56 protein-coding genes and 1 pseudogene (1 of these 57 only partly in view) are annotated in these 53,820 nt (G+C 70.2%); 24 read left to right on the top strand and 33 right to left on the bottom strand.

Translation table 11 applies throughout. The features are described from left to right. Window positions 1-437 carry the final stretch of a LysR family transcriptional regulator gene (locus ABGB01_RS39540; RefSeq protein WP_347778898.1) on the top strand. The gene continues 514 nt to the left of window position 1, outside the view, so the window shows 437 of its 951 coding nt (coding positions 515-951); the start codon falls outside the window, past its left edge; the stop codon is at window positions 435-437. Between the two features lie 54 nt (window positions 438-491). Here ABGB01_RS39540 and ABGB01_RS39535 read toward each other — a convergent pair. Then, window positions 492-869, bottom strand: a pseudogene (locus ABGB01_RS39535) (transposase); the annotation flags it as partial. A gap of 117 nt (window positions 870-986) precedes the next feature. After that, window positions 987-1,346 (bottom strand): MFS transporter, encoded by a 360-nt coding sequence (locus tag ABGB01_RS39530; RefSeq protein WP_347778897.1) that lies wholly within the window; start codon window positions 1,344-1,346, stop codon window positions 987-989. A gap of 19 nt (window positions 1,347-1,365) precedes the next feature. Between ABGB01_RS39530 and ABGB01_RS39525 the strand changes: the two genes are divergently transcribed. Next, window positions 1,366-1,968 (top strand): TetR/AcrR family transcriptional regulator, encoded by a 603-nt coding sequence (locus tag ABGB01_RS39525; protein ID WP_347778895.1) that lies wholly within the window; start codon window positions 1,366-1,368, stop codon window positions 1,966-1,968. A 71-nt stretch (window positions 1,969-2,039) separates the two neighbouring features. On the opposite strand, the gene ABGB01_RS39520 is transcribed toward ABGB01_RS39525, so the two are convergent. Then, window positions 2,040-3,197, bottom strand: a complete 1,158-nt coding sequence (locus tag ABGB01_RS39520; RefSeq protein ID WP_347778893.1) for a cytochrome P450 — start codon at window positions 3,195-3,197, stop codon at window positions 2,040-2,042. A gap of 272 nt (window positions 3,198-3,469) precedes the next feature. Between ABGB01_RS39520 and ABGB01_RS39515 the strand changes: the two genes are divergently transcribed. The 6 genes from ABGB01_RS39515 to ABGB01_RS39490 all read left to right on the top strand — a co-directional run bounded on the left by ABGB01_RS39515 (window position 3,470) and on the right by ABGB01_RS39490 (window position 10,530). Beyond that, the gene (locus ABGB01_RS39515; RefSeq protein WP_347778892.1) at window positions 3,470-3,985 is read left to right on the top strand and encodes a MarR family transcriptional regulator; all 516 of its coding nucleotides are present in this window, start codon (window positions 3,470-3,472) and stop codon (window positions 3,983-3,985) included. 170 nt (window positions 3,986-4,155) lie between these two features. Further along, window positions 4,156-6,888 carry an AAA family ATPase gene (locus ABGB01_RS39510; RefSeq protein WP_347778891.1) on the top strand — a complete coding sequence of 911 codons (2,733 nt, stop codon included), beginning with the start codon at window positions 4,156-4,158 and terminating at the stop codon, window positions 6,886-6,888. 3 nt (window positions 6,889-6,891) lie between these two features. After that, complete coding sequence (locus ABGB01_RS39505) at window positions 6,892-7,770, top strand: alpha/beta fold hydrolase (protein ID WP_347778890.1); 879 nt, start codon at window positions 6,892-6,894, stop codon at window positions 7,768-7,770. A 224-nt stretch (window positions 7,771-7,994) separates the two neighbouring features. Then, the gene (locus ABGB01_RS39500; protein ID WP_347778889.1) at window positions 7,995-8,480 is read left to right on the top strand and encodes a MarR family winged helix-turn-helix transcriptional regulator; all 486 of its coding nucleotides are present in this window, start codon (window positions 7,995-7,997) and stop codon (window positions 8,478-8,480) included. 80 nt (window positions 8,481-8,560) lie between these two features. Continuing rightward, on the top strand, window positions 8,561-10,009 hold the full coding sequence (locus ABGB01_RS39495) for an MFS transporter (RefSeq protein WP_347778888.1): 1,449 nt from the start codon (window positions 8,561-8,563) through the stop codon (window positions 10,007-10,009). 38 nt (window positions 10,010-10,047) lie between these two features. Beyond that, window positions 10,048-10,530 (top strand): PPOX class F420-dependent oxidoreductase, encoded by a 483-nt coding sequence (locus ABGB01_RS39490; protein WP_347778887.1) that lies wholly within the window; start codon window positions 10,048-10,050, stop codon window positions 10,528-10,530. Window positions 10,531-10,544: 14 nt separating this feature from the next. On the opposite strand, the gene ABGB01_RS39485 is transcribed toward ABGB01_RS39490, so the two are convergent. The 5 genes from ABGB01_RS39485 to ABGB01_RS39465 form a co-directional block, all read right to left on the bottom strand. After that, window positions 10,545-11,702, bottom strand: coding sequence for a sigma-70 family RNA polymerase sigma factor (locus ABGB01_RS39485; protein ID WP_347778886.1), 1,158 nt, complete (start codon window positions 11,700-11,702; stop codon window positions 10,545-10,547). Between the two features lie 2 nt (window positions 11,703-11,704). After that, entirely contained in the window at window positions 11,705-12,043 is a 339-nt protein-coding gene (locus ABGB01_RS39480) for a YciI family protein (protein WP_347778885.1), read from the bottom strand. 113 nt (window positions 12,044-12,156) lie between these two features. After that, window positions 12,157-13,230 (bottom strand): helix-turn-helix domain-containing protein, encoded by a 1,074-nt coding sequence (locus tag ABGB01_RS39475; RefSeq protein ID WP_347778883.1) that lies wholly within the window; start codon window positions 13,228-13,230, stop codon window positions 12,157-12,159. Between the two features lie 80 nt (window positions 13,231-13,310). Next, window positions 13,311-13,913: a TetR family transcriptional regulator gene (locus tag ABGB01_RS39470; protein WP_347778881.1), complete on the bottom strand. Its 603-nt coding sequence runs from the start codon at window positions 13,911-13,913 to the stop codon at window positions 13,311-13,313. 142 nt (window positions 13,914-14,055) lie between these two features. After that, the gene (locus ABGB01_RS39465; protein ID WP_347778880.1) at window positions 14,056-14,280 is read right to left on the bottom strand and encodes a hypothetical protein; all 225 of its coding nucleotides are present in this window, start codon (window positions 14,278-14,280) and stop codon (window positions 14,056-14,058) included. Window positions 14,281-14,577: 297 nt separating this feature from the next. On the opposite strand from ABGB01_RS39465, the gene ABGB01_RS39460 reads away from it, so the two are divergent. Beyond that, entirely contained in the window at window positions 14,578-14,760 is a 183-nt protein-coding gene (locus tag ABGB01_RS39460; RefSeq protein WP_347778878.1) for a hypothetical protein, read from the top strand. 51 nt (window positions 14,761-14,811) lie between these two features. Here the strand turns inward: ABGB01_RS39460 and ABGB01_RS39455 are convergent, their stop codons facing one another. The 6 genes from ABGB01_RS39455 to ABGB01_RS39430 all read right to left on the bottom strand — a co-directional run bounded on the left by ABGB01_RS39455 (window position 14,812) and on the right by ABGB01_RS39430 (window position 20,226). After that, window positions 14,812-15,846: a hypothetical protein gene (locus ABGB01_RS39455; RefSeq protein ID WP_347778876.1), complete on the bottom strand. Its 1,035-nt coding sequence runs from the start codon at window positions 15,844-15,846 to the stop codon at window positions 14,812-14,814. A gap of 740 nt (window positions 15,847-16,586) precedes the next feature. Beyond that, window positions 16,587-17,576 carry a hypothetical protein gene (locus tag ABGB01_RS39450; RefSeq protein WP_347778875.1) on the bottom strand — a complete coding sequence of 330 codons (990 nt, stop codon included), beginning with the start codon at window positions 17,574-17,576 and terminating at the stop codon, window positions 16,587-16,589. Window positions 17,577-17,655: 79 nt separating this feature from the next. Continuing rightward, a complete protein-coding gene (locus ABGB01_RS39445) occupies window positions 17,656-18,498 on the bottom strand; it encodes an alpha/beta hydrolase (RefSeq protein ID WP_347778874.1) in 843 nt (280 codons plus the stop codon). Window positions 18,499-18,573: 75 nt separating this feature from the next. Continuing rightward, a complete protein-coding gene (locus ABGB01_RS39440) occupies window positions 18,574-19,197 on the bottom strand; it encodes a helix-turn-helix domain-containing protein (RefSeq protein ID WP_347778872.1) in 624 nt (207 codons plus the stop codon). A 153-nt stretch (window positions 19,198-19,350) separates the two neighbouring features. Next, the gene (locus ABGB01_RS39435) at window positions 19,351-19,785 is read right to left on the bottom strand and encodes an ester cyclase (protein ID WP_347778870.1); all 435 of its coding nucleotides are present in this window, start codon (window positions 19,783-19,785) and stop codon (window positions 19,351-19,353) included. 69 nt (window positions 19,786-19,854) lie between these two features. After that, window positions 19,855-20,226 (bottom strand): DoxX family protein, encoded by a 372-nt coding sequence (locus ABGB01_RS39430; RefSeq protein WP_347778869.1) that lies wholly within the window; start codon window positions 20,224-20,226, stop codon window positions 19,855-19,857. 333 nt (window positions 20,227-20,559) lie between these two features. On the opposite strand from ABGB01_RS39430, the gene ABGB01_RS39425 reads away from it, so the two are divergent. After that, window positions 20,560-22,953, top strand: coding sequence for an excinuclease ABC subunit UvrA (locus ABGB01_RS39425; RefSeq protein WP_347778867.1), 2,394 nt, complete (start codon window positions 20,560-20,562; stop codon window positions 22,951-22,953). Here the strand turns inward: ABGB01_RS39425 and ABGB01_RS39420 are convergent. Next, window positions 22,938-23,618, bottom strand: coding sequence for a TetR/AcrR family transcriptional regulator (locus ABGB01_RS39420; protein ID WP_347778866.1), 681 nt, complete (start codon window positions 23,616-23,618; stop codon window positions 22,938-22,940). The two genes, ABGB01_RS39425 and ABGB01_RS39420, sit on opposite strands and share 16 nt — an antisense overlap. After that, entirely contained in the window at window positions 23,615-25,135 is a 1,521-nt protein-coding gene (locus ABGB01_RS39415) for an N-acyl homoserine lactonase family protein (protein WP_347778865.1), read from the bottom strand. Before ABGB01_RS39415 ends, ABGB01_RS39420 begins: the two co-directional genes overlap by 4 nt. Window positions 25,136-25,350: 215 nt before the next feature. On the opposite strand from ABGB01_RS39415, the gene ABGB01_RS39410 reads away from it, so the two are divergent. Next, the gene (locus ABGB01_RS39410) at window positions 25,351-26,505 is read left to right on the top strand and encodes a hypothetical protein (RefSeq protein ID WP_347778863.1); all 1,155 of its coding nucleotides are present in this window, start codon (window positions 25,351-25,353) and stop codon (window positions 26,503-26,505) included. Between the two features lie 55 nt (window positions 26,506-26,560). Here ABGB01_RS39410 and ABGB01_RS39405 read toward each other — a convergent pair whose 3' ends face one another. Then, complete coding sequence (locus ABGB01_RS39405; protein ID WP_347778861.1) at window positions 26,561-27,496, bottom strand: helix-turn-helix domain-containing protein; 936 nt, start codon at window positions 27,494-27,496, stop codon at window positions 26,561-26,563. A 194-nt stretch (window positions 27,497-27,690) separates the two neighbouring features. Between ABGB01_RS39405 and ABGB01_RS39400 the strand changes: the two genes are divergently transcribed. Next, complete coding sequence (locus ABGB01_RS39400; RefSeq protein ID WP_347778860.1) at window positions 27,691-28,524, top strand: serine hydrolase domain-containing protein; 834 nt, start codon at window positions 27,691-27,693, stop codon at window positions 28,522-28,524. After that, entirely contained in the window at window positions 28,496-29,347 is an 852-nt protein-coding gene (locus ABGB01_RS39395; RefSeq protein WP_347778859.1) for a hypothetical protein, read from the top strand. The genes ABGB01_RS39400 and ABGB01_RS39395 overlap by 29 nt, the downstream gene beginning before the upstream one ends. A gap of 19 nt (window positions 29,348-29,366) precedes the next feature. Here the strand turns inward: ABGB01_RS39395 and ABGB01_RS39390 are convergent, their stop codons facing one another. After that, complete coding sequence (locus tag ABGB01_RS39390) at window positions 29,367-29,660, bottom strand: antibiotic biosynthesis monooxygenase family protein (protein ID WP_347778857.1); 294 nt, start codon at window positions 29,658-29,660, stop codon at window positions 29,367-29,369. 204 nt (window positions 29,661-29,864) lie between these two features. Between ABGB01_RS39390 and ABGB01_RS39385 the strand changes: the two genes are divergently transcribed. After that, window positions 29,865-30,707, top strand: a complete 843-nt coding sequence (locus ABGB01_RS39385) for an SDR family NAD(P)-dependent oxidoreductase (RefSeq protein WP_347778856.1) — start codon at window positions 29,865-29,867, stop codon at window positions 30,705-30,707. Between the two features lie 63 nt (window positions 30,708-30,770). Here the strand turns inward: ABGB01_RS39385 and ABGB01_RS39380 are convergent, their stop codons facing one another. Then, window positions 30,771-31,343: a helix-turn-helix domain-containing protein gene (locus ABGB01_RS39380; RefSeq protein WP_347778855.1), complete on the bottom strand. Its 573-nt coding sequence runs from the start codon at window positions 31,341-31,343 to the stop codon at window positions 30,771-30,773. Window positions 31,344-31,475: 132 nt separating this feature from the next. Here ABGB01_RS39380 and ABGB01_RS39375 point away from each other — a divergent pair, with 132 nt between their 5' ends. Further along, window positions 31,476-32,213: an SDR family oxidoreductase gene (locus ABGB01_RS39375; protein WP_132638634.1), complete on the top strand. Its 738-nt coding sequence runs from the start codon at window positions 31,476-31,478 to the stop codon at window positions 32,211-32,213. Between the two features lie 151 nt (window positions 32,214-32,364). On the opposite strand, the gene ABGB01_RS39370 is transcribed toward ABGB01_RS39375, so the two are convergent. The 3 genes from ABGB01_RS39370 to ABGB01_RS39360 form a co-directional block, all read right to left on the bottom strand. After that, a complete protein-coding gene (locus ABGB01_RS39370; RefSeq protein ID WP_347778854.1) occupies window positions 32,365-33,111 on the bottom strand; it encodes a hypothetical protein in 747 nt (248 codons plus the stop codon). 69 nt (window positions 33,112-33,180) lie between these two features. After that, window positions 33,181-33,465 carry a DUF1540 domain-containing protein gene (locus tag ABGB01_RS39365; RefSeq protein WP_347778852.1) on the bottom strand — a complete coding sequence of 95 codons (285 nt, stop codon included), beginning with the start codon at window positions 33,463-33,465 and terminating at the stop codon, window positions 33,181-33,183. Window positions 33,466-33,748: 283 nt separating this feature from the next. Then, window positions 33,749-34,717 (bottom strand): WYL domain-containing protein, encoded by a 969-nt coding sequence (locus ABGB01_RS39360; RefSeq protein WP_347778850.1) that lies wholly within the window; start codon window positions 34,715-34,717, stop codon window positions 33,749-33,751. Between the two features lie 123 nt (window positions 34,718-34,840). On the opposite strand from ABGB01_RS39360, the gene ABGB01_RS39355 reads away from it, so the two are divergent. Continuing rightward, entirely contained in the window at window positions 34,841-35,236 is a 396-nt protein-coding gene (locus ABGB01_RS39355; RefSeq protein WP_347778941.1) for a RidA family protein, read from the top strand. Window positions 35,237-35,445: 209 nt separating this feature from the next. Here the strand turns inward: ABGB01_RS39355 and ABGB01_RS39350 are convergent, their stop codons facing one another. Then, on the bottom strand, window positions 35,446-35,901 hold the full coding sequence (locus ABGB01_RS39350; protein WP_347778848.1) for a MarR family transcriptional regulator: 456 nt from the start codon (window positions 35,899-35,901) through the stop codon (window positions 35,446-35,448). A gap of 82 nt (window positions 35,902-35,983) precedes the next feature. On the opposite strand from ABGB01_RS39350, the gene ABGB01_RS39345 reads away from it, so the two are divergent. After that, window positions 35,984-36,541, top strand: coding sequence for a YceI family protein (locus ABGB01_RS39345; RefSeq protein WP_347778846.1), 558 nt, complete (start codon window positions 35,984-35,986; stop codon window positions 36,539-36,541). A 263-nt stretch (window positions 36,542-36,804) separates the two neighbouring features. On the opposite strand, the gene ABGB01_RS39340 is transcribed toward ABGB01_RS39345, so the two are convergent. Both ABGB01_RS39340 and ABGB01_RS39335 read right to left on the bottom strand, forming a co-directional pair. Next, complete coding sequence (locus ABGB01_RS39340) at window positions 36,805-37,338, bottom strand: VOC family protein (protein WP_347778844.1); 534 nt, start codon at window positions 37,336-37,338, stop codon at window positions 36,805-36,807. 145 nt (window positions 37,339-37,483) lie between these two features. Then, complete coding sequence (locus tag ABGB01_RS39335) at window positions 37,484-38,650, bottom strand: NAD(P)/FAD-dependent oxidoreductase (protein ID WP_347778843.1); 1,167 nt, start codon at window positions 38,648-38,650, stop codon at window positions 37,484-37,486. A 53-nt stretch (window positions 38,651-38,703) separates the two neighbouring features. Here ABGB01_RS39335 and ABGB01_RS39330 point away from each other — a divergent pair, with 53 nt between their 5' ends. Both ABGB01_RS39330 and ABGB01_RS39325 read left to right on the top strand, forming a co-directional pair. After that, window positions 38,704-39,396, top strand: a complete 693-nt coding sequence (locus tag ABGB01_RS39330) for a TetR/AcrR family transcriptional regulator C-terminal domain-containing protein (protein ID WP_347778842.1) — start codon at window positions 38,704-38,706, stop codon at window positions 39,394-39,396. A gap of 88 nt (window positions 39,397-39,484) precedes the next feature. Further along, window positions 39,485-39,919 carry a hypothetical protein gene (locus ABGB01_RS39325; RefSeq protein ID WP_347778841.1) on the top strand — a complete coding sequence of 145 codons (435 nt, stop codon included), beginning with the start codon at window positions 39,485-39,487 and terminating at the stop codon, window positions 39,917-39,919. A 115-nt stretch (window positions 39,920-40,034) separates the two neighbouring features. Here the strand turns inward: ABGB01_RS39325 and ABGB01_RS39320 are convergent, their stop codons facing one another. Further along, complete coding sequence (locus ABGB01_RS39320) at window positions 40,035-40,712, bottom strand: metalloregulator ArsR/SmtB family transcription factor (protein WP_347778839.1); 678 nt, start codon at window positions 40,710-40,712, stop codon at window positions 40,035-40,037. A gap of 95 nt (window positions 40,713-40,807) precedes the next feature. Between ABGB01_RS39320 and ABGB01_RS39315 the strand changes: the two genes are divergently transcribed. Together ABGB01_RS39315 and ABGB01_RS39310 are read left to right on the top strand one after the other, a co-directional pair. Continuing rightward, a complete protein-coding gene (locus ABGB01_RS39315) occupies window positions 40,808-42,184 on the top strand; it encodes an MBL fold metallo-hydrolase (protein WP_347778837.1) in 1,377 nt (458 codons plus the stop codon). Further along, window positions 42,181-43,428 carry an MFS transporter gene (locus tag ABGB01_RS39310; RefSeq protein WP_347778836.1) on the top strand — a complete coding sequence of 416 codons (1,248 nt, stop codon included), beginning with the start codon at window positions 42,181-42,183 and terminating at the stop codon, window positions 43,426-43,428. Before ABGB01_RS39315 ends, ABGB01_RS39310 begins: the two co-directional genes overlap by 4 nt. Window positions 43,429-43,699: 271 nt before the next feature. Here the strand turns inward: ABGB01_RS39310 and ABGB01_RS39305 are convergent, their stop codons facing one another. Further along, a complete protein-coding gene (locus tag ABGB01_RS39305; RefSeq protein ID WP_347778834.1) occupies window positions 43,700-44,881 on the bottom strand; it encodes a cytochrome P450 in 1,182 nt (393 codons plus the stop codon). Window positions 44,882-44,968: 87 nt separating this feature from the next. Here ABGB01_RS39305 and ABGB01_RS39300 point away from each other — a divergent pair, with 87 nt between their 5' ends. Then, window positions 44,969-45,577, top strand: a complete 609-nt coding sequence (locus ABGB01_RS39300) for a helix-turn-helix domain-containing protein (protein WP_347778832.1) — start codon at window positions 44,969-44,971, stop codon at window positions 45,575-45,577. 103 nt (window positions 45,578-45,680) lie between these two features. Here ABGB01_RS39300 and ABGB01_RS39295 read toward each other — a convergent pair whose 3' ends face one another. From ABGB01_RS39295 to ABGB01_RS39275, 5 genes are all read right to left on the bottom strand, one after another. Next, complete coding sequence (locus tag ABGB01_RS39295) at window positions 45,681-46,346, bottom strand: response regulator transcription factor (RefSeq protein ID WP_347778830.1); 666 nt, start codon at window positions 46,344-46,346, stop codon at window positions 45,681-45,683. Further along, window positions 46,343-47,488: a histidine kinase gene (locus ABGB01_RS39290; RefSeq protein WP_347778828.1), complete on the bottom strand. Its 1,146-nt coding sequence runs from the start codon at window positions 47,486-47,488 to the stop codon at window positions 46,343-46,345. The genes ABGB01_RS39295 and ABGB01_RS39290 overlap by 4 nt, the downstream gene beginning before the upstream one ends. 135 nt (window positions 47,489-47,623) lie before the next feature. After that, window positions 47,624-48,049, bottom strand: coding sequence for a hypothetical protein (locus tag ABGB01_RS39285; protein WP_347778826.1), 426 nt, complete (start codon window positions 48,047-48,049; stop codon window positions 47,624-47,626). Between the two features lie 192 nt (window positions 48,050-48,241). After that, window positions 48,242-49,552, bottom strand: coding sequence for a hypothetical protein (locus ABGB01_RS39280; protein ID WP_347778825.1), 1,311 nt, complete (start codon window positions 49,550-49,552; stop codon window positions 48,242-48,244). Then, window positions 49,549-50,046, bottom strand: a complete 498-nt coding sequence (locus tag ABGB01_RS39275; RefSeq protein ID WP_347778824.1) for a SigE family RNA polymerase sigma factor — start codon at window positions 50,044-50,046, stop codon at window positions 49,549-49,551. Before ABGB01_RS39275 ends, ABGB01_RS39280 begins: the two co-directional genes overlap by 4 nt. A gap of 241 nt (window positions 50,047-50,287) precedes the next feature. On the opposite strand from ABGB01_RS39275, the gene ABGB01_RS39270 reads away from it, so the two are divergent. Beyond that, window positions 50,288-51,337 (top strand): nuclear transport factor 2 family protein, encoded by a 1,050-nt coding sequence (locus ABGB01_RS39270; RefSeq protein ID WP_347778823.1) that lies wholly within the window; start codon window positions 50,288-50,290, stop codon window positions 51,335-51,337. An 802-nt stretch (window positions 51,338-52,139) separates the two neighbouring features. On the opposite strand, the gene ABGB01_RS39265 is transcribed toward ABGB01_RS39270, so the two are convergent. Then, window positions 52,140-53,042, bottom strand: coding sequence for a LysR family transcriptional regulator (locus ABGB01_RS39265; protein WP_347778822.1), 903 nt, complete (start codon window positions 53,040-53,042; stop codon window positions 52,140-52,142). A 188-nt stretch (window positions 53,043-53,230) separates the two neighbouring features. On the opposite strand from ABGB01_RS39265, the gene ABGB01_RS39260 reads away from it, so the two are divergent. Continuing rightward, on the top strand, window positions 53,231-53,536 hold the full coding sequence (locus ABGB01_RS39260) for a DUF1330 domain-containing protein (protein WP_347778821.1): 306 nt from the start codon (window positions 53,231-53,233) through the stop codon (window positions 53,534-53,536). The last annotated feature ends 284 nt before the right edge of the window (window positions 53,537-53,820 follow it).

Below are 53,820 nucleotides of genomic sequence, written 5' to 3'. Positions count from 1 at the left end.
ACGAGTTGGCGCACGCCCGGTCGGTGACGCTGACCCAGCTCGCCGCGCACCGGATCTGGATGCCCGGCATCGTCTCCGGCACTGAGTGGGCCGCCTACTACGACGACCTCGTCGCCGAGTTCGGCCTGACCATCGAGGCGACCGGCCCCAACTTCGGCTCCGACGCGCTCCTCGACACCATCGCCGACACCCCGGCCCTGGCCACCTTCATGGGCGAGCACACCCGCCTCGTCTGGCCCGCCGACCACGGCCTGCGCCGCATCCCGGTGACCGACCCCACGCCGGTCTACCCGCACTCACTCCTGTGGCACCACGACAACCCCCACCCCGCGCTGGCCACCCTCCGCGCCCACCTCGCCGCCGCGGCGGCCAGCCACGACGCCGCCGAGACCTGGGCGCCGGACTGGGCAACCCCGCGGTCAGCTTCTCGGCCGTGAACTGACCGAGCTTGCAGCTCCTCGCCGTCGATGGCTTCGATGGCGAAGTCCGCGTCAGGCAGCGTGACTCACTGCCCAGCCCGTCTCACCGCGTGCGGCGATGTTGCGGGCTGCGTTGACGTCGGCGTGCTCAGCGAAACCGCACGACGTACACGAGAAGGTGGCCTGGTCAGGCCGGTTGCGCTTGTCCACATGCCCGCAGTGCGAACACTGCTGTGAGGTGCAGGCCGCATCCACGGCCATCACCGCCACTCCTGCCCGGACCGCCTTGTAGGCGATGAAAGCTCCGAGCTGGTGGAAACTCCAGGAGTGCAGCGTGACCCGCTGGGGCTTGCGAAGCCGTACCCGTTCGCGGATGCCCTGGAGATCCTCCACAGCGATCCCGCGCCCGGTGCGTTCTGCCTCGGTCACGAAGCTCTTGGCGACCGCATGAGCCCGTACCCAGCGCCGGCCATCGATCGCCGATGGGACATCGTGATGAGCAATCGCGCCATCGACCCGACCCAAACTGCCCGAACCCGCCCACGCCCGGCGCTCCATCCGCCGCCGCTACGCCGAGGGCGAGTGTCCCTGGCCGACCTGGCCACCGAGTGCAGCGTCGGACGCTCCACCATCCGCGGTCCGATCCTCCTCGGAGGCAGGGAAGGAGGACATCAAGATCGTGAGCGTGGCCGGGGCCAGCACTGCCGCCCCCACCCCCTGACCGGCCCGGGCGGCGATCAGAGCGCCGGGGGTGTCCGCCAGCCCGCCGGACAGACTGGCGGCGGTGAAGACACGCCGGTGCCCGTCCAGATCGGCCAGCCGCCCGCCGAGCAGCAGCAGCCCGCCGAAGGCCGGCGCATACGCGTTGCCCACCCACGCCAGGTGCCGGGCGTCGAAGCCGAGCGCGATAATGCGATGTGAACACATCGGAGAATTGGGAGGAATCATGGGCCGGGGACCGGGAGCGCACCACGCGCAGCGGCGCGCCGAAATCGCTGATGCGGTGCTCGCCATCGTCGCCGACCGCGGCCTGGCCGCCGTCTCGCTGACCGAGGTGGCCGCCCAGGCCGGCATCTCACCCGGCCGCGTGCAGCACTATTTCCCGGCCAAGCGGCAACTCCTTGAGGCCGCCTTCGAGCGCGGCAACGAACTGTCCAGCGCCCGCATCCGGGCCAAGACCGGCACCGATCTGCAAGCCGCCGAGCCGCGCCTGGTGCTCACCACGGTGCTGGGCGAGCTCATCCCCTACGACGCCGACACCGAAGCCCACATGCGCGTACGCCAGTCCTTCCACGCCTTCGCCTTCGCCGAAGAGGCCATCGCAGCCCGGCTGCGCGTCCTGTACGCCGACCTTCATTGCCAGATGGCCGACCTCATCGCCCGCGACCAGCAGGCCGGACGCATCCCCACCACCCTCGACGCGCACGCTGCAGCGCTTAGTCTCGTGGCGCTGGCCGAAGGGCTCGCCGCCTACGTGCTCACCGGCGTCACCCCCGCGACCACCGCCCGCGAGCAGGTGCTGGCGGCCGTCGCCGTCCTCTACCGCTGAGTCATCGCCATGGGTCCGAGCACGTCGAGCCGCTGACCTCCGACCCGGACGCCGTACGCGCCCGCGGACGGTCAGCCCCGTAGTCTCACCGGAAGAGCGGCCAGGCGGCTGCCCTGTATGCCGCCGAGGTCGACCTGCCGGAGTTCGGCGAGGGGCACAGCGAGGCGCGCTCGGGGAAAGCCCGACCGCAAAACCTCCACGACCGCCCTCAGTTCGAGTTGAGCGAGTTGGGCGCCGGTGCAGTAGTGCGGGCCCGCACCGAAGGTGAGATCAGGTCCGATCGACCGGCCGGGATCGGTGTTGATGCCCTGGATGTCGATGAGCACCGGCGAGCGGGCGGGGAGCCGTACCCCCGCGAGCTCGACGTCGGCGGAGGTGAACCGCCAGAGACTGAAGGGGGCCGGCGGGTGCAGGCGCAGTGTCTCCCGGACGAACTCGTCGATCGTCGTCGCCTCCGACGTGGCGCCTTCGGCGGCGAAGACGCGCGCGAGCAGGAATCCCAGTGATGGGTCGGTGGTGAGCTGTCCGGCGTAGATCAGCGTGAAGAGCAGGTAGTGCAACTGCGTCTCGGTGATCTCATTCGGGATCCGATCGAGCAGTTCGACGGCGAGACCGTCCCGGCCGTCGCTCAGCGCGGCGGCGGCGAGTTCGCCGAAGGCGGCCATCGCCGCCCCCACCTCCTCGGGGTCGTCGCTGTACATGCCCCGGCAGGCCGCGATGGCCTGGTCGATGCGATCGAGCGGGACGCCGAGCACGTCGCAGACCACGGTGAGCGGGAACCGGGTGGTGAAGTCGGCCATCAGGTCCACCGTTCCACCGGCGTCCGCGAGCCCGGTGAGCAACTGGTGGGCGTGTGCCGCGATGCGGTCGGAGTAGTCGCTCATCCGCCGGGCCGTGAAGAGCGGGGCGTGGGCCCGGCGCAGTCTCTCGTGTGCCGGGCCGTCGTAGGTGGTGAGCGACGGTTGTGCGGCGGCGGCCGGTTCGAGACCTGCTGTCCGTGGGTCCCAGCTCGCCGGCGCGTAGGCCGGGTCCTTCACGATTTGCGGGTGGATGAGGACCTCTCGGGCGAGCACATCGTCGGTGATGATCCACACCGGGCCGCCGGCCGGGGCCTCGGCCTGAACGATGGGCCCCGCGGCGCGCAGAACGGCACGAGCGGGATGGGGTTCGCCGAACTTGCGTACGGCGCCGGCGAACGGGTCGACGGTGACATGGGGCGCGTCGGTCATCGGATCTCCCGGGAAGGTGTTCGGTTCGGGGCGACGGGGCGGTGCCGCGGTGTGCCGGCCATCACGCGGTGAGCGGCGCCGGCGTGCCCGTGCGGAAGGGTCGGGAGCCTCCATGCCACCGCTCTGGGACGGAAATGTGGGCATGCTGCGCTGGGCTCCTTGGGTCGGCGGGCGATGGGATAAAGTGACTGCGCCACACAGTGGCTGCGTCACACAGCAAATTAGCACGACTGCTGCGCGACGCAGCAACATCGGACGGAGGGAACCTCACGATGACGGAGCAGAACCCGGACAGGGAAGCCCTGCTCGCCGAGCTGACCGGCCGCGCGATACCCGGCTGGGCGATCCTGGTCGTGCAGCTCAACAACATCGTCGCCAACCGGCTGGGAGTCACCGACACGGATGTGCAGTGTCTGCACGTATTGGGCCGTCACGGCCCCACGACGCCGGGCGTTCTGGCCAAGCACGTGAACCTCACCACCGGATCCGCCTCCCGGATGATCGACCGGCTCGTCGCCGCGGGCTGTGTCCGGCGGGTGGCCGACCCCGGCGACCGCAGGCGGGTCCTCATCGAACCCACGCAAGACGGTCTCGACCGGGTCACCAGCGCCTACGCGGGATTGGTCGCACGTACCCGGGACGATCTCGGCGCCTTCGACGACGAAGAGCTCGGCGTCGTCCTCCGCTTCCTCGGAGCGGCCCAGCACAGCACCGCCGCCGAGATCCACCGGCTCCGAGCCGCCCGTGACGACCAGGAAGCTCCCGCGCGAGCCGCGAACACCGAGTGACGCGCGGCGGAGCCGGCGGACCTCTGAGCGGGTTGCACGTCCACGGCGTCGAGCGACCGGCACGCCGCCGGCCATGGCCGAGCGGGACCTGCTCACCCTGCCGCGTGGGGCGCCGTCTCGCCGGCGGCGTGCGGACGGAGCAGCATGGAGGCCGCCTACAGTGGGTGTTCGTGCTCTACGGCAGATCTGCGGAAATCAGCGCGCTCGACGACGTGATCGCGCGGGCTCGCGACGGGTCCGGGGGCGCGGTGGTGTTGCGGGGCGAGGCAGGCGCGGGCAAGACCGCCCTGCTCGACGCGGCGGCCGCGCGCGGTGGTGCGATGCGGGTGTTGCGGGCCACCGGCGTCGAGTCCGAGTCCGACCTCGCGTTCGCGGCGCTGCACCAGGTGTTGTGGCCGGCGGCCGGTTCACTCGACGCGCTGCCCGAGCCGCAGCGCGACGCCCTGCGCGCGGCCCTGGGACTCGCCGCGGGCAGTGCCGGCGACCGGTTCCTGGTGGGAGCCGGCGTGCTCTCGCTGCTGGCCGAGGCGGCCGCGCCGGACGGGCTGATCTGCGTGGTCGACGACTTCCAGTGGGTCGATCGGGCCTCGGCCGACGCACTGCTGTTCGCCGCCAGGCGGCTGGGGACCGAACGGATCGCGATGGTGTTCGCCGTACGCGGGCAGGCTCCTGTCAGGGGCGTGCCGCTGACGGTGGAGGTGCGCGGCCTGCCCGAGTCCGCAGCGGCCGAGCTGCTGGAATCCCGCCACGGTATGCTGCCCGACCGGGTGAAACGGGAGCTCGTCGCGCTGACCGGCGCGAACCCGCTCGCCCTGGGCGAGATCGCCGCCCGCCTGACGCCCGCGCAGCTCACCGGCCGCGAACCGTTGCCCGACCCGCTGCCCGTGGGTGCCCGGCTCTTCGGCGATCGGGTAATTGGGTTGTCCGCTCGTGCCCGGCTGGTCGCCTTGGTCGCCGCCGTGGAGGCCGACCTCGGCCTGGTCCTGAGCGCCGGCGAGTGGCTGTTCGCCGAGCAGCCGGTAGGCCCCGGCGCGCACGTGGCCCGATCGCTCCCCTCCGGGCCAGGGACGCAGGCAGGGGCTGGGCGGGTCGCGCTGGCCGAACTGGAGGAGACCGGGCTGGCCGAGGTGTCGGGCACGAGCGTGCGGTTCGCTCATCCGCTCATCCGGTCCGCGGTGCACGAGGCGGCCGCCCCCGCCGACGTCCGCCGCGTGCACGCCGTCCTCGCGGAGCTGACCGCGGACGACCGCCGCGCCTGGCACCTGGCCGGAGCCGCCCTGGGGCTGGACGAGCAGGTCGCCGCCGCGCTGGTGGCCGCCGCGGAGCGGGCGCGTGACCGGGGCGGGTACGGCGCCGCCGCCACCGCCCTGGCCAGGGCCGCCGAGTTGACCCCCGAGCCGCGTGCCCGTGCCGTCCGCCTGAAGGACGCCGCCGTCGCGGCCTGGCTCGGCGGCCGCCCAGGACAGGCGGAGTCGCTGCTGGCCGAGGCGCGCGAAGGGACCGGCGGGGACACCACGCTCGCCATGGAGATCGCCCAGCTCCGCGGCCGGTTCGAGCTGAACTCGGGCAACGCCGCCGAGGCCGTACGGATCCTGGCGGCGGGCGACAGCCTCGACATGCTGGCCGACGCCGTGGAGGCGGCCTCGTACGTCGGCGACACGGCGGCCATGGCCGAGCTCGGCCGGCGGGCGGCGGCGCACCCCGAGGGGTTCTTGCGGAACATCGTGGCCGGGATCGGCCTGACGCTGGACGGCGACCCGGGCGGGCCGGCGCTGCTGCGGTGGGCACTGGCGCGGACCGGCGAGCTGGAGGACGCGGCGGGATATCTGTGGGCGACGGCCGCGGCCAGCGCTCTGGGCGAGCCGGATCTGGCCGGCGAGCTGGCCGAGCAGGCCGGGCGGGTGGCCAGGGTGTCGGGGATGCGCGGGCAGTTGCCGGTCGTGCTGGAGTTCGTGGCGACGGCCGAACGCATCGCGGGGCGGCCGGCGCGCAGCCAGGCCGTCTCAGAGGAGGGTCTGGAGCTGGCTCGTGAGGCCGGGTACGAGAACACGGTGGCCGCGCACCTGGCCAACCTGGCGGTGCTGGCGGCGCTGCGGGGAGAGGAGGAGCTGTGTGAGCGGCAGGCCCGCGAGGCGCTGGCCATCGCCATCCCGCACCGGGTGGGGCTGCGCGCCGGCGTCGCGTCGTACGCGCTGGCGCTGCTCGACCTGTGCCTGGGCCGCTACGGCGCGGCTCACGACCGTTTCACCGCCATCGCCGCGGCGGGGCCGGGCGCCGGGCATCCGATCGTGGTGTGGCGGACCGCGCCGGACCGCGTCGAGGCGGCCGTGGGCGCGGGCGACGAGGCGGGCGCGCGGGCGGCGCTGGCCGCGTACGAGCAGTGGTCGGCGAACGCCGCCACGGCCGAGTCGCACGCCCTGCTGGCCCGTTGCCGGGGCCTGGTCGAGTCCTCCGAGGACGCCTTCGGCGAGGCGCTGCTGCTGCACACCAACCCGTTCGAGGCGGCCAGGACGGCCCTGCTGCTGGGCGAGCGCCTGCGCCGGACGCAGCGGCCGGGCGAGGCGCGGGCCCATCTGCGGACGGCGTGGGAGACGTTCGAACGGGCGGGCGCCCGCCCGTGGGCGCGGCGCGCGCAGGAGGAGTTGCGGGCGGCGGGCGAGAGCGGGCAGGCCCCGCCCGCGGCCGTGCTCGACGTGCTGACCCCGCAGGAGCTGCGCATCGCGGGGCTGGTCGCCGATGGGTTGTCGAGCAAGCAGATCGCCGCCCGGCTTTTCCTCAGCCCGCGCACGGTCGAGTATCACCTGTACAAGATCTATCCGAAGCTGGGCATCGGCTCCCGTACGGATCTGGCGCGGCTAGTAGTTCTACAGAAGGCGCCCGTAGCCGACGACGGCATGCTGTGAGGCATGCAGAACGTGAACATCTGGAGCGAAGAGTTCGGCGCCGAGACGGACGCGCCGATCCTGCTGATCATGGGTTCGATGTCGCAGGGCATCCTGTGGCCGGACGAGTTCGTCGGCCGGCTGACCGCCGGCGGCCGCCGGGTGATCCGGTACGACCACCGCGACACCGGCATGTCGGGCACCGTCGACTTCGAGGCGGAGCCGTACACGTGGGACGACATCAAGAACGACGTCTACCGCGTGATGGACGAGCACGGCCTGGAGAGCGCGCACCTGGTCTGCCACTCGGCGGGCGGCCTGCTCGGCCAGTTCGTCGCCGTGGAGCGGCCGGAGCGGGTGCGCTCGCTGACCGTCATCGGCTCCTCTCCGCTCGGCGGCGGCGAGGGCCAGGTGATCATGCGGGCCCTGATGGGACAGCCGCAGCCCGAGGGGAGCCTGCCGGAGCCTGAGCCGGAGTTCGTGGCCTTCTACCGTACGCTGATGGCCGCGCCACCACCGGCGGACCGGCGCGCGCGGATCGACGGCATGATCGCCGAGCAGCGCCTGCTGCACGGCACCGGGTTGCCGTTCGACGAGGACGCGGCGCGGCGCCTGCAGGAACGGATCTACGACCGGGCCCGCGACCTGTCGGCGGTGGCCAACCACCGGCTGGCCGCCATGGCCAAGCCCGACTTCGAGCCGGTGGGCGTGCTCCATCAGGTGAAGGCGCCCACACTGGTCATCGAGGGCAGCCACGAGCCGGCCAAGCCGGGGCACAGCGCGATCATCGCCGAACAGATCCCGGGGGCGCGGCTGATGATCGTGGCGGGCATGGGGCACACCCTGCCGCCCGAGGTGCACGAGGAGCTGGCCGCCGCCATTCTCGCGCACACGGCCGGGTGATGGGGGGTGAACAGCATGCGAACGAAAAGTCGCGGCGCCGATGTGATCTCCCGGCTGGCCGCCGCCGGCGGGAAGTGAGCGCTGACGATGCCGCCGCGCTGGGGATGTTCCCGCCGTTCGCCGGGCACCGACATTGCGTCGGCGCGCCGCTCACCCGAAGAACTGGCCGCTAGATGGAAAGGAAGCGGATAATCCGGAATGAACCTAGTTGCTAGGCTGGACGAATGACCGCGATGGCACCCGCCCGCACAGAACCAGACCTGTCCTACCTGCTGGACCATGCCGGCCACGTCCTCAGAACCCAGATGGCCGCCGCCCTGGCCGAAATCGGACTGACCGCGCGCATGCACTGCGTTCTCGTCCACGCCCTGGAAGAAGAGCGCACGCAGATCCAGCTCGCCGAGATCGGCGACATGGACAAGACCACCATGGTGGTCACGGTCGATGCCCTGGAGAAGGCGGGCCTGGCCGAGCGCCGCCCGTCCAGCACCGACCGGCGAGCGCGGATCATCGCGGTCACCGAGAAGGGCGAGGAGGTGGCCAAGAGAAGCCAGGAGATTGTCGACGGCGTGCACAAGGCCACCCTGGGCGCGCTGCCGGACGATGAACGCGAAGTGCTCTTGAGAGCGATGAACCGCCTGGTGGCCGGACATTTGGCCACCCCCGCGGAGGCTCCGCAGGCCGTACGGCGGGCTCGACAGAAGGCGTAAGTCAAGACCATAACAGATAGTCTGCAACGGAACTATCTGTTATGGTCTCTCCTGTCCCCTAAAGGAGCAGGAGAGACGTCATGTCACCCACCACACCCCGATCGCCCTGGCTCGCACTCGGCGTGCTGTCCGCCGCGATGCTGATGACGATCCTCGATGGCAGCATCGTGACCGTGGCGATGCCCGCCATCCAGCGAGACCTCGGCTTCACCCCCGCCGGCCTCAGCTGGACCGTCAACGCCTACCTGATCGCCTTCGGCGGTCTCCTGCTGCTGGCCGGCCGGCTGGGCGACCTGATCGGCCGGAAGATGATGTTCCTCGCCGGCAACGCGGTCTTCACCGCGGCATCGGTCCTGGCCGCGGCGGCCACCGGGCCGGGCATGCTCATCGCCGCCCGGTTCCTGCAGGGCGTCGGCAGCGCGATGGCCTCCGCCGTCGTGCTGGGCATCCTGGTGACCCTGTTCACCGAGGCCAAGGAGCGTGCCAAGGCGATCGGCGTCTTCAGCTTCACCGGCGCCGCCGGAGCCTCGATCGGCCAGGTTCTGGGCGGGGTCCTGACCGACCTGCTCAGCTGGCACTGGATCTTCCTCATCAACGTGCCCATCGGGCTGGCCACCGTAGCCCTGGCGATCCGGGCGCTGCCCGGCGACCGCGGCGCCGGGCTCGCGGGCGGCGCCGACGTCCTCGGCGCCGCGCTGGTCACCAGCGGGCTGATGCTGGGCATCTACACCGTGGTCAAGGTCGAGGAGTACGGCTGGCTCGCCACCCACACCCTCGCCCTCGGCGCGGTCTCGCTCGCCCTGCTGGCCGCCTTCGTCCTGCGTCAGGCGAGCGCCAAGGCGCCGCTGATGCCGCTGAGGATCTTCCGTTCGCGCAACGTGTCCGGCGCCAACCTGGTCCAGATCCTCACGCTGTCGGCCATGTTCGCCTTCCAGATCCTCGTCGCCCTCTACATGCAGAAGGTTCTCGGCTACGGCGCGCTCGAGACCGGGCTGGCGATGCTTCCGGCGGCGCTGGCCATCGGCGGGCTCTCCCTGTTCGTCTCGGCCCGGCTCAACACCCGCTTCGGCGAGCGCGCGGTCCTGCTGGCCGGCCTGGCGTTGCTGTTCGGTGCGATGGGCTGGCTGGCCCGCATCCCTGTGCGGGCCGACTACGTCACCGACCTGCTCCCGGTGATGCTGCTCATCGCCGGCGGCGGCCTGGTGCTGCCCGCGCTGACCGCGCTCGGGATGTCCGGCGCCAAGGCCGACGACGCGGGCCTGGCCTCGGGACTGTTCAACACCACCCAGCAGATCGGCATGGCCTTCGGCGTCGCCGTACTGTCCACGCTGGCCGCCACCCGCACCGAGCAGTTGCTGGACGCCGGCCAGAGCCAGGCGGCCGCGCTGACCGGCGGCTACCGCGTGGCCTTCGTCATCGCCGCGGCCCTGCTCGTGGCCGCCTTCACCGTCGCCCTCCTCGTCCTGCGCCAGCCCAAGCACGACGCCGCCAACCCCCAGCAGGCGGCCCAGTTCACCCCCGTAGCTTGACCAACCGTCCCCACCAGCACAGACAGGATCCGATCCACATGAGCGACAACGCTACGAACTCCGGCCCCGCCGAGCCCCGCATCCTCACCGACGCGGAACTCAGCAGCCTGCTCGCCGCCCAGCAGTTCGGCGTCCTTGCCACCGTCAAGCGCAGCGGCCACCCCCACCTGTCCACCGTCCTGTACAACTGGAACCCCGCCGAGCGGATCATTCGGGTCTCCACCACGGACGGCCGCCTCAAGGCCCGCCACGTCCGCACCAACCCCCGCCTGTCGCTGCACGTGAACGGGCCGAACATCTGGTCGTTCGCCGTCGCCGAGGGCGACGCGGAGGTGTCCGAGGTGACCACCGAGCCGGGAGACGCGGTCGGCAAGGAGCTGCTGTCACTCACGCCAGGCTTCGAGGACCCGGCGGACGAGGCCGCCTTCCTCCGGCAAGTGGTCGACGAGCGCCGCGTGGTGATCAGACTGCACGTCTCGCGCCTGTACGGCACAGCCCTGGACATCCCCACCGAGGGATAGACGACCAGCTCATGTCAGATTTGCTGGAGCCTTCGGGTGAGGAAGCGCTGCTCGGGGGTGGAGGTGGCGAGGTCGAGGGCGCGGCGGTAGGCGGTCCGGGCTTCGGCGTCGCGGCCGAGCCGCCGCAGGAGCTCGCCGCGGGTGGAGTGGAAGTAGAGGTAGCCGTCCAGATCGAGACGGTCGACGGCACGCAGGGCCGTGGCGGGGTCGCCGGCCTGCGCGATGGCCACGGCGTGGTTGAGCTCGACCACCGGCGAGCCGGTCAGATCGGCCAGCCGCCGGTACATCGCGGCGACCTGCGGCCAGTCGATGCGCTGGCTCGCCTGCAGCGAGGCGATCACGGCCTGGACGACGTAGGCCCCACGCCCGCCGAGTGCGAGCGCCCGGTCGAGGACCGCCCGTCCCGCCGTGATCTGGGGCAGGTCCCACAACGAGCGGTCCTGATCGTCGAGCAGGACCAGGTCCTCGCCGGAGAACCGGGCCCGCCGCCGGGCGTGGTGGATCGTCATCAGCGCGAGCAGCCCGTGGACCTCCGGTTCCCGCGGCATGAGCGTGGCGAGCACGTGCCCCAGGCGGATGGCCTCGGTGCCCAGGTCGACCCTGCCGCGGTAGCCCTCGTTGTAAATCAGGTAGATGACGGAGAGCACCGCGTCGACGCGCTCGGGCAGCAGATGCGCGCCGGGGACCGCGAACGGGATCCCGGTGGCCTTGATCTTGTTCTTGGCGCGGGTCAGGCGGCGCTTCATGGTCTCCTCCGAGACCAGGAAGGCCCGGGCGATCTCGGCGGTCCGCAGGCCTCCGAGCGTCCGCAACGTGAGCGCCACCTGCCCTTCCAGCGGCAGCGCCGGGTGGCAGCAGGTGAAGATCAGCTCGAGCCGTTCGTCCTTGATGAGGGTGTCGTCGAACTCGTCCACGGTGGCCTCCGGTGCCGGCAGCAGGTGGAGCTTGTCGGCCAGGGTGCGCTCCCGGCGGATCCGGTCGATCGCCCGGTTGCGGGCCGTCGTCACCAGCCACGCGCCCGGATTGTCCGGCGCACCCGACGCGAGCCAGCGTTGGGCGGCGATCGCGAACGCCTCCTGCGCGGCTTCCTCGGCCCGGTCGAAGTCACCCAGGAACCCGACCAGCGAGGCCAGCACCCGGCCCCACTGCTCCCTGAACACCTCCTCCAGCACGGTCAGAACCGCATCACCGGCCTGACCTCCACCGTGCCGCCGAACCTGGCCGCCGGGATGCGCGCCGCCAGCTCGATCGCCTCGTCCAGATCGGCGGCCTCGACCAGGCAGAAGCCGCCGAGCACCTCCTTGGTGTCGGCGAACGGGCCGTCGGTCATCAGCGTCCGGCCACCGGCCACGCGGACGCAGGTCGCCGTCTCCGCGGGCTGCAACTGCGCGCCGCTGACACACCGCTCGTCTTCGCCGAACGCGAAATAGTCCGCGTACGCCGCCTCCCGTTCCTCGTCCGACAGCGCCTCGATGGAACCGGGCTCACGGTAGATCATCAGGGCGTACCGCATCACAACCTCCGGGGCGAGAAGCTCTCACCCGAACGACGAACGAGCACCCGCGCGAGGGACACCATCGACATTTTTCTCATTTCAGCACGGCGGGACGCCGGTCGCCGATCCGGTCATCCCGCCTGGCCCGAACGCGTCACGGACGCCACGGCGTACGCGGCGCCGCGCCCGCGAGCCCGGGCGACGATCGAGCCGGCCTCGACGCGTACCGCGCACTCGGTGGCGTCGCCCGTCTCAGGAATCGCGGCGGCCGTCGCGACGGCGGCGCGGTCGTCGAGGACGACGCGCAGGCGGGGCCGGTCGTCCGGCGCGAACACGCGGCGCAGGCACCCGGCCAGGTCACCGATCCTGAGCCGGACGAGCCGCCCCAGCTCGGCGGGATCACCCGTCGTCACGGCCACGGTGATCCGGTCGCCGGGACGGGCGGCGCGCACGGCCTCCTCGGCGGCGTCGAGCCGGCCGGTCCCGAGGAACACGATCACGCCGTCGCCGTCGAATCCCGCCGGGCGGCCGGTGAGCAGATCAGGCAACTCCGCGGGCGGATTCCAGGGCTCCCGGGCACGCTGGGCAGGGGCGACGAAGGGCAGGTGCGGCGGGTCCCACGTGTCGGCGAGGTCGAGGCGGGCCAGGTGCCCGCAGGCGCGCGCCACGTCGAAGGGGTCGCCGAACCCGGGAGCCGTGCCCGCGAGGTGGCCGGCGCCGTTCAGCAGGGTGAGGACGAGCTCGGCCAGGCGCACCCGCCTCGTGCGCCGCGGCTCGCGCGACTCCAGGCAGAGGGCGAGCAGGAGGGCTTCCAGCTTGGTGACCTGCGCCATCGCGGTACGGCCTGGCTCGTCGTCGAGGACGCCGTCCAGCGAGCGCGACTGCAGGCTGCCCCCGGCGGGCGTCTCGCCGGACCACGGCAGCCGTTCGAGCCAGACCCGGGCGAAGGCGGCCGCCGCCTCGTCGCGGGCGGGGGACGAGGTCGCCTCACCCACGTGTTCGAGCGAGTCGATCAGGACCGCCAGGTAGAGGGCGCGCTTGCTCGGGAAGTTCGAGTAGACCGCGCCACGGGTGAGCTCGGCCCGCGCCGCGATCCGGTCGACCTTGGCGTCGGAGTATCCGTGCTCGGCGAACTCCTCCCTCGCCGCGGCGAGCACGGCGGCGCGCGTGCGCTCCTGTTGCTGCGCCCGGGTCAGCCTGGCCATCGGGAGCCCTCCGCTCGAATCATGCGGCGTAAGATACAACATCCGGATGGCCCCACCATCCGGACACTCCTGCTGCCGGCTTACCGCGTCAGGCCTGACTCCAGGTGCGCGAGCGCCCGGTCGACCTCCGCGGGCCCGTCCATGCCGGGATCGTGCGCCCACTGGAGCCAGATCAGGCTCACGATCCCGAACACCGCGCCCATGGCGTCGCGCAGCCGGGGGTCGCCGGCGTCGCATCCCGCCTTGCCCGCCAGGATCTCGGACGTCTCCCGCAGCAGGCCAGGGCTCTTGCGCAGGTTGGCGGCCACCAGCTCGGGCACCGTCGCCGCGAACACCTCCCGCGCGTGCCCCGCGGCGATCTCCTCGGCCGTCATCGAGCCGAACGCCGTACGGAACGCCCCGCGCAGCACGGTGACCGGCGGACCCGGCGGCTGCTCCTGAAGAGCCTCGATGAGCGGCGGGAACCGATCGAGCGTGACCAGATCCTCTTTCGTTGGGAAATAGCGGAAGAAGGTAGCAGGCGAGACCTCAGCGGCCTCGGCGATCTGATCGATGGTGGTGGCGTTGTAGCCGCGCTCGCGGAAGAGCCTGAACGCCTCCCGTAGGATCGCCTCCCTGGTCCTGGCCTTCTTGCGCTCGCGCAGCCCGCCGTTGCCCATGCCCGCACTGTACTCCACCCTCATTTGACGGCTCACTTTCACCGGGCGACCCTGCCGGTCGTGGTGAGCTGGGGCGTTCCGGCCCAGTGCCCCCGAAGCTACGGCGAGGGGCATGTAACTCGCCAGTAACTTAGGGATTCCGGCTACCCCCTTCAGCCTTTCGCCTTCAGAAACCAACGTCGCCGCTGGTAGGCGTCCTGAAGGCGATGCGGCAGCGGCAGGGGCCCAGGGTCACCGTCAGCGGTTGCGGGCAGTTCGAGCAGGGCCAGCGGGTTGCCGTCTGCCCCGGCCAGCACCCGGTCGCGTACGTGCGGGGCAGGTCCGGAGCATGATCGGCCAGCAGCGCCCGCGCGGCCGTCGGATCCAGCCGCTTGAGCTCCAGTTCGGGCACGCCTGCGCGCCGCCGGCCCCGTAGTACGTATCCTGCTCCCCCACGACGTCCCCGCATGGATGATCACCCGCCAGGATCTCCTGATCGACGTTCTGTCTCACCCCGGTAGCCCAGCCGATCATCCGCCGAGCCGGCCGCCGATGTCCGGCAGGCCGCGGTCCGCTCCCGTCGCGAACCGCACGCCAGGCTCAGCACGGCGCGACGCGCGCGGGCCTGGTCCGCTGCCTTGCGCCGGGCCATCCCCGGCGAGGAAACCGCTGACCGGTTCTCCTTCCGCGTCGGTCGTATGATGGCCGTATGAGACGAAAGGGCGTCGCATTGCTGGTGATCGCCGCCGCCTTCGTCGTGGCTGGAGTGGTCGCGATCCTAGGGGACATGGCTCCCGAGGAGGCGTCCAGAGGCGTAGAGAACATCCGATCTCCTGAAGACATCTCGTCTTACTGGACCAGGGAGCGCATGGACGAGGCCACCGGAGGGTGAGGGGGAAGCGCGTGCGAGGAGCCGCGCAGACCCCTCGCACGCGAAGGCAGGCTAGTTCGCGGTCACGTCGTTGTAGATGTTGAGGGCGGCGTCACCGTGGTTGGGCGACTTGTAGACGATACTGGTCGGGTTCTCGTCGTCGTCGACGTCACGGTGGCTGTTGGCCCCGATGATGTAGCCCCATCCCCGGTCGAGCTGTAGCTCCTGGAGCCACGGACCACCGCTGGACCCGTGGAACATGTCGTTATCCATGTGCATGCGGTCGTCCAAGATGCCCGCCCGGCTGACGTTGCCGAAGCAGTACCACAGGTCGTCACCGGTGAAGTCGGTGCGCTGGTAGCCGTCCTCGGGGTAGCCAAAGGCGTGGATGTCGGTGAAGTCCTGGCCGTATCCGAACCGGTAGCCTTGCGAGCCGACCCAGTCCTGCAGGTTTCCGCGCGCCGGCTGCGGGTCGAAGGCGATGGCCGCGACATCGTAGCTCCAGTCGCCGTCCTCATACCAGCCGTTGGCGGTGGCGGCGTAGCGCCAGGTCCACCGGCCGTGCGGTTCGAGCCCGTTGTCGGTGTCGGGGACGAAGATGAAGTCGCTGTACCAGTTGGCTTCACCGCCGCCGCCGGCGTGGATGCAGTGGCCGGAGGTCCAGACGGTGTTCTTGTTGGCGGCCGTGATCACGCTGCCGCTGCAGTAGCCTGGTGTGCCGTTGTTGCGAACGTAGTAGATCTTGCCGATGGTTATGGCGGGCATGCTCCCCTGGCGCTGCCAGCGCTCGGCCTGTGCCCCGGCGAGGATGTCGGCCGATGGGCCGATGGGTTGGTCGAGTTTCCTGGTCGGCCGCGAGCCCTCGGCCTCCCGGCCCGGCAGGACGTTCTGGGGCGGCTCGCCCTTCTGGATGAGCGGCGGGGACGAGGGGATCGGTTCCGGCGTGGCCGCGCGGATTCGCTCCTCGGTCCAGTAGCTGAGGACCCGCTTGCCGTCGGTCTTGTTCACCACCCCCTTCGACGATGCGGCAGGCGATGGTTCTGTGGTGCTGGTGGTGGTCTGGCCGGAGGCGGTCGCGCTCATCCCCGAGACGGTCAGCAACGCCATTAAGACGACGATTGCGGCATGCCTTGAGCGTGCGCTCATGCTCTTCCCTTCAAGAAGGTGGTTGGCAAAACCACCTCATCATGGGCGAAAGTTTCCACCGCGTAAAGGGGCGAGTCAGCAGATTTCCGCGAGTCGCCATATGGTGGGGTCATATTCGGCTCGCGACGATTCCCTAGAAGATTCCCGGTTTAGCGCATGGCGATGCCAAGCCCTGGTACGTGACGCTTATCGCGCGAACTTACCGGCGTCCGCAATACCTAATTCACGACCGCATGAATACGGAATTCAGCTGACAGCTGATTATTCCGCCCCTCCTGGTGTCATCGGCGTGGGTGTCTCGGATGAATACGGCGCCGTCAACATCTCGGTCAACGGGATGAGGCTCGGTCATGAAGATCCCTTCCGGTCGGCAGGCGCCAGTCCGCACAGAGAACAGAGCCGTGACCGGGCGCAGGAATACCGTAAGCATTCAGCTGATTCTGTGGCGCTGGGTGATACGTGCTGATCGCCGGTTCGCCCCTGTCGTCGAACTGGCCGGCGCCGTGAAAGAGGGCCTCGGCCAGCGCCTGGTGGACCGGATGGCCGGGCGGTGCAGGCCCTCGGGAGGCTGACACCGATCGCCGAACTCCTGGTAGTGCCAGTCGATGACGTTCTTCAGCGACGCGGGGAAGCTGTGGTTGTACTGACGCCCGTCCGCCTCATCAGCCGCTGATCACTGATGAAAGCCTGCTGCCGCAGGCTCAGTAGGTGACGAATCCGTACAGCGCCAGGTGGTTGGACTTCGTGCCGCCCACCGTGTGGTCGATGCTCGACGGCTGCACGGCGCCCTTGACGAACAGGTAGTCGATCTTGCGGGAGCCCATGGTCGGCCGCGCTCCGTAGCCGGTCATGCCGAAGCCGCTCAGCGTCGAAGCGGCGATGTTCGTGCGATTCGCGTCGATGCCGATCACCCGGATCGTCGACGCGTTCATCAGGCGCGTGGCGTCCGCGCCGACATGGATGCCCGAGTTCGCGATGCCGGTGGTGCCCGCACCCGCGCAGGCATTCGCTCCGTTCTGCTCCGGAAGGTGCATGGTCGCGGCGAAAACCGTCGTCCCCGTCTCCTTGATCGAGAATCGCGCCGCGATGGCGCTCGTGCGCTTCCACTTGTGGGTGTTGGCCGCGCTGTCGTCGTTGTTGGGCGGCTTGTACAGCGTGCACCCCGCTCCCCCGGCATACGAGGTGCCGGGCTTCAGCCAGCCCGCGCTCCAGTATTTCGAGATGTCGCCCGCCGCCAGGCTCAGCGTTCTGGTGTTGTAGATGATCGCGTTGGTCTGCTTCTTCTTCAGGTCGCCCAGCGACTGCTGGCTGCAGTGGTGCGAGCCGCCCCACGGCTGGGGGTCGTCCCAGGCCACGATCGCTCCGTACGTGCCCGCCGGGTAGCCGAACTTGGCTGCGAGCTGGTCGGCGTAGGCCGTGGCCTGTCCTGTGCCGCGGACCTGCTGCACGATCAGGAGGTCCGGCGCCCGCACCCCGGAGGTGCCCGTCCTGCCGCTGTCGTCGACCAGCATCGACTTGAGGTGGTCGGGGCCCGAGATCCGGGTGCACGAGCCGTCGGCGTTGTTTCTGACCAGGTTCTCGATGTTGTTGTTGTAGACCCGAAGGACTCGGTCGGCCGCGCCCGCGGACCCTTCGTGCGCCGGCGCGGCCGATGCCGGGGCTGCGGCTCCGACGAGTGCGGCCGCCGCCACGAACGCTAACGCGCCAGACGGTCGATAGGTTGACCACATTCTCGAAGATTAACGAGGAATGTCGGCGATGAGGAGTGGGTTACTCGCGCCTCGTCAGATCGCCGGACGGTACGAAGAACTCGGTGAGCGCCTTGGCGATCGCCTCGGGATGGGTCAGCGGGGCGGCGTGCCCGGCACCGGGGACCTCGCGTACCCGTGCGTCGGGAACGTGAACGGCCACGTGTCGCGCCCCGGCTTGGTAGAAGGGCAGCGTGTCGGATCCGTACAGCACCAGCACGCGAGCGGAGATCGCGTTGAGCACGGCGGGATCCTCAGCGGTGGGGCCTTCGTAGGCCATGACCTGCGGGAGGAGGTTGAGCAGGTGCATGACGTAGCGGCTCGTGGCCTCGAAGTAACCGGCGTTTTCGGCTGCGGCGATCTCCTCGTCGTTGAAGGGTCCGCCCGCGAACGCGCGGACCGCAGCCGTCAGGTCGCCTTCGGCGGCCAGCTTGCCCATGCGGGCGACGGCGTCGCCGATCACCGCTTGTTCCTGCTCGTCCATCAGGCTCCGCATCGGAGGCTCCAGGAGGGCCACCGCGTCCACCGCGTCGGAACGCGCTGCCGCGCCGAGTGCCAGGTTCGCGCCGGCGGACCAGCCCACCAATCCCGTCGGTCCGCCGATGCTGTCGACGTAGGTGAGGACGTCGTCCACCTGCCGGCCCGGGCTGACATCGGGGTGATCGCCGCTGAGGCCACGACCGCGCATGCTTGGCAGGTAGCAGGTGAACCAGCCGGTCAGGTGTCCCAGCAGCCGGTCCCAGTCGACGTCGCCATCGCCGATGCCCCCGTGCAGGAACACCAGTGGTCGCCCCTGACCGTGCACGGTCCCGCCGATGGTGACGCCGTCGGTGGCCGTGACGTAGTGCGTGCGCTGGGTGTTCATGGCAGGCTCCCGGCGAAGTAAGCAGGTTTACATTTGCACGGTAGCACCAGCCGGGCAGCAAGTAAATACGTTTACTTAGTGGCCGCCGTGCAGCAGCGCCCGCACTCCCCGGCGGACGTACTCAACCACCTGCTCGGGCGGCGCGGTGGCCAGCCGACCCTCCGGGGACGCCCACCGGAGCACCCTGATCCCGGCGAGCAACGCGGCGGCCAGCTCCGCGCGAAGCTGCGGGTCGTCGCCGGCAGCGACCGTGGCGAACGGCCCGACCACGGTGTTCTCGGCGTAGTTCCGTATGTGTTCGGGCGGCCCCTCCTGATCAGGAGCCTCCCCGATGAGCCGCCAGACCGTGAGCAGGTCGTCCAGGGCTAGAGAGCGCGCCGCGCCGGACGCGTACAGCTCGGCCATCCGGTCAGGCAACTCCTCGGCCGGCACGTCCAACTGCCCGAACACCGCCGAGTCCGCCGCCGCCATCGCGAACAGGCCCGCCTTCGACCCGAAGTAGCGGTACACCAGAGCGACGTTGACGCCGACGTCCGCGGCGATGTCCCTGACACTGACCGCCTCGTAGCGGTCACGGGCGAACCGTTGACGCGCCGCCTCCAGCAACGACTGCCGCGTCGCCGCGGCGTCACGGCGTCGCCGCGGCGCGTCCGTACCACCGGCATTGCTTTCCTCCGCCGCCATCACCGTCACCACCATGACTCGACGTCAATGTTGGTAACGCTAGCCGACGCCTGCCCTTCTCCCCTCCATGAAGGGCTTGCCTCACCCCGGCTGGGCCGTCTACGGGACGACCACGTGATCCCGCACTCCGGCGTGCGGCAGGGCGCCGGACGCCGGAGTGCGCTGTCGCTAGGACGGGATGGCGCCGAGCTGCCGCAGCTGCGCGAGGACGTCGACGACCGCCCAGGTCTCGGCGACCCGGCCGTCGGCGAAGCGGGCGACGAGGATCTCCCTGTACGTGATGGATCTGCCCGTCGGTGCCAGCCCCATGTACTCACCCCGGTGCGTCCCCGTCACCGTGTTCCTGGTGACGACCCTGTCCCCCTCCGCGATCACGTCCTCGATCTCGATGTGAAGGTCGGGAAAGGCCTGATGAAGCACGGCGAACACCTCCTTGAGCGCTTGCGCCCCCTTCGTCTCTATCGGCAGTGGCGTGCGGATCAGCACGTCCGGATCGACGACCTCGTCGATCGTCGCGGCGATGATCTCCGCGTCGCCGCTGCTGACGGCGTCATGGAAGCGCCGGAGCGTTGCCTTGTTACGGGCCACTTCGGTGGCTGACATACGATCCATCCTCGGGTTGATTTCTGGTGTTCGCCGCCGTTCGCAGCGAGATGTGCCATGTGGCGCAGGTCACCAGCCGTAGGGGCCGAACCGTCCCCAGGCGACGAGCGCGGCGAGCACGAACAGGAGCCCGGGCACCAGCAGCCCGGACGGCTCTCTGCGGCGGATGTGCAGGGCCAGCGCCCCCGCCATCGTGATCGCCAGCCCGGTCCCGGCGACCGGCGTCAGGACGGGTGCGATGCCGGTGGCGGCCGGCACGACCAGCCCGATCGCGCCGAGCAACTCCAGCATGCCGATCGACCGCACTGACGCAGGGGAGAAATCCTGGACCCACGGATACTTGGGGACCAGCTTGTCCCTCGACTGGAGGATCTTCACCAGGCCGGACATGACGAATATGACGGCCAGGAAAATTTGCACGATCCACAGGAACACGTTCATCGACGGGACTCACCGGGTGTCGTGGATGCGGTCCTGCTGCGCCGCTCTCGTGGGAGGGCGGAAAGGTTTTCGCTCATGGTGAGGAGACGAACGAGCAGCCGTCGAGGGGACAGGCGCCGCACCCGGCCGGCGGTTTCCCGGAAGTCGCGTCGAACGACGCGAGGTCCGAGCGCGGACCGATCAGGATTCGAGAAGCGCCGGCCTCCGGCTCTCGCCTAACGTGACCGTGGTGGCAGAAGCGCAGGACGACCACGCGTACGCTCAAGCCTGATCGAGCCAGGCGACGCAAGCCCAGGGCCTCGAGAGGCGGCCCGCCCGAGAAACGGAGACACGATGAGCATGACCACGAGGAAAGACCCGCAGTCGCCTGCGCCGCACACCGCCGACAGCCACGACGTGATCCGCGTGCACGGCGCACGCGTCAACAACCTGAAGGACGTCAGCGTCGAGATCCCGAAGCGCCGGCTGACGGTGTTCACCGGCGTCTCCGGCTCGGGCAAGAGCTCGCTGGTGTTCAGCACGATCGCCGCGGAGTCGCAGCGGCTGATCAACGAGACCTACAGCACCTTCGTGCAGGGCTTCATGCCGTCCCTGGCCAGGCCGGAGGTCGACGTCCTCGACGGACTGACCACCGCGATCATCGTCGACCAGCAGCGGATGGGCGCCGACCCCCGCTCCACCGTCGGCACCGCCACCGACGCCCACGCGATGTTGCGCATCCTCTACAGCCGGATCGGTGAGCCGCACATCGGCTCCCCCCAGGCCTTCTCCTTCAACGTGCCCACGGTCAGGGCGAGCGGCGCGATCACGGTCGAACGCGGCAACAACCGCAAGGCCCAGAAGGCGACGTACACGCGGATCGGCGGCATGTGCGGGCGCTGCGAGGGCCGCGGCACGGTCACCGATCTCGATCTCACCCAGCTCTACGACGACTCCAAGTCGCTCTCCGAAGGCGCGTTCACCATCCCGGGCTGGAAGTCCGACAGCTTCTGGACGGTACGCGTCTACGCCGAGTCCGGCTTCGTCGACCCCGACAAGCCGATCCGCGACTACACCAAGAAGGAACTGCAGGACTTCCTGTACAAGGAGCCGGTAAAGGTCAAGGTCGACGGCGTCAACCTCACCTACGAGGGCCTGATCCCGAAGATCCAGAAGTCGTTCCTGTCCAAGGACAGGGAGGCCATGCAACCGCACATCCGGGCGTTCGTGGACCGTGCGGTCACCTTCACCACCTGCCCCGAGTGCGACGGCACCCGGCTCAGCGAGGACGCCCGCTCCTCGCGGATCAAGGGCGTCAACATCGCGGAAGCCTGCGCGATGCAGATCAGCGACCTGGCCGAATGGATCCGCGGCCTCGACGAGCCGTCGGTCGCGCCGCTGCTCGCCAAGCTGCTGCACACCCTCGACTCCTTCGTGGAGATCGGGCTCGGCTACCTCTCGCTCGAGCGGCCGGCGGGCACGCTGTCGGGCGGCGAGGCGCAGCGCACCAAGATGATCCGCCACCTCGGCTCCGCGCTCACCGACGTCACCTACGTCTTCGACGAGCCCACCATCGGCCTGCACCCCCACGACATCCAGCGGATGAACAACCTGCTGCTGCGGCTGCGCGACAAGGGCAACACCGTGCTCGTCGTCGAGCACAAGCCGGAGACGATCGCGATCGCCGAGCACGTCGTCGACCTCGGCCCCGGCGCCGGCACCGCGGGCGGCACCATCTGCTACGAGGGCACCGTCGACGGTTTGCGGGCCAGTGACACCATCACCGGCCGCCACCTCGACGACCGCGCCCAGCTCAAGACGTCGGTACGCACCCCGAAGGGCAAGCTGGAGATCCGCGGCGCAGACCGCCACAACCTGCAGGACGTCGACGTCGACATCCCGCTCGGCGTCCTCTGCGTGGTCACCGGCGTCGCCGGCTCCGGCAAGAGCTCGCTGATCCACGGCTCCATCCCCGCCTCCGCGGGCGTTGTGTCGGTCGACCAGTCCCCCATCCGCGGCTCGCGGCGCAGCAACCCGGCGACGTACACCGGGCTGCTCGACCCGATCCGCAAGGCGTTCGCCAAGGCCAACGGCGTCAAGCCGGCGTTGTTCAGCGCCAACTCCGAGGGCGCCTGCCCCACCTGCAACGGCGCGGGCGTCATCTACACCGACCTCGGGATGATGTCCGGCGTCACCACCACGTGCGAGGAGTGCGAGGGCAGGCGCTTCGACGCGTCGGTGCTGGAATACCGCCTCGGCGGGCGCGACATCAGCGAGGTGCTGGCGATGCCGGTGACCGAGGCCGAGGAGTTCTTCGGCGCCGGTGAGGCCCGCACACCCGCCGCGCACACCATCCTCGGCCGGCTCGCCGACGTCGGGCTCGGCTACCTCAGCCTCGGCCAGCCGCTCACCACGCTGTCCGGCGGCGAGCGCCAGCGGCTGAAGCTGGCCACCCACATGGCCGACAAGGGCGGCGTGTACGTCCTCGACGAGCCCACCACCGGCCTGCACCTCGCCGACGTCGAGCAGCTGCTGGGTCTGCTCGACCGGCTCGTCGACGCCGGCAAGTCGGTCATCGTCATCGAGCACCACCAGGCGGTCATGGCGCACGCCGACTGGATCATCGACCTCGGCCCCGGCGCCGGGCACGACGGCGGGCGGATCGTCTTCGAGGGCACCCCCGCCGACCTCGTCGCCGCCCGTTCCACCCTCACGGGCGAACACCTCGCGGCCTACGTCGGCGCGTGACCGCTGCGCTGGTCCTCGGGCCGGTCGGGGCGCCCCAGCAGCCGGTCGGCCTGGCGGAGCACCTCTTCCAGGTACCGGCGTGCGGCGGCGGGGTCGGCCGGCGCGTCCGGGTCGATGAGCATGCGGTACATGGCCGCGCCCACGACCATGTCGATCACCGTGTCGATCCCCGGGTCGATCCCCGCTTCGATCTCGGCGTCGCCGTCCAGCCGCCCGTCGCGGCGGGCACGCTCGATGGCGGCGTGGATCGCCCGGCGGCGGGGCTCGATGTACTGCTCGCGGTAGGTGGCCAGGAGTGACGGCCGGGTGACGCTGGAGCCGATGAGCTGGGCGAGGATAGCCCGGAAGCGGGCGTCGCCGAAGGTGCGCACCCAGGAGTCCATGAGCTGTTCGCCGGCCGGCTGCGCCGCGGCGTCGGTGGCGGCCCAGACCTCGGCCTCGGGGACGAGCGTGCGGGCCCGCTCGATCGCCTGGGTGAGCAGCTCCTCCTTCGACGACCAGCGCCGGTAGACGGTCACCTTGGCCACGCCGGCGCGCTTGGCGATCTGCTCGAAGTTCGCGCCTTCCAGGCCACGCTCCACGAACAACTCCAGCGCCGCCTTCATGATCGCCTCGTCCGCCTCGGGGTCGCGCGGCCTGCCCCGGGTGCGCCGCGTCGAGGTCATCCGAACTCCACCCGCCCCCATCGCGCACCGGACGCCGCCGGTACGAAGCGGGGAGTGTGCCCGGGCCGCAGCCGCCAGCCGGGGGTGAGGACGGTCTCCATGTGCGCGCGCAACTCCCGCAGCCCCTCCTTGCCCGGCGTTCCCTGGGCGAACGCGGACAAGACCCTATCGGACTGGTAGCGGGTGTTGTCGTGGGCGAACAGCGGCACGACCCCGGGGTCGGAGGCCAGCAGGCTCTGGATGCGCCGGGCCGCCTCGATCTGGTGGACCGTGTCGGCCCCGCCGATGGTCATCTGGCGGACCTGGTCGACGGCCAGGTGGGGCAGCGTGTAGAGGGTGTCGCCCATGAACAGGACGCCGCCTTCGTCCATGCGCAGCAGCACGCACATGTGGCCGGGCGAGTGGCCGGGGGTGGGCAGCAGAACGATGCTGCCGTCGCCGAAGTGGTCCTGGCTGGCCGGGAAGGCGCCGAAGGCGCCGGAGTCGAAGGCGGGGAAGGAGAGGTTCTCCTTGACCAGGTCGAAGGAGTGCGGATAGAACACGCCGTGGTCCCAGTCTCGGCGGTCCATCACCACCGTCGCCTGGGGCAGGTGGCGCAGCCCTCCCGCGTGGTCGTCGTGAACGTGGGTGAGGAACACGGTGGTGACCTCATCGGCGTCGTAGCCGAGCCGGGCCAGGCGCACCCGCAGGTCCTGCTCGGGGGTCATCTGATACTCGTCGCGCTCGCTCAGCAGGCGCGAGGTCATGTCGTAGTACCCGTCGTGATCGTGGGCCTGCTCCCTGTTGACGCCGGTGTCGACCAGCAGGAGTCCGTGCCGGGGGTGGTCGATGAGGTAGGCGTAGACCGGCACCGTGATCTGCGCCTTGTCCACCAGGGTGCGCACGTAGCCGTTCAACCCCTCCCAGCCGTCCAGGCCGCCGTAGAACTGGCCGTAGGTGACGATGGTGTCGCCGGTGTGGATCGGGAACACTCGCAGGACGCCGTCAGTGACCCGCCGCCGCCCGCCCGGAGCGCGTACGGCAGCCTGCCGCTGTTGCTCGCGCTGCGCGAGCATCTCGCGGCGCCGCCCTTCCACCCGGCTGACCGACAGCCCGCTGAACACGCCCAGCACCAGCCCGGCACCGCCCAGCAGGAAGGCGCGTCTGGTCGGCCGGGCGTGCGGACCAGACACCCTCCGGCGTCCGCGCAGGAGGGCGCCCGCCGCCCATCCCAGGCAGCCCGCGGCGGCGAGGGCCAGCAGCACCGGCAGATCGGTGACGTAGTACACGACCGCGAGGTAGAGCCCCAGCGTGCCCAGGCCGGCCGGCACCCCGAGGAACGCCAGCACCCGGCGTCGTGTGGACCGCCGGCCGAGCACACGGGGCCACAGCAGCCCGATCACGGACCCGGCCAGCAGCAGCCCGTAGACCACCAGCAGCGGCGCCGGCACGTTCTTCAACCGCAGGATGACCAGCCAGGCCGCGCCGGTCAAGAGGGCGGGAACGAGTAACCCGACCTTGCCGAGGATCTTCACCATCCGGCCACCTCATTTCGTAAACGCACACGGATGCGTATACATAATAGGCCGACCGGGACCGCCACGTGCCAGGAGGTCGAAAACTCTCAGAGAGGGCGGCGGAGCTGCCAGATGATCACGGCGGGGGTGTCGTGGTAGGCGGCCGCGGCCGCCTCGGGGCACGCCCGCCGAAATCCGTTCGCTCGCTCCGTCGGCAGTTCGTTAGTGTCGCGCGGGTGAGCGATGTACGTGTGCCCTTGCTCTGGCTCTCAGGGCCGACGGGTGTGGGGAAGTCCTCGGTCGGCTGGGAGCTCTTCGCGCAGCTGAGCCGGAGTGGCGTCAAGACCGCGTTCGTCGATGCCGACCAGATCAGTCTGTGCTATCCCACGCCGGAGGGCACGACGCATCACGTTCGTGCGAAGAACCTGGCCGCGATGTTGCCGAACTTCCTGGAGGAAGGGGTGCGATGTCTGGTCCTTGCCGGCTTCGTCCACACCTCCGAGGAGGTTCGCACGTACACGGACCTTCTTCCCGAGGCCGCGTTCACGTTGTGCCGGCTGCGCATCGGCAGCGCCGAGCTCAGGGAACGCTTCCTCGGGCGGGGGTGGCGCCCGGACCTGGTGGAGGACGCGCTCGCCGAGGCCGAGGCCCTGGAACGCAGCGAGTACGCCGACGTGTGCGTGGCCACCGGCGGGGTCACGGTGTCCGAGGCGGCCCGGCTGGTCCGTGAGCGGTTGGGGGGATGGCCGGGTGTCCTTCCCGCCGTGACGCTCAAGGGTTCCGTCGACCGGCAGAGCCGCCCGCCGGCCCCGCGAGGGGACACCGCGCCGCTCCCCGTGTTGTGGCTCTGCGGTGCCACGGCGGTGGGGAAGTCGACGGTCGGGTACGAGATCTTCAGGCAGATCCACGAAACCGGCGTGCGAGCCGCCTATGTCGACGTGAAGCAGATCGGTGCGCTGCGTCCCCGCATGGACGGCCATGGCCTCAAGGCGCGTAACCTCGCGGCCGTCTGGAGCGGATATCGCGCGATGGGCGCCCGGTGCCTGGTCGTCTCCGGGGAGGCCGACTCCGACGACGTCGTCCATGGCTACGCCGAGTCGCTGCCCGGAGCGGCCCTGACCGTGTGCCGCCTGCACGCCGGACCGGCGACGCTGGCCGGGCGCGTCGCGCAGCGTGGCCGGGGCGGCGGGCCGGCCATACCGGGTGACGAGTTGCGCGGGCTGGGCTCCGACGCTTTGCGCCGCATCGCCGAACGGGCGGCGCGCGAGGCCGAGGTGCTCGACCATGCCGGGGCAGGTCACCTGCGCGTCGAGACCGACGGCCGGTCGGTCGGCGAGGTGGCCGCGGACGTATGTGTTCGCAGCGGCGGTTGGCCCGTCCTCTCCGGCTGACAGAAGTCCTCGCACAGCGGGCGATCCTCCCGACGCGGACACGGAAGGCGCTTCGTCACGGTCGAGTCCCTCGGGTCGAGCGCGGACCGGCGGTCAGTGCGTCGCGTTGCGCGGAGCTCAGGCGGTCGGGCCTCGGGGTGACGGCGTACGCGCCGCGCCCGCACCGCTCCACGGCGAGCGGGTCGGAGAGGGCCGGACGGCGGCTGATGGTGTCCAGGGCGTCGGCCGCCCGCTGGACGGGCCAGTCCAGTGCCGTGGCGAGGTCGTCCGCGGTGAGCGGCCGGACGGCGTGCACCAGTGCGGCCAGCACCGTCAGCGCGTCGCGGACGACGGCGCCGGCGGGGCCGCTGTCGTTCATCCGCTCGCTGATCCAGGTGAAGAACTGCGCCATCTCCCCCAGCCGGGCGGCGACGGGCGAACCGGTGCCGAAGACCTCGATTCCGTGCCGTGCGGCCGCCGCGACCTCGGCGTGGGCTCCGGTGTCGGCTCTGAACGCGTGGCGCCAGACGTCGTCGTCGACGAAGTACCGCTCGCGGCGGCCGGAATCCTGCGCGCGCTTGACCAGCTCCATCGCCTCGAGATAGCCGACGGCCTTCGACACCGACGCCGGGCTGACCTGTAGCCGGCGTACGAGCTCGGCGGACGTCAGGCTGCCGGGCCCGGAGGTGAGCAGGCAGACGAACACGCGAGCGGGCATCCGGGGAAGGCCGGTGCCGGCCAGCAGCGCCGCCAACCGCTCCACGAAACCGTGCACGGGCTCGGCCGGCGGCTGCGCGGCCTGAACCGTTCTGCGGCGGCGGGCGCGCTGCCCGGCGGCCTGCTGGGCGCGGTCGGCCAGGTAGCCGCCGGGCGCGCTGTTACGCGCCACTTCGCGGCTGATCGTGGACGTCGGCCTGCCCAGCCGCCTGGCGATCTCGGCGTATCCCAGCCCTTCGGCCATCCAGGTCCCGATCTGCCTGCGATCGTCGTGGGTCAGCCTGCCTCCGGGCATCGGCTCTCCCTCTCTTCAGGTCCGCGAGTGCGTTCACCAACAGTACATTGCAACGACGCCTCGGCAAGGATTGCATTTTCCGACATTTCTGTTGCAACGATTCACGTTAGAGCCCGCTGATTCGTTGACTGGTCTGGAAAGGCAACGTAGCTTTTCCCTGCTTCGAAAGACTCAGTGGTGACAAGGAACCCCTTATGGAGAAAACGTTGGACGTGACCCGCATTCGAGCCCGCGTCGCCGAGTTGCTGGCCGAATACCGGATCCCGAGCGCCGCGATCGGCATCCTCCACGGCGGGCAGACCACCGGCTTCGCAGTCGGCGTCAGGAGCGTCCTCACCCATGACCCAGCGACGTCCGGCACCATCTACCAGTGCGGCTCCGTGTCCAAGACCTGGACCGCCCTCGCCTTCATGCAACTCGTCGACGAGGGGAAAGTCGCTCTGGACGAGCCGGTGCGGACCTACCTCCCCGATTTCCGGGTGGCCGACCCCGACGTCAGCGCCAGGGTCACACCCCGCCACCTCCTCAACCACACCCACGGCATCGAGGAGGACTACGGAGATCCTGGCGAGGGCGACGACGTGTACGAGCGCATGGTGCGCAACACCGCCGGCGCACGCCAGGTCCACCCCTTGGGCCACACGCACGGCTACAGCGCGGCCCTTGGCTACGCGATCCTCGCCCGCATCATGGAGGTGATCGACGGCGGGCGGTGGGACGACATCATGAAAAATCGCCTGTTCGACCCCTTGGGACTGATCTCGACGAGCAGCCGGCGCGAGCACGTGGACCAGGACCGGGCCGCGACCGGGCACCTGATCCGATCCCTCGAAGAGGGCGCCGTCCTTTCACCGCTCAGTCACCTGCCACGCTCCTTCGGCCCCGGAGGCAACGTCAACACGACTGCCTCGGAACTGCTCACGATGGCGTACGTCTTCCTCCACGAAGGAAAGGCGCCGAACGGGACCACCATCGTCTCCCCCCGGCATCATCCGCGAGATGACGCAGTCGCGGGTTCCCATACCTGACCCGTACACGTTCGGGCCGGAATGGGCACTCGGCCTCATCGTGTGCGACTGGCACGGGCAGACCGTCTACGCCCACGACGGCAGCGCGGTCGGCCAGAGCGCCCGGCTGCGGATCCTGCCGGAGTCGGACATCGCCGTCTCGATGCTGGCCAACGCCGGACCACGCGACAGCTTTTACCGGAAGGTGTTCAACGAGATCCTGGCCGACCTCGGCGCGGTCACGATCCCCGGCCTGCCGGCGCCCGACCCCACCCTGGCCCTCGATCTGTCCAGGTATGAAGGCTCCTACCAGCGCCCCGGCACCCGCTACGAGGTGGCGGCCGAGAACGGGAAGCTGCACCTCACACTCTCCCTGAACCCCACGGAGGCACGACTCCTCGACCGGCCGGAACAGCTCGACTACGAGCTGCTGCAGATCAGCGAGACCCACTTCCTGATGCCTTCGGACGATCCGTTGGAGGACCCTCAGACCGTCGCGATCTACGACTTCGAGAATGGCGCCGCACGGTATCTGCACATCAATTGCCGAGTGCATCCGCGAGTGCGTGAGGAGGGTGGCACGGTGCCCGTCATGGCTGTTTCCACGATCTCTGACACCAACGCTTTCTGGGATTCCGTGAAGCAGGCGTACGGCCGGCTCCCCCAGGGCGCCAGGTGGACGCTGGCGGTGGCGAGCACCGACGGGGCCAAGGCGGTCAACGTCATCATGCACGACTCGATCGACGACGTCAGGAACTTCCTCGAGGGCCACGTCGGCGCCTTCGCCACGACCGACTACTTCGAGGCCGACGCGGCCAACGCGGTGGGCCTCCCGACGAAGTGACCGCTGAAGCGCGCAGGCGCTAGTCGAAAGGCGGGCCGGAGGCGGCAATCACGTGCTTGAACACCTGGACGTCCTTGAGTTCGCAGTCCCCGGTGGGCCTGGGGGCGACCGACCGCCAGGCGTCCAGCGCCTCCTTGGACTCGAAATGCTCGAAGATGTTCACTCGGCCAGGGTCGACCAGGTCGGCTGAGATCGCCACATCGATGCACCCGGGATAGTCGCGCGCCGCCTCGACGATCCCGCGATGCGCCTCGACGCAACGATCCCTGGCCTCCGGATCGACGAACACCTTTCCCGCCACGATCACCGTCATGATGACGCTCCTCCTGCCTTGCGTACCGTTCCCCCATACCGACCGGCCGAGGGCGGAGAACTCATCGGTACTCGCCGCGTGTGGTGGCGCACATCACAGGGCCGCCCTGTCACAGGGATCGGGCGGCCGGTGCCTCATGTTCGTCAGGACGCCGCGCGGACGATCCGCGTGGCGTGACCACCGCATGAAGATCGGAAAGACATCATGAGCAAGGTCTGGTTCGTGACCGGTTCGTCCCGAGGCCTGGGCCGTCAGTTCGTCGAGGCCGCGCTGTCGCGCGGTGACAGGGTGGCCGCGACCGCCCGCAACGCCGCGAGCCTGGGCGAGCTGGTCGCCGCCCACGGTGAGGCGGTGCTTCCGCTGGAGCTGGACGTGACCGACAAGGCCGCCGTCTTCGAGTCCGTGAAGCGGGCCGCCGAGCACTTCGGCCGTCTCGACGTCATCGTGAACAACGCCGGCTACGCCCAGGTCGGCGCGATCGAGGAGCTGACCGAGCAGCACCTGCGCGACCAGCTGGAGACCAACCTGTTCGGCGCGATGTGGGTGATCCAGGCCGCACTGCCCTGCCTGCGCGAGCAGGGCGCGGGGCACATCATCCAGCTGTCCTCGGCCGCCGGGCTCCTCGCGATGCCGCTCAGCGGCGCCTACAGCGCCTCCAAGTGGGCCCTGGAAGCGGTGAACGAATCCCTCGCCCAGGAGGTCGCCGAGTTCGGCATCAAGGTGACCATCATCGAGCCCGGCGGCTTCGCCACCAGGGACGGCAAGAACCCCGATCCCCTCGCCAACGGCCACCTGGCCGAGCCCGACCCGATCTACGACGGCCTCCGCCAGCGGCTGGCGGGGTTCGCGGGCAAGCAGCCCGCGGGCGATCCGGCCGCCGCGGCACGGGCACTCCTCAAGCTCGTCGACTCCGACGAGCCGCCCCTGCGGGTGCTCTTCGGGCAGGGCTTCTACCCGATGCTCCAGCAGGCCTACGCCGACCGGCTCAAGACCTGGGCCGACTGGCAGGACCTCTCGGCGCAGGCTCACGGCACGCCGGATCGGTGACCTCCGGCCGACGCCGCCAGCCCACCCGCTCACCGGCCCTGACGCTCGGTCTCGCAGGCGGACTCACGGACGAGACCTCAGTCCGTCCAGGGTGAGGTCGAGCAGGCGTTCGGCCCGGTCTCGTTGGTCGGGCTCGGCCGAGGTCAGGGCGATGCCCGCGAGGGCGGCTCCCAGATCCGCCGGGCTGATGTCGGTGCGGATCGTCCCGGCGGCGGCGCAGGCGTCCATCAGGGTGGTGATGGCGGCCTGGATCATGTCGCGGCTTTGACCGTAGGGGTTTCCTCCCGTGGCGACGATGGCGCGCAAGGCGTCGGCCATGCCGAGTTTGGCGGTTACGTAGTCCAGGAAGAGGCGTGTCCAGGCACGCAGGGCGTCATCGGGCGGGTGTGCCGTGAGCAGGCCGGGCACGGCATCGCACAGTTGAGCCACCTCGTTGCGGTAGACCGCCTCGATCAGGGCGTCCCGGGTGGGGAAGTTGCGATAGAGCGTCGCGGTGCCCACGCCCGCCTCCTTGGCGATGCGCTCCAGGTGCGCGTCCAGTCCCTCCTCGGCGAAGACGCTCGCCGCAGCCGCGATGATCTTCTCCCGGTTGCGGCGCGCGTCGGCTCGCAACGGGCGTGGTGCATATGTGCTCACGGCGGCCGTCGTCCTCTCCGGTTGCTAAACGGAGGCGCGCCCACTTAAGCTGCACTAAGTGGTGGCGCCTCCACTTCCACTGTAGGTCAAGGATCGACCTGCGGTCTGTTCCTCGTGGAAGGACTACCGATCATGACAGGGATCGCCGGCAAGGTCATAGCGATCACGGGTGCCAGCAGCGGCATCGGAGCGGCGGCGGCTGCGCACCTCGCCGGGAAAGGGGCCCGGCTCGTACTCGGCGCACGAAGAGAAGACCGGCTGCACGCGGTGGTGGACCAGATCGTCGCACAGGGCGGCTCAGCCGTCGGAGCCGTCATCGACGTGACGCGCCGTGCGGACCTGAAGCTCCTCACGGACACGGCGGTCCATCAGTACGGCCGGCTCGACGTCCTGGTCTCCAACGCCGGCACGATGGCGGTGTCACCGTTCGACGAGTTGCGCCAGGACGACTGGGACGCGATGGTCGCCACACACGTCAACGGTCTGCTGAACGGCATCGGAGCGGCCCTGCCCGTCTTCCGGCGGCAACGCTGCGGCCAGTTCGTCAACGTCGCCTCCACCGCGGCCTACGTCGTGAAATCCCCGCAGGGCGTCTACGCCGCCACCAAGACTGCGGTCAAGGTGCTGACCGAGGCCCTGCGGCAGGAGTCGGGGCCCGACCTGCGCGTCACCCTGGTCTCACCCGGATTCACCGACACTGAGGGGGTGGGCAAGGGGGCAAGCCCGTCCGTGGCGGAGGCGATGATCCGGCAGCGCGACGAGATCGCCATCCCGCCCTCCGCCGTCGCGTCCGCGATCGGGTTCGCGATCGAGCAGCCCGCCGGCGTCGACATCAGCGAGGTCGTCGTCAGGCCCACCGTACAAGCCTGACCACCGCAGCCAGGGGCCAGGCACGGTCATGGCGCCCCGCTGACCTTCAGGCCGTACTGGTGAGGTCGCCTATTCGACCGTCGCGAGTTGTCAGTGCCGTGGGACCTGCTGGTGACCTTCCGTCTTCCCCGGGAGAAGACGGGCGCATCGGCTAGGTCCGGTTGGGCAGGCGAGCGCGGGAGGTCAATGCCAGCACCCCCGCGATCAGGTACGGCCAGTCGAACAGCTCCAGAGGGCTGGAGCAGTTGTGCGGCGCGTTGGACAGGAGCCAGGCGGCGGGCTGGAACAATGCGGGCGCCAGCAGCACCAGGCCACAGAGCGGTGCGGCCCGATATCCGGAGAGCACGGCACCGATCGCGGCGGCCGCGACCCAGTAGTAGAGGCCGTGGGCGGTGTCGAGGTGGTAAAAGGCCAGCGCCCATGTCCCCTTCACGTCCGCGTAGCAGCCGAAGTCGCTGGTGGGGGTGTTCCTGGCCAGGGTCCGGCCGAGCGCGAGCAGCACGACCGCGCTCCAGATGATCGCCCGTGGCCATGGCACCCGCTGTTCCGGGCGGGTCCGCAGGAGAGCGACGAGGGCGATCGCCTGGCAGGCCAGTATGGAGCCGAACTGCGGGCCGAAGCCGCCGGTTCCAGAGACCACGAGGGTCGACACGGTGAGCATCAACGCCACGGCCGCGGCGATCGCGCCGACCTTGGGAAGCCACCGCGGCACCCAGAGCGCGAGGAACGCCAGCAGGACCGGCAGGTAGTCGGTGGCGTAGCCGTAGGCCACCCCAATCGCGAGCTCCAGCGGATCCGGCTGCGGCGGCTCGTGGCCGAACCAGGCGAAGCTGCGGAGCATCAGGATGGATAAGAAGGTCGGCGCGGTGGCCGCCAGGATGGCCAGGAGACGGAACATCGGCAGCCTCTCACGCGAAGTCCCCGAAGTCGACGACGACCTGCTGCCACGCCCGACCTGAGTTGCTGCTCAGGCGGGCGAAAAGGTGAGGCAGTCCGCCGCGTTCTCCACGTAACCGACTCTGATGCCCGGAGCCTGGCATTCAAACTGGCTGTTGTGCCGGCAATCGGACATCTTGCATGCGCCGACATGGCCTACGGCTGTGGGGTCACCTCCCTTGGCCGGAGCGCTGAAGAAGGTGTCGCAGTGGGCATGACGGGCGTCACCCACGGTGATGGCCAGTGCGTGACAGGTACGGTCGGAGTTGTAGGCGCACGCTTCCACTTCGCACGCGTTGACAACAGGCATCTCCATCGAAATCCCCCAAAGACATGAAGTGAGGCCCAGGCTGGTGAGCAGCCCCTCGGGACCACTCAGACATGCTGCCCCGGCTTCCGAACACTCACTCTGTGTCGTCATGAAACAGGGTGAAATCTTGGCCTTCGCGAGGGCGCGCTGCTCCGGCAGCTTGAGATCTACGTCAGCAAGCAGGTAGCTGCCCGCATCCGGTACAGCGGAACGAGAACGTAAGCTCAAAAGAGGTCGGGGGCGGGTTCGGTGGATTCTGCTCCGTTGCTGCTGGAGACCCCTTTCAGGATCAGCCCGCGTAGCGGGTGGCGATCGCGGCGGCGCGGTTGCGCAGGGAGGTGCGCAACCACTGCGGGGCCAGGGCCTCCGCGCCCGTGCTGAGCTGCCACAGCGCCCATTCGGCGTGTCGCGCGTCCTGGAAGGACACCTCCATCCGCAGCCGGCCGTCCGCGTCGGCTTCCTCGGTGTGGACGGCCACCGCGGTGCCCACCAGCTCCTCCCGCCGCCCCAGGTCCACGCGGACCAGCACGGTGACCTGGTCGCCGCCGGCCCGGAACCGCGTGCTGCGTTCCTGCCAGGCCCGGTCGAGATCGACCCGGTCTGGTCGCTGTGCCGGTTCGGGGAGTTCCTCGGCGGCCAGGACCCGCGACAGCCGGTAGGTGCGGTCCGCGCCAGACCTCGTGGCCAGCAGGTAGCCCCGGTCGCGTACGGTGACCAGGCCGATCGGGTCCACCGTACGCCACTTCGGGGTCTGGCCCACCGCCGCGTAGCGGATGCGCAGCTTGTGTCCGGCGAGCACCGCGCGCCGGACCTCGGCCACTATGGCGTCAGGCACCTCCTCAGCGACCATCCGGCGAGAGAGAAGGTCGGTCTCCGGATCGATGAGCAATCGCTCCGCCGCGCCGGCCGCGGTGTTCCTGTAGCTCTCGGGCAGCGCGTCGACCACCTTGAGCATCGCCGAAGCGAGCGCCGAGCCGAGGCCGAACGCCTGCGCGCCGCGCCGCGATCCGGCGATCAGCAGGGCAAGAGCCTCGTCGTGGTTCAGCCCGGTGAGCTCGGTACGGAAACCGGGCAACAACGCGAAACCGCCGTGCCGGCCGCGTTCGGCGTAGACCGGGACGCCGGCCGCGGACAGAGCCTCGATGTCGCGCAGCACGGTGCGGGTGGACACCTCCAGCTCGCGGGCCAGCGCGGCCGCGGACAGCCGGCCGTGCCGCCGCAGCAGCAACACCAGCGAGACCAACCGGTCGGCGCGCATACGAGGAAGTTATCGGAATACACGACAAAGGATGTCGTAATTTGCCGGGAGGCTTGTCATCGCGGCCCACCGAGGCCGGTGTACGTCCCTACTTTCGATGAATCGAATGGAGCTGATGTGGCAATGAAGCGAACGGCGGTCAACCCGTGGGCGTGGTCGGTGGAGCTGGGGTACAACCAGGGCGAGGTCGTCTCCGGGCACACCCGGACGCTCTACTGCGCCGGGCAGACCGCGATGAGCGGCGACGGCAAGCCCCAGCATGACGGTGACATGGCGGCGCAGCTGGCGCTGAGCCTCGACAACGTGGAGGCCGTTCTCGGCGAGGCCGGCATGTCCCTCGCGGACCTCGTCCGGCTCAACGTCTACACCACCGACGTCGATCTGCTCTTCCAGCACTACGGCGTGCTGGCGTCGCGGTTGGGCGCCGCCGGGGTGGCGCCGGCCACCACGATGCTGGGGGTGACACGGCTGGCGATCCCCACCCTGATGGTCGAGCTTGAGGGGACCGCCGTCGGGTGATGCGACCTCGCCGTACGTCGAGCAGCGGGCCCCACGCGCCGACGGCGCCGACAAGTCCTCGCCCCGGCCGACGAACACCGGGCTGACCACGCTGCGGGTACGGCATCGCCAGCCACGTCGCCGAAATCCGATCCGCTGGGGCGCGGCACGGTGGAGGTCACCGAAGGCCGGGCGGCTGCTCCCCGCGCGGTCGTGGTCCGACCTGCGCCCTACCTGGTGTCGGTCAGGTGCTTCAGGAGGGTCTCGCTGATATCGCCGAGCTGGCGGATCTGTTCGGGCGACAGGAGGTCGACGAGGTGGGTGCGCACGCTCTCCACGTGGAGGGGGGCGGCGGTCTCGAGCGCGGCTTTTCCTTCGTCGGTGAGAATGGCGAGCCAGCCACGCCGGTCGCCCGCGCAGTGCTCCCGGCGCACCCACCCGGCCTGTTCCAGCTTGTTGATCGCGTGGGAGATGCGGCTGGGCTTGGAGTGGGTCCAGTGAGCCAGTTCGCTCATGCGCATGGTCCGGTCCGGTGCCTCCGACAGCAGAACCAGGAGTTCGTAGTAGGTGGGCGGCATGCCGGCCCCAGCCTGAAGGTCGCGTTCCAGCCGGTCGGCCAGCAGACGGCTGGCCCGGCCGAAGGCCCGCCAGGTCCGCTGTTCGTCGTCGGTGAGCCATCTCGTCATGACCACATCGTACGCAATAGTTGCGCACTGAAATACCCGGAGGTAATGTCGTACTGAATCATTCAGCACTGAACCATCCTGGATGGAGCGCGACGTGTACCCCAACGAGCTCAGCGGCACCTACACCATCGACCCGGCGCACAGCCGTTTCGGCTTCGTGGCCCGCCACGCGATGGTCACCAAGGTGCGCGGCAGTTTCCCCGTCGTGGAGGCCACCGCCCACCTGGACGCCGCCAACCCGTCCGCCTCCACCGTCCGCGTGAAGCTGGACGCGACCGGCGTGGACACCGGCAACCCACAGCGTGACGGCCACCTGCGCACCGGCGACTTCCTCGACGCCGAGACACACCCGCACATCACCTTCACCAGCACCGGTGTCAAGCACATCGACGACGCCCGCTTCGAGGTGACCGGCCAGTTGACCATCCGGGGCGTCGCCCGCGAGATCACCATCCCGCTCGAGTTCGCCGGCACCGCCGTCGACGCCCAGGGCTTCACCCGGGCCGGCTTCGAGGGCAGCACCGTGATCAATCGCAAGGACTACGGCGTCAGCTTCAACGCCGTCCTGGAAACAGGCGGGGTGATGATCTCCGAGAGGATCACGCTCGAGTTCGACGTGTCCGCCGTCAAGAACGCCTGAAAGCCCCCGTCATGCGTGTGCCTTCGGAGTGATCACCATGGCCAACGCTGCTACGGCGATCCCCGGCCGACCGGATCGTCCCGTCAGCGGCATACTCGCCGAACGCACTGACCCTGCAGTACGCGACCGAGCTGCGTTCGGCGGTCAGTGCCTGTCTTTGAACCCCGGACTGGATCTTGTAGTCGGTAACTGTCGGTCGCCCGCATTGTGAGAGCTGAGGTGTGAAAAAAGACCCCGGCTCGCCGCCGAAATCCACCAGCGCGCTAGCTGGTCGTCTTGACGGGCGCGCTGCTGCGTCCCACGTGTCGACCGCTGAGTTCGGTGTCGAGCGTCTCTTGAGCCACACGCATGGCCTCGGCGTATACCGGATCCTGGAGTCGCCTCCACATCTCATCCTCGGAGACGTCTTCAACGCTGCTGACCACCCACCAGATGTTGCCGAAGGGGTCCTTGATGCGTCCTCCACGCTGTCCGAAGGCGTTGTCCGCCAGTGGGGTGATGACATGGCCGCCGGCCGTAATGGCTTGTGAGAACGTTTGATCCGCGTCCGCGACGAACACGCGCAGTAGGCTCGGATTGTGAGGCCAGTCCGCGTGTCGGTCGAAGGCCAACACGACCGTGTCACCGATTCGGATCTCACCATGACCGATCAAGCCGTCCTCGGTAGCCACCCGCCCGAGTTCTTCGCCGCCGAATGCCTGCGTAACGAAGTCGAGGAAGGCTCCTGTGTCGTCGGTGACGACCCAGGGTGCGACGGTGGTGTAGCCCCCGGGCGCGGCGTTGGTCTGCTTAGGCATCGCTGTCCTTTCGCCGGCACTGCTTGTCAGCAAGGAAAATAGATGCGCAAGAGGCCAGTTGCGTTCCTAAATTGACGATTGGGGTGCGAGGGCCCGAGGAACATTGGATCGATCACCGCCCACGAAACCGACTCGTCGGCGGCGCTCAGGACGGCTGGACTTCGTCGAAGAAGGCGAGGGCTTCGGTGGGGTCCGGGCTCACGAGGCGTTCCAGGCCGGCCGCCGTGATCTCAGCCCACCTGCCGGCCCGTGCCCACATCTGTTCCTCGAAGGCGCGGACGACCTTGTCCAGATCGCCAGGGGCGGCGGCGACGGACTCGGCGAGTTCGGCGCCTTCCAGCATCGCGAGGTTGGCGCCCACCCCCAAGGGGGGCATCAGATGGGCGGCGTCGCCCAGGAGGGTCACCCCGGGCACGTGGGCCCAGGTGTGGGACACGGGCAGGACGTAGAGGGGGCGGTGGACGAAAGCGGTGCCGTGGCGGAGGAGGTCGAGGACGGGAGCGGTCCAGCCGTCGTACAGAGCCAGCAGGCTTGATCGCACGGCCTCGACGTCGGCCAGGTCCAGGCTCGTGTCCGGGTCCGCGCGCCGGTTCAAGCCCAGATGCCGGTCCAGATCCGTGTGCCAGTCCAGTGGCGCGCGGAACTGGGCGTACACCTTGACGTGGCCGCCGCTGTTGCGCTGGGCGACGAGGGCGCGGTTCACGCCGTACGCGGCCACGGAGCCGTCGCCGATCAGCCGGGCGAGGTCGGGGTGGCGGGTGTCGACGTCGTCCAGGGAGGTCTCGACGAAGGTGACGCCGGTGTAGTGCGGCGTCGCGGGCGAGACCGCCGGGCGGACCCGGGACCACGCGCCGTCCGCGCCGACCACGAGGTCGTACGTCTCCTGCCGCCCGTCCGCGAAACGGACCAGCACGCCATCCCGGGTCCCCGGCTGCACCTCCGTCACGCCCCGCCCCCACTGAACGTCCAGGGGGCCGAGCAGCAGGTCCCGCAGTTGTCCGCGGTCGATCTCGGGATTGGCCCGGTCGTCCGGGCGCGGTTGCCAGTCGCGAAGGACGGTCCCGTCCGTGTCCAGGATACGCATGGCCTGCCCTTCGGGACGGGACAGCGCCTGGAACTCCGCCAGCAGCCCTGCCTTGTCCAGCGCGAGCTGGCCCAGCTTTTCGTGCAGGTCCAGCGTGCCGCCCGGAGGGCGGGCGTCGGGGGCGGGATCGCGTTCGAGCACGGTGACGGGGTGATCACGGCGGTGCAGGACGCGGGCGAAGGTAAGCCCGGCGGGGCCGCCTCCGATCACGGCGATACGGTGCCTCATGTCGATACACTGTATTGCTCTGAGACAATGTATCGCAACAGTACGATGTATCCATGACTGTGTGGGACCGTCCGGAGCCGCCGACTCGCCCCGCGCCGCTCGACCGGGAGCGCATCGTCGCCGCTGCCATCGCGCTGGCCGACGAGGGCGGGCTGGAAGCGGTGTCGTTGCGCAAGGTCGCCGCCCGGCTGGAAGCCGGCCCGATGCGGCTGTACGGATACATCTCCACCAAGGAGGAACTGTTCGACCTCATGATGGACGAGGTCCACGCCGAGATCCTCCCCGAGGAGCAACCCGGCGACTGGCGGGAGGCGCTGCGCATCCTCGCCGGCCGCACCAGGCAGGCCGCCCTCCGTCACGAATGGCTGGCCGACCTGCTCGGCGGCCGTCCGGCCCTGGGTCCCAACGCCCTCGCCGTGACCGAGGCCACGCTCGCCGCCTTCGACGGCCTCGCCGACCTCGACACCGTCATGCGCGCCGTGGAAACCGTCAGCGCCTACTTCACCGGCGCGATCAGGCGCGAGATCGCGCACCTGCGGGCCGAGCGCGCCACGGGCCTGTCCGAGCGCGACTGGCAGCGCACCTCCGGCCCTCATGTGATGAGGATGCTGGCCACGGGCCGCTTCCCGGCGCTGGCCAAGGTCGTGCACGACGGCACGGACGTGGACGCGGAGACGTCGTTCGCGACCGGCCTGGACTGGGTCCTCGACGCCGTGGCCGCCAAACTCGCCCGGCCGCCGGCATGAGGTCTCCACGTGACCTCCGCGCCGCCAGCCTGCGCGCCTCCCTGCTCGATCAGCTGGAGCGCCGGCTACGCGGGCAGTGTCCAGGCCCATGGCCGACAGCACCGGGGACGGGGTGTGGGTGCCGCTGTGGCAGGCCGAGCCGGTGGAGGCCGCCACGGCGGGCGCGGCGGCCAGGAGGTCGTGCCCGCGGGTGCCGTCGATGCTGATGTTCAGCGTGTTCGGCAGGCGCTGGCCGGCGGGGCCGTTGAGGTGGACGCGGCCCGGCAGCGCGTGGCAGGTTTCCAGCACGGCCGGGTGCTCGGTGGCCTGGGTGATCACGTGCGGGTGCGGGCGGCCGGCGGCGAGCAGCGCGCCGCGCACGGCCAGCAGGTTCGCCTCGGAGCCGGAGGCGGTGAACAGCATCTGCGGCGCGTGCGCGCCGATCAGGGCGGCGACCTGCGCGCGGGCGTCGGCGAGCGCGCGGCGCGGCCGCTCGGCGTACGGGTGGCTGCTGGAGGGGTTGCCGAACCAGGTGGTCAGGTAGGGCAGCATCGCCTCGGTCACCCGGGGGTCGACGGGTGTGGTGGCGTTGTAGTCGAGGTAGACCGGCCCGCCGGCCAGCCCCGGATGCCGCATCGGGTGTGGGGCGGTGCGGGCGGTCATGCGGGTGCTCCGGTCTCGACGGGCAGGGCGGACAGCCGCCACTCCAGCATGCCGTCGCTGAGCCGGATCGCCCGCCGGCCGCGGTCGGTCAGCAGCCGGACCGCGTCGTAGGCCAGCACGCAGTACTCGCCGCGGCAGTACACGACGGTCTCGACGTCGGCGGGCAGTTCGCCGATGCGGTCGGCCAGTTCGGCGACGGGGATGGACAAAGCGCCGGGGATGTGGCCGGCCAGGTACTCCTCCACCGGCCGCACGTCCAGTACCACCACCTCGCCCGCCCGCACCCGGGCGCACAACTCCTCCCGCGAGACCTCCACCGCGCCGTCGTTGCCGAGGTAAGCCTCGCGTGCTTGCGGAACGGCGGCCTGGTGGGCCTCGGCGACCTTGCGCAGCAGCGCGAACAGCTGGGCGACGTCGTCGCCGGCCAGCCGGTAGTAGATGCGCACGCCGTCGCGGCGGGTGGCGACGAACCCGGCCTGCTTGAGCGTCTGCAGGTGGGCCGAGGCGGTGGTCAGGTTCAGCCCGGCGGCCTTGGCCAGAGCTTCGACGGTGCGCTCTCCCTGGGCGAGCAGGTCGAGCAGTTCCAGGCGTTTTCCGCTGGCCAAAGCCTTGCCGCTGGCTGCGAACGCTTCATACAGGAAACCCTTGGCCTGGGCTCGGGTTGCGTCACTCATCCAATCCTCCATTAATCTGTGGAATATCGTACCTATCGAGGAGCGGTGCGCGCGACCTCTCCGGCGCCGCCGGACCCCAGATCTTGGAGGACATCGTGGGATTCGCCGAGGATCACCTGATACCGCTGGTCGATGAGGGGCTGGGCAACAGCGCCTACCTGCTCGACCTGGGCGACGGCCGGGCGCTGGCCGTGGACGCCGCCCGTGACCTGCGCGACCTGCATGCCGCCGCCCGCCGCCGCGGCCTGAGCGTCGCGTATGCGGCCGACACGCACCTGCACGCCGACTTCCTGTCCGGCGCCGTGCAACTCGCCCACGAAACGGGGGCGAGCGTGCTGGCCTCCGCAGCCGGGAAACGCGCCTTCGCGCACCGGGGCCTGGCCGACGGGGATGAGGTGGATCTGGGCGGGCTGCGGCTGCGCGCGCTGGCCACCCCCGGGCACACCGACGAGCACCTGTCGTTCCTGCTCCTGGACGACGGCCAGGAGATCGGCGTGTTCACCGGCGGATCGCTGATCGTCGGCTCGGCCGCCCGTACTGATCTGCTCGGCGCCGAGCGCACCGAGGAACTGGCCCGCGCCCAGTACCACTCGCTGCATCGCCTGGCCGCGCTGCCGGACCACACGCCGGTGTGGCCCACGCACGGGGCGGGTTCGTTCTGCTCGGCACCACCCGGCGCCGAGCGCATCACCACCATCGGCGCGCAGAAGCGCACCAATGCGCTGCTGGCCGCGCCGGACGAGGACGCCTTCGTCCGGCGGCTGCTCGCGAGCCTGGGTACCTACCCTGTCTACTTCGACCGGCTGAGCGAGCACAACCGGCGCGGCCCCGCCGTCCTGGCCTGCACACCGCCGCTGCCCGCCCTGGAGGCGGGGCAGGCACGGGCGCTGCTCGCCGACGGCGGCCAGGTCGTCGACGTCCGACCGGCCGCCGAATACGCGGCCGGGCACATCTCCGGCGCGCTGTCGATCCCGCTGCGCGAGCAGTTCGCCACCTGGCTCGGCTGGCTGCTGCCCGACACGGCGCCATTGGTCTTCGTCGCCGGCGAGGGCCAGGACCTGGAGGAGGTCGTCTGGCAGGCGTACAAGATCGGCTACGAGCGGCTGGCCGGGCACCTGGCCGGCGGCATGAGCGCCTGGCGGGAGTCGGGCGGAGCCGAGGCCGTCACGGCGTTCGTCACCGCCGATCGGGCGCCTGCCGGGCCGTACCTCGACGTGCGGCAAGAGGCCGAGTACGCGGGCGGTCACGTGCCCGGGGCGCTGCACCTCGAGCTCGGCGAGCTCTCCGGGCACGCCGCCGACGCCCCGGCCGGTGCGGTGGTGGCCTGCGGGCACGGAGAGCGCGCGATGACCGCGGCCAGTGTGCTGGAACGCGCCGGCCACACCGGCGTGACCGTCCTCGACGGCGGCCCGGCCGAGTACGCCGCCGCCCACGGCCTGCGGCTCGACACCGCCCACGGCGGTGCTCGGTGAGCACCGCCACCCTCCCCCCGGTGCGGCTGGGGCTGCGGGAGAACTGGCTGCAGTTCACCCTGCTCGTCATCGTCAACGTGTGCGTCGGCGGCCTGGTCGGGCTGGAGCGCACCACCGTCCCACTGATCGGCACCGACATCTTCGGCCTGACCAGCGACCTGGCGGTGTTCTCCTTCATCATCGCCTTCGGCCTCACCAAAGCGGCCACCAACCTCGCCGCCGGCGCGCTGGCCGCCCGCTTCACCCGCAAGCAGCTCCTGGTCGCGGGCTGGCTGATCGGCACTCCGGTGCCGTTCATGCTGGCGTGGGGGCCGTCGTGGTGGTGGATCGTGGCCGCGAACCTGCTGCTCGGCCTCAACCAGGGCCTGTCCTGGTCGATGACCGTCAACATGAAGATCGACCTGGTCGGTCCGGCCCGCCGCGGCCTGGCCACCGGACTGAACGAAGCCGCCGGATACACCGCAGTCGGCGTCACTGCGCTGCTGACCGGCTACCTGGCCACCGCCTACGGGCTGCGGCCCGCCCCTGAGCTGATCGGTGTCGTCTTCGTCCTCGCCGGTCTGGCGTTGTCTTTGGTCGTGCGCGACACCGCCGCGCACGTCGCCCTGGAGCTCGCCCAGCATCCCAAGCCGCTGCCCGACGGCGAGAACACCGGGCTGGCGGCCAAGTTCGTGCGCACCTCCTGGCGGGAGCGCTCGCTGCGCGGCGCCAGCCAGGCCGGGCTGATCAACAACCTCAACGATGGCCTGACCTGGGGCGTGTTCCCGCTGCTGTTCACCGAGCACGGGCTCGGCCTGGCCGCCGTCGGCCTGATCAAAGGCCTGTATCCGATCCTGTGGGGCCTCGGCCAGATCCCCACCGGCCATCTGGCCGACCGCATCGGCCGCAAACCCCTCATCGTGTCCGGCATGCTGCTCCAGGCCGGCGGGTTCGTCCTCGTGCTGGCCCTGTTGCGGTGGCCGCTGCTGGCCGGCGTCTTGTCCGCCGTGGCGCTCGGCATCGGCACCGCGATGGTCTACCCGGCACTGATCGCCTCGGTCTCCGACCACGCCCACCCCGCCTGGCGCGCCAACGCTCTGGGCACCTACCGGTTCTGGCGCGACATCGGCTACGCCGCCGGCGCCCTGCTCGCCGGCCTGCTGGCCGACGCCTTCGGCCTGAACGCCACCGTCATCGCCGCCGCCGTCCTCACCGCGGCCTCCGGCCTGCTCGCCGCCCGATGGATCACCGACCCCTCTCGTTGACCCGGACGCCTTACGCTGAGAGCCGCAAACGCCGCGCCCTCCCAGGGTCGCCGCGACGACTCAGGTGAGGACTCCGTGAGCGCGGCGAGCAGCACCATGCCCACGCGCAGCCGGCCCACCAGCTCGGCCGCCACCTCCACGGGGACCGCCGTCTCGCCGGCGTTCGATCATGCCGCCCCTGTCCATGCCGGCGGCCATCTTGGGATACATCCGGCCGAACAGCGGCCGCCGCCTGTTCACCTGTCTGCTCGTCTTGGCCGCGCTCTGCCGGTCACCAGGTCACCGGCAGAGCGGTCAGCCCGCCGGTCAGCGTACGCGTGTCGAAGGCCAGCTCCTCCACCGCGCAGCCCAGCTCCAGAGTCGGGAAGCGGGCGGCGAGCTGAGAGAAGACGACCTGCAGCTCGATGCGGGCCAGCGGCGCGCCGACGCAGTAGCGGGCGCCGTGCCCAAAGGCCAGGTGCGGCACGGCGGGGCGGTCGACGTCGAACCGGTCGGGGTCGGCGAACACGCCGGCGTCGTGGTTGGCGGCGCCGGTGTCGAGCAGCACCAGGTCCCCGGCGCGGACGCGGACGCCGGCGATGTCCAGGTCTTCCCGGGCGTAGCGGGGGATGCCGCCGCCGCCCAGGCCGGGGGCGCGCAGGATCTCCTCCACGGCGGCGTCGATGCGGGACGGGTCGGCGACCAGGGCCTGCCACTGGCCGGGACCGGCCAGCAGCCACAACACACCCTTACCGATCGCGGTGACCGTGGTCTCGTGCCCGGCGAACAGCAGGAACATCCCCATAGCGGCGGCCTCGTCATCGCTGACCCCGCCGGTGGCGGCCAGCCGGGAGATCACGTCGGCGTCCGCACCACCGCCGGCGCGCTTGCGCGCTACCAGCTGCTGCCCGTAGGCGAACAGCGCGCCCAGGCCCTGAGCCGATCGGGTGCGGTCGGTGATGTCTGCGGCGTCCTGCGTCCAGGCGCGGAACTGGTCGCGGTCCTCGTACGGGACGCCGAGCAGCTCGCAGATGACGGCGATCGGCAGCGGCAGCGCCAGCGCGGCATGCAGGTCGGCGGGCGGGCCGGCGGCGGCCAGCTCGTCGAGCAGCCGCGTGGTGAGCTGCTCGATGCGGCCTTGCAGGGCGCGCATCCGCTTGGGCGAGAAGTGCGGCTGCAGCAGCGAGCGCATCCGCCGGTGGTCGGCCTGCTCGGTGTCGAAGCCGCCGAGCGGACCGCCGAACAGCTCGGATTCGCCGGTACGGGAGGCGCGTTCGGGCTCGGGGTGGGCGCGGCCGAGCCGGGCGTCGTCCAGCAGGGCGCGCACCTCCGCATACCCCGTCACCTGCCAGCCGGGGTCGCCGACGGCGGTGCGAATGGCGTGGATGGGGCCCGAGGCCTGCAACCGGCGTAGCAGCGGCGGCGGCTCCAGCGGGCCGGGCTGTTCGAACGGCAGCGGTACGGGATCGGACACAGCTCCTCCTGAAGTAGATGCAGATTTGTATACTTCGATGTATAAGAAGCTACATGTATACTTTGACTTCTACAAGTGGAGGTAGAAATGGGCACTGAAGCGGGCCAGAGCCAGCACGAGGCCGGACCGGCTCAGCCGGTGCGCAGGCTGCGCCGCGCGGAGCGGCGTGAGCAGATCCTCGACGCGGCCACTCGCGCCTTCGCCCGCGCCGGATACGCGGCCACCGGCCTGGACGACATCGCCGCCGAAGCCGAGCTGACCCGGGCGATGCTGTATCGGCACTTCGACTCCAAGGCCGACCTCTACCGGGCCGTGCTGGACCGCGCGTGCGCGCGATTGGCCGAGGCCACCGGCGGCGACGACTTCGACGACGACGCCATCCCCGCGCTGCTGCGCGCCGCCGCGGCTGATCCCGACGGGTTCCGGCTGCTGTTCCGCCACGCGGCCCGCGAGCCCGACTTCCGCGAGCTGATCGACGCCATCACCGACGCCTCGCGCGAGGTCGGCCGCCGCAACCTGGCGCGCGTCATCCCGGAGGGGCCGTGGCTGGACTGGGCCGCGACCCTGATCCCCGCCTTCACCTTGGAGGCCGTCATCGCCTGGCTCGACGCGGGCCAGCCCGACCCCGACCAGGCCGCCAACCGCATCACGGCGGCCGTGCACGGCGTCATGGCCGCCGCCCACCCCACCATGTGAGGGAGACTGGTGCCCGGCTCCTCTGCCGAGGCGACGATCGCCGTGGTACCCGCCGGCCCTCAGTTTGCGGGCGATCGTCGGTGGCTGACCTTTGATCCCGATGTCACGAGCCGGGCCGTACGAGGCCGCTCTCGTAGGCCAGGATGACCAGCTGGACCCGGTCGCGCACGTTCAGCTTGGCGATGGCCCTGGTGATGTGGGTCTTGGCAGTGAGCGGACTGATGACGAGGCGCTCGGCGATCTCGACGTTGGACAGGCCGAGCGCCACGAGCTTGACCGCCTCCAGTTCGCGGGAGGTGAGGGCGGCCAGACGCTGCCCCGCGCTGGGCGTGAGGTCCTGCCGGTGGGCGAACTGCTCGATGACGCGGCGGGTCACTCCCGGAGAAAGGAGCGCGTCTCCGCCGGCGACAGCGGCGACCGCCCGGCGCAGTTCGGCGGGTTCGACCTCTTTGGTGAGAAAGCCGCTGGCTCCGGCGCGCAGGGCGGCGAAGACGTGTTCGTCGGTGTCGAACGTGGTGAGGATGATGACGCGACAGCCCGGAGTGGCCGGGTCGGTGACGATGCGGCGCGTTGCGATGATCCCATCCGTGCCCGGCATGCGGATGTCCATGAGGATCACATCGGGGTGGGTGCTCGCGGCCAGCCGTACGGCTTCGTCGCCGTCCTGGGCTTCGCCGACGACCGTGATGTCCCGTGAGCGGACCAGCAGGCTGCGGAAGCCGGCCCGTACGAGTGCCTGGTCGTCGGCGAGGAGCACCTTGATCGTCATGCCGTCGAGCCTGCCACAGGGATGTCGGCCCGCACGGCGAAGCCGCCGGGGACCGGCCCCGCGGTGAGCACGCCCCCGAGTGCGCTCACCCGCTCGCGCATGCCCGCCAGGCCATGGCCTTCGATGACCTCGGCGCCGGCCGGGACGCTGCGGCCGTCGTCGGTGATCTCGACGGTGACCGAGCGCGGCGCGTAATTGATCGTCACCTCGGCCTTGCGCGCGTCCGCGTGCTTGAGCGTGTTGGCAATCGACTCCTGCACGACGCGGTAGACGGCGATGGCGGGAATGGCGGGGACGGCCGCCGGGTCGCCGTGCTCATCGAGGGTCACCTCAAGCCCGGCGGCGCGGGCTTCGGAGATGAGAGCGCCCAAGGAGGCCAGATCGGGCTGGGCCGCGGTGTCGCCGGGGCCGTCGCGCAAGACCGCGATGAGAGAGCGAAGGTCGGCCATCGCCCGGTTCCTGACGTCCTTCGCCAGGCGCAGCGCGGCGGCGGCCGCGGCCGGGTCCTCCTCCAGAGCGTCGGCGGCGACATTGAGCTGAACGCCCACGACGGCCAGCGTGTGGGCGATGACGTCGTGAACCTCGTGCGAGACGCGCAGCCGTTCCTCGGCGGCGCGGGCACGGCTGTCGGTTTCGCGCAGCCGTTCGCGCCAGCGCATCGCGGCGGCGTAGGTGAGGCCCGCGGCGATGAGGATCGCCAGGAGCAGTCCTTCCCCCACGACGTGAATCAGGTAACGGGTCAGGTTACGGTCCACGATCCAGCGGGCGTCGACCGCGGAGTAGGCCAGTTGGGCCAGGCCGATGGCGGCGACCCAGCGCACGCGCGGCGTGGTGGAGGCGGTGAAGTAGGCGACCGCGGCGGGCCAGATCCAACCGGCGGGAGGCCAGTGCCCGGTGAGGTGATAGGCGAAGATCCCGCCGATCGACAGCAGCAACACGGTCATCGGCCAGCGGCGTCTGACCAGCAGGAGCGCCCCGAGCAGCAGAGCGAGAGGGATCGTGCCGTCCCAGGGGTTGCGCACCCCGGTGGCGAGGGCTACGGCGACGAAGAACACCAGGGTGAGAACAGCGAGCGTGATGTCGGCGATCCAGGCGAGATGCCGGACAGGAGCGGGTACACGTCGCGAGGGCGGTTCTGCCATGCAGGAGGCCTTTTCTCGAGGGGTGACGGGCGCGATGCCGGGCAGCGTCGCCATGTTCGCCTTCCGTGGCCGCGTCGACCGGCGGAACGCAAGGAGTGCTGGATCTGTCGACCTGCCCGGATGGGAAGGTTCTGATCAGACGTGGGTGACCAGGAGGGTCACGCCTGCCTCGCCGCCACAGTCGACGAAAACAGGACCGACGCCGTTACCGATCTTGGGGGCGAGGGTCGCCTTCGCGACGAATCCCTTCGGGCTGTCCTTGACGATGCGGATGTTCTGGAGCACTGGGTGCTTCCTGTCGAGCCCGGCGAGCACGGCCTTGAGCCCTTTGCCGCCGCCGCAGTGGCCGGTGATCGTCACCTCCTGGCCTCGCTTGGTGGTGGGGTTGGGGCTGACCCGTACCACCGCCCTGGCGCCCTTCGGCGGCTTCGGCGCGGCCGTCGCAGTGGCGGCCGCCTGGCTGGCCGTGCCGGCCTGGGCACCAGCCGGCGAGCCGGCCGCTCCCAGCAGACCGGCCGTCAGGCTCAGCGTGGCGATCGCAGTCATCGTTCTCTTGCTCATGGCGCTTTCTCCAGTTCTCATCCGGCTGTGTCGAGGAGAAACGCTAGACCGGGTCGTGGCGGGAGCGCGTCGTCCGTTGATCGTCACTCGACCGTGCACCGTTCGCCGTACGCGCTGCACCGAAGGGAGTAGGCATCAGGCCTCGACCGACCGTACGAGGCCGAGCCTGTCAGAGCTTGAGGACGGGCAGCCCTACGTGATCGCCGCCAGGTCCAGGACGTACATCTCGTTCCTGATCGGGTAGGTCATCAGCCGGTCGAGGCCACCGTCGGGGATCGCCATGGCTCCTCGCGCATCCGGCCGTACGCCGAGATCGGCAGACCTTCCGGTGTCGGCGTCGTAAAGCGTCAGGACGGCCTGGTTTCCCGGTCCCCGCAACGTGACCTTGAAGAAGCGCTCCAGGCCGGCGTCGTCGCCTTGCTGGAAGGTGCTTGGCAGGTCGCGCTCGTGGGAGCCGTCGCGGTCGCGGACGAACCTCCGCAGGATGGTCCGGGTCTGCACCGTGTCCGGGCACCGGCGAGTGCCGCACTTGATCTCCTTGCCGGAGCGGTCGCGGGGGCGTTTGACCTTGACGGTCTTGTATCGCACGGCCACGCCCGCGCACCGGTCGACGCCGCACCTGACCTCCTCGTCGGCCTTGACCACGGCGTCGCGCCGCTCACCGGTCTCTGCGTTGAGCAACTCGCGGAAGATCGCTTTTCCGCGGTGGACGCCCACCCATGGCCATTGCAGGATGTGGTGCCGCTCGGCGCCCTCCACCGGCTGCGGCGAACCCCCGCTTAGGGGCACCCGGTAAACCCCGCCCTTCTCGTACGCGAAGACCACGTCCGAGCCCGTCACCGTCAGCCCGTTGATGTGCCCCTGCTTCATGACGTTTCCTAGAGGGACGTCGGTCACCCGCCGAGGCCGTCCGCCGGCGGACGGCACCGTCCAGATCCGGGCGACCCGCGGGCTGCCCGTCTCCTTGTAGGACGCCCACCAGACGATGTTGCCGCCACCGGCTGCGACGCCGTCGGCGAAGATCGCCGATCCCTTCGTCGGGGGGATCTCGGCGATCTTCCTGGGCTGGCCGGTGTCCAGGTCGTAGCTCCACAGGAACTGACGCTTTCCGTCACTGGCGCCCGTCATGACCAGCAGCGTGTTGTCGTCGAGGAGCAGCTGCGGGTAGTACGCACGGCCGTCGGGCAGCTTGGCCGGGATCCTGTGTACGGCCTGCGGCCACACCTTCTCGACGGGCGGCGGGATCCTGTCCGCCGACGGCTCTGCCTCGTCGGTCGCGCTTACCGCGGGCTGCGGCTCGGCCGCCGCGCCCAGAGCGTTAACCGCCGCGCCCACACCGCCCGCCACCAGGACCACGGCCACGGCCGCACGCACCGCGGCGGTCCGGGCCCGCCGTCGCCGATGGCGCGTCTTGACCGTCTCGAGCAGCCCGGCCGGCGCCTGCGGCGCACGATGCGCCGCCCCAGAGAGGGCGCGGCTCAGCTTGTCTTCCAGATCGGTCATCGCATACTCCTGTGGGTCGGTGAGGAGACGAGGGAGGAACGCAGCTTGTCCAGGCCCCGGAAGGCCTGGCTGCGCACGGTTCCGGGAGAGATGCCGAGCACCTTGGCGATCTCGGCGTCGCTGAGCTGTTCGTAGTAGCGCAGCACCAGCACGGCACGCTGTCTGCGGGGCAGCTCGGCCAGCTCTTCCCAAAGGCCCTGTTCCTCGTCGAGAGGGAAGACTTCGCGGTGAACCCGGTCCGGAGGCTCTCCGGTGAGGTGTTCACGCCTGTGCCGCCGCCAGACGCTGATGTGTAACCGCGCCATCGTGGTCCGGACGTAGCTGTCCGGGCTGTCCTTGCGTCTCACCCTCGGCCAGGCGCTGCACAGCCGTACCAGAGCTTCCTGGACCAGGTCGGCGGCGTCATGAGGGTTTCCGGTCAGGACGTATCCGTAGCGGAGCAGCGCATCCGTCTGCTTTGCCACGAAGTCGTCGAAGCCGGGTTCGTCATCCACTTGTCGTCCCTTCGGTAGTCACGTTCCAGACGGCCGAAGGGACGAAGATGTTGCATCGTTCGGCGAACGTTTTCTCGGGGTCCTATGGACAGCCGGCCGGAAAGGACTCCCTTGGTCGCGTCTTCCTCACCGGTCAGACGACGCAGCCCCCCGATTGTGAAGCGGCACGTCACAATCCGCGGCACTGCGTCGTCTTAGCGGCGAATCCGTCATCCAGAAGGCGGAGAACCAGGAGGCAACGATGAACGACTTTCAGGCGGTCGCGGACCGCGTCGAGATCGAGGCGCTGCGTGGCGAGTTCACCGACGCGGCGATGATGGACGACCACGACCGCCTCGCGTCCCTGTTCACCCACGACGCCGTGTACCGCATCCCCGACGCCGGCATCGAGCACGCCGGCCGGGAGGCGATCCGCGCCGGCACCGGGCAACTGTCGCAGGCGTGGGACTACTTCGTGCAGACCACGCACCCGGGTGCGATCCTGCTCGACGGCGACACCGCGTCCGGCCGCGCCTACGTCTGCGAACTCGGACGCCTGCGCGACGGCGGCTCGATGCTCAACTACGCCCTCTTCCACGACCGCTACCGGCGCACCCCCGAGGGCTGGAAGTTCACCGAACGCGTCTTCGAGGTCAGGTATTTCGACACCACCCCGCTGCCGGGCTCGGCCCAGGTGACGGCGGCACAGTTCACAGAACCGGCGTCGGAAGAGCGCCTGGAGCGAGCGGCCGCCGCGCTGAGGGCGCACAATTTCGCCGTCGAGATCCTCGACGACGTCGCCGCCGCGCGTACCCACCTCAAAGCCCTGATCCCCGCGGGCGCCGGCGTGTTCACCGCGGCCAGCGAGACCCTGCGCCTGTCCGGCATCGACGACGACATCAACACCGGCGGACAGTACCAGGCCGTCAAGCCGCGGCTGCTGGCCATGGACCGCGCCACCGAGGCCGACGAGATACGGCGGCTGCAGGCCAGCCCCGACGTCGAGGTGGGCAGCGTCGCCGCCGTCACAGAAACCGGCTCCATCGTGATCGCCTCGGGCAGCGGCAGCCAGCTACCCGGGTACGCCGGCGGCGCCGGCCACGCCATCTGGATCGTCGGGGCGCAGAAGGTGGTCCCCGACCTGAGCACCGCGCTGCGCCGCGTGGAAGAGCACGTCTTCCCGCTGGAGAACGTCCGGAGCCAGGAGGTGTACGGGGTGCCCAGCGCCATCAACCGCCTTCTCATCCTCAACGCCGAACCCCGCCCCGGACGCGCTACCGTCCTGCTGCTCCGCGAAGCCATCGGTTTCTGAACCCACCCGGCCCGCCGGTCGCCGGCGGGCCGGACGTCTTCACGCTCCTGCGGAACTTCATCATCGCGCGCTGCCAGAGGGGATGGAGGCGAGCTTGCCGGGGTTGCTGACGACGTCCACGTCACGTACCCGCTCCCCGACGACGGCGGTGTCGCAGCGAGGGCACCGCGAACGCGATCATGGGGACGGTCCGGGAAGTTCCTGTCGTCGCCCGTCAAGTCTGCGTGTTGACCTTCTTGCGGTTGTCTCGCTCAAGCCGCCGTCGCGTGCCCGAAACGGGTCGGGCGTCAGGGCCTGGTGGCGGTGTGGGCCCGGTGTTCGCGGATCTGGCCGTGGTGGTCGGCGACCCAGGTGATCAGGGACGTGACGAGGTGGTGGAGGCTGCGGCCCAGGGGGCGATGTCGTCGGCCGTACGACCGGACCGGGCCGGGACGTCCTTGCCGTCGATGAGCAACAGTCGCTCGATGGTCATGTCAGCCCCTAGAAAAGGGGTTCAGTGCCGGGCGAGAGCGGGAGCTCCGCCAGGGCAGGGCGAGAGCTCGTGGTGCGGGTTACCCGTGCTTGTCCGGTTCGGCGTCGGCGAAGGCGCGGTATCCGCCGAGATCTCGGGCTGGGCGAGGACGTCGCCGCGGTGTACGACTCGGACCGGACCCGGGGACATCATCGGATGCTGATCCGCCGGCGTAGCGAGGTCGTGCCGGACATTCAGCAAGACCGCCGTCGTCATCACCGCGAAGTCCGCCGGGCGCAAGGTCTTCGGCCTCGCCACCGCAGGCGTCCGTCTCGCTTGGCCTCTTGCGCGTCAGTCCGACAGCCAGTGCAGCTCGTGCGCCAGGGTTTTGGCGACGGCACGGATGCGGCGGTGAAGCGGCGACTGCTCGCGTGGGAGGACCAGGTGGATCGTCAGGCTGGGCGCGCCCCGCAGCGGTCGCCAGGTGAGACCGGCCGGTTGTGCCGAGACCGCGGCTTCTCCGGCCGGGGCGAGGGTGACCCCGTCGCGCAGGTCCCGCTGAGACATGTCGAGAGAGACCGCGGGCGTGTGGAATCGAGGGTGTGGTCGGGTGTCTAGGAACAGTGCGGACAGCTGATCGTGGATCACGGGGTTGGTCGCACGGTCCGGGAGTCGCAGAGGATACGCGGCCGCGTCGGCGATCTCGATCTCCGGGTGTTCGGCCAGCGGATGGTGCTGCGCCAGCTGGACCCCGATGCGCATACGCCGCAGCAGGAACCGGCGCACGCCACGGCCCGGCTGTTCACCGCGGGTGATCCCGGCATCGATGCGGCCGTCGGCGACCGCGGGGGAGATCTCCGGTGTCGCCATCGGAACCGCGCCGACCTCAAGTCCGCTGTTGCCGCGAATCAGCCTGTCCACCAGGGCCGGTGCCGTCTCGGCCCCGGCGCTGAGGCTGTATCCGATGCGCAGCGTGCCCAGTTCACCGGCCGCCGCGCTCCGGGCGGTGTCCCATGCCCGGTCCAGCGCCGCCAGCGCGGGCGGCGCGGACTCCGCCAAAGCCGCACCGGCCGTGGTCAATACGACGCTACGCGTGTTGCGGACCAGCAGGGCCGTACCGAGTTCCGCCTCCAATCGGCGCATCCGGGCGCTGAGTGCGGGCTGTGCGATACCGATCCGTGCGGCCGCGCGGGTGAAGTTCAACTCCTGCGCCAGCACCAGGAAGTACCGCAGGCTCACCGTATCCGGCGCCACGTGCCCTCCCTGCCGATTGATAACGATCCGTTCTGAGTCTATCCCGAACCGGTCTTTCCCTCGACCGCACATCACGCCCTAACCTGCGCATATGACGATTCAACCGGCCGCAGTACCGGTCGCCGGGATCGATCGATCTGAGTGTCAATTCGAAGTCGGACATGTCCGGCCCAACACAGGAGGTTTCCATGGCCAAGGGCTACTGGGTCAGTGTCTACCCCGCCATTTCCGACCCTGAGAGGCTGACTGCCTACGACAAGCTGGCCGGTCCGGCTGTCCAGGCTGGGGGCGGGCGCACCCTGTCCCTCCTCCCGTCCCGTGGCGGTCGAGTCGTCGCCCACGAGGCCGGAATCACGCAACGCGTCGTTCTGATCGAGTTCGACAGCTTTGAACAGGCCGTCGCGGCATACGAGAGCGAGGCATACCAGAAGGCGCTGGGGGCCCTCCCCGACGGCGTCGAGCGCGACTTCCGCATCGTCGAAGGCATCGACTGATCGGATCTTCACTGAACCTGTACGGGCGCTTCGAGCTCGACATGAACCGCCACCTGGAGTTGGAGGCCGTCGCCGATCCACTGCGGCGAGTGAAGACGCTGGCACACCGGTTGTTCGGCGCGGGCCTGCACTCCTGCGGGGCCATGGCCGCCCCGCCGGAGCCTCACTGTCAGCCTCTCGCCATCTCCTCGGTGTGCTCCTTGTCGTGCCCTGCCTCATCCACGAGCGTGCAGGGCCGCACGGGGCTGCCCGCTTTGGCCAGCCAGGCCCCCAGGCTCCAGCTG

It is taken from the genome of Nonomuraea sp. B5E05, assembly GCF_039880665.1.
GTDB lineage: Bacteria > Actinomycetota > Actinomycetes > Streptosporangiales > Streptosporangiaceae > Nonomuraea.
Note: the sequence above shows the minus strand (reverse complement) of the source record. Positions and strands in the feature narration are given on the sequence as shown.

What these genes read in the sequence shown, in the direction of transcription:
- ABGB01_RS39405 (WP_347778861.1), bottom strand. Translation starts at nt 27,496, where the DNA reads ATGCCCGGAGGCAGGCTGACCCACGACGATCGCAGGCAGATCGGGACC.
- ABGB01_RS39420 (WP_347778866.1), bottom strand. Translation starts at nt 23,618, where the DNA reads ATGACCTCGACGCGGCGCACCCGGGGCAGGCCGCGCGACCCCGAGGCG.
- ABGB01_RS39290 (WP_347778828.1), bottom strand. Translation starts at nt 47,488, where the DNA reads ATGGCAGAACCGCCCTCGCGACGTGTACCCGCTCCTGTCCGGCATCTC.
- ABGB01_RS39445 (WP_347778874.1), bottom strand. Translation starts at nt 18,498, where the DNA reads ATGAACACCCAGCGCACGCACTACGTCACGGCCACCGACGGCGTCACC.
- ABGB01_RS39490 (WP_347778887.1), top strand. Translation starts at nt 10,048, where the DNA reads ATGAGCGACAACGCTACGAACTCCGGCCCCGCCGAGCCCCGCATCCTC.
- ABGB01_RS39530 (WP_347778897.1), bottom strand. Translation starts at nt 1,346, where the DNA reads ATGTGTTCACATCGCATTATCGCGCTCGGCTTCGACGCCCGGCACCTG.
- ABGB01_RS39415 (WP_347778865.1), bottom strand. Translation starts at nt 25,135, where the DNA reads ATGGTGAAGATCCTCGGCAAGGTCGGGTTACTCGTTCCCGCCCTCTTG.
- ABGB01_RS39270 (WP_347778823.1), top strand. Translation starts at nt 50,288, where the DNA reads ATGAACGACTTTCAGGCGGTCGCGGACCGCGTCGAGATCGAGGCGCTG.
- ABGB01_RS39505 (WP_347778890.1), top strand. Translation starts at nt 6,892, where the DNA reads ATGCAGAACGTGAACATCTGGAGCGAAGAGTTCGGCGCCGAGACGGAC.
- ABGB01_RS39475 (WP_347778883.1), bottom strand. Translation starts at nt 13,230, where the DNA reads ATGGCCAGGCTGACCCGGGCGCAGCAACAGGAGCGCACGCGCGCCGCC.
- ABGB01_RS39435 (WP_347778870.1), bottom strand. Translation starts at nt 19,785, where the DNA reads ATGTCAGCCACCGAAGTGGCCCGTAACAAGGCAACGCTCCGGCGCTTC.
- ABGB01_RS39295 (WP_347778830.1), bottom strand. Translation starts at nt 46,346, where the DNA reads ATGACGATCAAGGTGCTCCTCGCCGACGACCAGGCACTCGTACGGGCC.
- ABGB01_RS39400 (WP_347778860.1), top strand. Translation starts at nt 27,691, where the DNA reads ATGGAGAAAACGTTGGACGTGACCCGCATTCGAGCCCGCGTCGCCGAG.
- ABGB01_RS39455 (WP_347778876.1), bottom strand. Translation starts at nt 15,846, where the DNA reads ATGGCGTTGCTGACCGTCTCGGGGATGAGCGCGACCGCCTCCGGCCAG.
- ABGB01_RS39460 (WP_347778878.1), top strand. Translation starts at nt 14,578, where the DNA reads ATGAGACGAAAGGGCGTCGCATTGCTGGTGATCGCCGCCGCCTTCGTC.
- ABGB01_RS39425 (WP_347778867.1), top strand. Translation starts at nt 20,560, where the DNA reads ATGAGCATGACCACGAGGAAAGACCCGCAGTCGCCTGCGCCGCACACC.
- ABGB01_RS39385 (WP_347778856.1), top strand. Translation starts at nt 29,865, where the DNA reads ATGAGCAAGGTCTGGTTCGTGACCGGTTCGTCCCGAGGCCTGGGCCGT.
- ABGB01_RS39335 (WP_347778843.1), bottom strand. Translation starts at nt 38,650, where the DNA reads ATGAGGCACCGTATCGCCGTGATCGGAGGCGGCCCCGCCGGGCTTACC.
- ABGB01_RS39480 (WP_347778885.1), bottom strand. Translation starts at nt 12,043, where the DNA reads ATGCGGTACGCCCTGATGATCTACCGTGAGCCCGGTTCCATCGAGGCG.
- ABGB01_RS39515 (WP_347778892.1), top strand. Translation starts at nt 3,470, where the DNA reads ATGACGGAGCAGAACCCGGACAGGGAAGCCCTGCTCGCCGAGCTGACC.
- ABGB01_RS39500 (WP_347778889.1), top strand. Translation starts at nt 7,995, where the DNA reads ATGACCGCGATGGCACCCGCCCGCACAGAACCAGACCTGTCCTACCTG.
- ABGB01_RS39260 (WP_347778821.1), top strand. Translation starts at nt 53,231, where the DNA reads ATGGCCAAGGGCTACTGGGTCAGTGTCTACCCCGCCATTTCCGACCCT.
- ABGB01_RS39350 (WP_347778848.1), bottom strand. Translation starts at nt 35,901, where the DNA reads ATGACGAGATGGCTCACCGACGACGAACAGCGGACCTGGCGGGCCTTC.
- ABGB01_RS39470 (WP_347778881.1), bottom strand. Translation starts at nt 13,913, where the DNA reads ATGAGGGTGGAGTACAGTGCGGGCATGGGCAACGGCGGGCTGCGCGAG.
- ABGB01_RS39340 (WP_347778844.1), bottom strand. Translation starts at nt 37,338, where the DNA reads ATGCCTAAGCAGACCAACGCCGCGCCCGGGGGCTACACCACCGTCGCA.
- ABGB01_RS39495 (WP_347778888.1), top strand. Translation starts at nt 8,561, where the DNA reads ATGTCACCCACCACACCCCGATCGCCCTGGCTCGCACTCGGCGTGCTG.
- ABGB01_RS39355 (WP_347778941.1), top strand. Translation starts at nt 34,841, where the DNA reads ATGAAGCGAACGGCGGTCAACCCGTGGGCGTGGTCGGTGGAGCTGGGG.
- ABGB01_RS39440 (WP_347778872.1), bottom strand. Translation starts at nt 19,197, where the DNA reads ATGGTGGTGACGGTGATGGCGGCGGAGGAAAGCAATGCCGGTGGTACG.
- ABGB01_RS39330 (WP_347778842.1), top strand. Translation starts at nt 38,704, where the DNA reads ATGACTGTGTGGGACCGTCCGGAGCCGCCGACTCGCCCCGCGCCGCTC.
- ABGB01_RS39520 (WP_347778893.1), bottom strand. Translation starts at nt 3,197, where the DNA reads ATGACCGACGCGCCCCATGTCACCGTCGACCCGTTCGCCGGCGCCGTA.
- ABGB01_RS39320 (WP_347778839.1), bottom strand. Translation starts at nt 40,712, where the DNA reads ATGAGTGACGCAACCCGAGCCCAGGCCAAGGGTTTCCTGTATGAAGCG.
- ABGB01_RS39370 (WP_347778854.1), bottom strand. Translation starts at nt 33,111, where the DNA reads ATGTTCCGTCTCCTGGCCATCCTGGCGGCCACCGCGCCGACCTTCTTA.
- ABGB01_RS39365 (WP_347778852.1), bottom strand. Translation starts at nt 33,465, where the DNA reads ATGGAGATGCCTGTTGTCAACGCGTGCGAAGTGGAAGCGTGCGCCTAC.
- ABGB01_RS39430 (WP_347778869.1), bottom strand. Translation starts at nt 20,226, where the DNA reads ATGAACGTGTTCCTGTGGATCGTGCAAATTTTCCTGGCCGTCATATTC.
- ABGB01_RS39390 (WP_347778857.1), bottom strand. Translation starts at nt 29,660, where the DNA reads ATGACGGTGATCGTGGCGGGAAAGGTGTTCGTCGATCCGGAGGCCAGG.
- ABGB01_RS39280 (WP_347778825.1), bottom strand. Translation starts at nt 49,552, where the DNA reads ATGACCGATCTGGAAGACAAGCTGAGCCGCGCCCTCTCTGGGGCGGCG.
- ABGB01_RS39345 (WP_347778846.1), top strand. Translation starts at nt 35,984, where the DNA reads ATGGAGCGCGACGTGTACCCCAACGAGCTCAGCGGCACCTACACCATC.
- ABGB01_RS39525 (WP_347778895.1), top strand. Translation starts at nt 1,366, where the DNA reads ATGGGCCGGGGACCGGGAGCGCACCACGCGCAGCGGCGCGCCGAAATC.
- ABGB01_RS39300 (WP_347778832.1), top strand. Translation starts at nt 44,969, where the DNA reads ATGGGCACTGAAGCGGGCCAGAGCCAGCACGAGGCCGGACCGGCTCAG.
- ABGB01_RS39395 (WP_347778859.1), top strand. Translation starts at nt 28,496, where the DNA reads ATGACGCAGTCGCGGGTTCCCATACCTGACCCGTACACGTTCGGGCCG.
- ABGB01_RS39285 (WP_347778826.1), bottom strand. Translation starts at nt 48,049, where the DNA reads ATGAGCAAGAGAACGATGACTGCGATCGCCACGCTGAGCCTGACGGCC.
- ABGB01_RS39360 (WP_347778850.1), bottom strand. Translation starts at nt 34,717, where the DNA reads ATGCGCGCCGACCGGTTGGTCTCGCTGGTGTTGCTGCTGCGGCGGCAC.
- ABGB01_RS39375 (WP_132638634.1), top strand. Translation starts at nt 31,476, where the DNA reads ATGACAGGGATCGCCGGCAAGGTCATAGCGATCACGGGTGCCAGCAGC.
- ABGB01_RS39325 (WP_347778841.1), top strand. Translation starts at nt 39,485, where the DNA reads ATGGCCGACAGCACCGGGGACGGGGTGTGGGTGCCGCTGTGGCAGGCC.